Genomic DNA, 49,543 nt, shown 5'->3' on the forward strand with positions numbered 1-49,543 from the left:
CATACATGCGTGCAGGAGCCATGGCAACAACCGCCATCATCACCGCAACCCTCCCATGCCCAAAGCCTGCCATCATATTGCCGCAAAACAGTTGGCGATTTTAATATGGTAAGATTAGCAGCAACCGCTTCCATCACTTCCGGCGGCAATGTGCTTGCATAAAAGGCTTCAGAAAATAATGTTGATTTTGAATGCAAATCTGTATAATTCTTTTTCCAGTAATCAGCCACCTCATCAATATTTGCAAAACGGCTGCTGTACCAGGGCTTGTAATTGGATGAAAGGCTTTTCTTTCCATTCACTGCTCCTAAATCTTCAGGCGCTGCACAACATCCGCTTTCAGGACTGCAATCTTTTTTTTCATCCCATACAATTTCACCAATATGCATATTGGTTTCAGGAACATACCATGTCATCATTAACCTGATTGTTTTTGATGCGCCTGCAGCCAGCGTAAAAGGCACAAACAATGATGCACCGGGCGCATCTTTTTCTACAGGCGGCGTTGTTCTTGTCTTACCATCATTCACCGTATTCCATGCCATGGTCAATGGGTCCCACCAGCCGCCGCGAAACCAGCAATGATCAACAATTGTTTTATCATCATCCGTAAACACGGCAAAGCTGGCTTCTGCTTCGGGCTTATCTTTTGCAGCATCTTGTTTCAATATAAACCCATTATTAATGGCAGCAATTTTATTCACTACACCATCTGTATTTGCTAAAAAATTTTTTGTATTGAATGAAAAAACGGCTTCAAAGCTTTGCGTTGTTTTATTAGTGAAAATATATTCCAATGCACCAACAGGCAGGCTGCTGTTATCTTCATCTGTTGGAATAAAAGGGCTCCATCCTTTAACAGCGATTTGTAAAGGGATGTCTGCATCCTTTAACTGAATAGTGGCAAACGGAAAATGCGTTTTAAATTCCGCGTCCTGGAAGCGCGGCAAACCATAAGTAGCTCCTGCCGCACCGTTGCCTGTGCCCCTTGCGCCAAACATTTTCCAGTCCGGCACCTGTCCTTCCAAGACCTTTACACCATTCTTTAAACCTTTAATGGCAATGGCGGAAAATAAAGAAGGTTCATTAAAAATTTCCGGCCTGTTGCAAATACTTGTATGCGAAATGGCGCCGGCGCCTTCCAAACAAAACATGCCTGCACCCAAACCACCGATGGGAAAAGCAACGCGGTTAAGATATTCGCCGGTATAAGGCGTATTATATTTTCTGCCGGTTGAAGGAACATCTTTTTGCTCAATAGCATTGGGTATATCAACAGTTGTATCTTCTGCTTTTAATATGCCGGGGCTGAGTGCAATGCCGGTTCCGCCAAGCACAACAGATTTTAAAAATGAACGACGTTTTTGAAGTTTATCCATATTGAATTTTTTTATTAGTTTAATGCGGGTTTGAATAATAACCCAGGACTTTAGTCCTGGGGAGCGAAGCCTTTGAATGGTCTGGCTTTAGCCAAAGTGTTTTTTTATTACAGTTAAACTCAGGCTAAAGCCTTTTAGTTATTTCCATCTGTTACCCAGCGCTAAAGCATTGGGTTAATTTCTGATGACTTAAATCAGGTCAGCAGATTCCCGCTTTCGCGGGAAAGACGTTCGAAAAACGTTATTGAACTTACCTTTAAAATAATGTAAGAACAGAACACAACAACCTGGTCATGCCCAACTTCCTGTCCCGATTCTTTCGGGAGATTGGGCGCCTGCTCTTGAAAAAATCAAACTTCAATCAATTAAAAACAGTCTAAACATTTATTATTTCTTCTTTAACTGATGCAGCAATCTTCCTTTCAATATAACCACCTAATTCAAGGTATTTTTTATAACGATGCTGATAAATGTCAATCTTATTTTTATCGGGATGATATTCCACATCAAAACCCTGCCCCATTGCCTGCATGGCATCTTCCACCTTATTATAAATACCGGCAACTGTTGCAGCAAACATAGCAGCGCCCAAAGCGCAGGTTTGTTCCGATTTATTTATTCTGATAGGCATATTCATTACATCGGCCATCATCTGCATAATGAACGGAGATTTTTTTGCAACGCCGCCAATGCCGATTAATCCTTTAACAGGAATGTTTTGATTTGTAAAACATTCAACAATTGCTTTTGCACCAAAGCAGGTAGCTTCTGCCAATGAGCGGAATATCTTTACTGCATCACTGCTTAAATCCAAACCTGTAACTGTGCCTGTTAACAGCGCATTTGCATCCGGCGTTCGGCGGCCATTGAACCAGTCAAGGCTTAATTCATCTTTTTCATGCAAAGGCATCACAGACGCCTGTTTGCTCAATGCAGGTATGATTTTATCTGTAATTGTTTTTATTGTTTTTTCATCCAGCACATCTTCTGCCAAATGTTGTAAAGGCCATGATAGTAAATTTTTGAACCAGGCATACACGTCGCCAAATGCAGACTGGCCTGCTTCCATGCCAATCATGCCGGGAATAACAGAACCATTCACCAAACCGCAAATGCCCTGTACAAATTTGCCCTGCGTATCTTTAACAGGCGCCACCAGCATATCGCAGGTGGATGTGCCCATTACCTTGCTTAAATAGTAAGGTTCTATCTGCCCGCCCACAGCGCCTACATGCGCATCCATTGCGCCGATACCGACAATTACATTGGCAGATAAACCTAATGCAGAAGCCCATTCCTGCGATAAGTTGCCTGCCGGTTTATCTGCGGTGTAAGTTGTTGATGGCAGTTTGGAAACATAACCAGCCAATACGGGGTCTAATGAAGTAAAGAATGCTTCAGGTGGAAAGCCATTCCATTCTTCTGCCCATAAACCTTTATGCCCTGCTGTACAAACACCCCGTTTCATTTCACTGATATGTTTGCCGCCGGTTAATAAGAATGGCATCCAGTCAGCATGCTCCACCCAGCTATAACAGGCATCTTTTACTTTTTTATTCACACGTAAAATATGCAACAGTTTGCTCCAATACCATTCAGATGAATAAACACCGCCCACATATTTCAGGTAATTTATATCGAAGTTTTTTGCATGCTGATTAATCTCTTCCGCCTCCTGCGCCGATGAATGGTCTTTCCATAAAACAAACATAGCATCAGGATCATTTGCAAACTTTTTATGCAGTGCTAACGGTGTGCCCGTTTCATCAACAGCAACAGGGGAAGAACCTGTTGTATCAATTGAGATAGCTTTGATATTGTTACGCACATCATCTCCAGCTTTCTGCAAACATTCCTGTATGGTATGTAGCAGGCCTTCAATATAATCCAGCGGATGCTGGCGAAACTCATTGATCTCCGCATTGCAATACAATTGTTTTTTCCATCGCGGATATTCAAATGTTGATGCAGCAACTTCAGCACCGTTATATGTATCAACAATAATTGTGCGCACAGAATCTGTACCATAATCTATACCAATAGCATAAGCTTTATTCATTTGAAAATATTTTATAACGAATAAATTTTCATCAATAAGAAATTATTACGTCAACCGCATCATTCACATTCAGCGAAGCTTCATCAAACATTATGGAAAGGCTGTTGTTATTAAACACATAATTATTTTTTATTGCCTTGTTATTAATGAGCAGCTTTACATCAGCAGGTTTTTTATCACAAAACAATTGCATTTGCCGCAATGACAGTTTACCATACTTTATAACAATAGAATTTTTCTGTTGATTATTTTGCTGATCCTGTTTAAGATTTCCCCATGCTTCTGCCGCTGTAAAAAAACCTTCAAAATGTGACGACCGGATTTTAGGATTAAAACGGATGATGCCTTCCGGCCCGTTATAATAATAATCTTCCAGCGCCAGCATTACACCCCATGAAGCCATTGCCCTGGCATAATGATCGCCGCATTCAATTTCATTCCATGGATTATGTTTCTGCGGGCTGTACCTTTCATCCACAGCTTTTACAATTGAAAGGCCTTCATCAATCATATCATCATAGATCATATTGGTGGCAACCTGGTATTCAATGCCCGTCCATACTTCATCGCGGTAACGCACTCCTTTTTCTCCCATGTGTTCACTTTTAGGCCATGTGCAAACAAACAAACCCGGTTCACCAAAACTGGCGTATGTTCTTTCAGGCAGATGAATTTTATTTTGCGCTGCCACATCAGGCGCCCAATTGTATTTCCATATTGACTCCAATGTTTGTTTCACTTTTTCTTTCGGATAGATATAACCAAGATTGTTCAAATGGTTCCATGTTTGCCCGAAAAGCTGGTCGCTTAAACAACCATCCGCATATTGAAATTCGGGATGCTCTTTTAAATTAACATCCTGGATAAAGTATTCGCCGTTCCATAATTTTTTTACAGTGTTATCTTCCCCTGCCTTTGCGATCTTTAAACAGCGTTGTGCAAACGCAGTATCATTCATAACAGCAGCCATTGCAGACGCTGCTTTCAGTGCAGCAAGATATAGCGAACCTACATACGTATTAGCGCCATAAAAAGCAATGTCGTAAGTGTTAGCCTGCACTTTTTCTATCAATCCGTCTTCGTTGCTGTCTTCATTAATGATGAATTCTGTGGCGTGCTTTATCCTGTCCCAATTACGGTTTAAAAAAATATCATCTTTTGAATTCAGGTATTCACGGTAGGCTTTAAGAATTGCACCTGCATGGCCATCAATTAAAACACCGCCCCAGCCATTGCGCGCCAGTATGCTGCCATCTTTTTGAAATGAAGTTTCAAAATCTGTGCGCTCTCTTATATTTCTTTCAAGCTCTGGAAAGAAATGCGCCAGTGCCTGTTCATAATTCCACACGTGCGTGCAGGTGCCCACACAGGAACCTACGCCTTCCCATGCCCAAAACTTATCATTCGCCCACCACTGGCAGGTTTCTGTTGCAAGCGTTGACAGCGGCATTAACAAACGCTGATTTAACCAGTACGGTATGGTGGTATTGTTATAATAAGTATCATGAAAAAGATGCGTTGCTTTTGAAAGACGATCATAATTTTTCTGAAGATATAAAGCCACATCTTCAGCACTGTTGAACCAATTAGCATACATATTACCAATGATCGTTGCGCCATCTGTTGGCAATGCAGTATTCCAATCATTGCCGATAACATCTGTTACATCACTTCCATAATAATAAGATTGCCGATTAGGAAAATACCAGGTTAGCAGGAATGTAATTTCTTTTGTTTCGCCTGGTTTCAAACTGAATGATTCGCCAACACTGCCTGTTAATTTATTAATGGCTGATATTGATGCTGAATCTGTATCGTTATTATCATCAGCGCCTTTATAATCTGCATCTGCAAAAGCATTGTTTGATAAAACACTTAAAGCTGCATTACCAAAATAGGGATGGTTCAACGGGTAATATTTTTCTTTTGTAACCGGCATATCGCTAAAGCCAATATCATCGAGATTAATATGCCCCCATCCGCCTTTTTCTTCATCAACAATTTCAAAATGCGCCTGCCTGCCTTTCAGATCTTTAACATCCCAATATTTTTCTTCAAGTGTTTCTGCATTGGAACCTGTCATGGTTCGAACAATATTATTGTCAACTATAAGATTAAAGCAGGTTGTTGTGGCATGCCTGCCACCGCCTATTTTAAAAATGATATAATTATCCTTGATAACAAAATCATCTGAAATCATTTTGCCTGTTGTAGTATCACCATTCAAAAAAGAATTCACGACACCTTTTCCTGTAAAGCCTGTAAGCCTGCTTTGATCACCGCCAAAACTTCCTGTTGCCGGTGTGTTGCCAAATGCATCGCCGGTAACTTTCCATTTGTTATATCCATTTTCAAAATCATCAAAAACTTTAATTGCTGGTTGCTTTTCTGCAACGTTTCCTGTTTGCGGCGTAAGGCTCATCACAACAGAAGTAAGCCCGTTGTTTTTAATGATATTGTTTTGCCTGTTTGCTTTTATTTCATCAACGATATCCAAACAAACAAAATTTTGCAGCCAGCCTGCAAGGCTTACCTGCACTGGCTTTGAAGATGTATTCTTCACCGTGTATTTTAAAATTGTTCCCGGCGTTGCCGATTCCCTTGCATTCATTGGAATGAAGGGTGAATACACTTCTGATGAAACAGTAACCGGCAGTTTTTTTGTTTTTGAATTATAGCTGATGGCTGCTATTGGATATTCGCCAACAAATGATATATCATCAAAATCTTTTTTATTTAAATTAGCGCTTGTTGTTTTACCATCCTGTTTAATTTTTATATTGAAACCCTGGTCAATATAACTTTTGGGTTCGAACGTTTTATAACAAACCGTCCACGGGCCAAGCGCAGTATTAAAATGCGTAAGTGAATCAATACCATAACCGGTATTGTAAGCATTATTGTAAATCCACCAGTTGGCCAATGTTCCATCGCCTCTTACATATAACTGGCCTGCAGCAATACCACCGCAGGGCATGCCAATGGTAAGCAATTCATCACCCTTAAAAACTTTTTTCTGATTGCTGTATAAAGATGTTTTCCACGATACAGGCAGTTTTTTATTTTCGGGAACATGATGCGATGAATCAACAGGCTGCGAAAACGCAAGCATTGTGTTGATGAGGAAACCTGCAAGAAGAAAATATTTTTTCATTCGTGCATATTTGTTTTTCTGTTGTCTCATGCCCGCCTGACCGGCCAGTCGGGCAGGGAACCTCGCTATGCACATTCCCTCCCGAAGCTGGTTCGGGACAGGTTGTGTGAGAAAAATTATCATGCTCGGTTTCATACGTAAAAATTCATGGCTTAGCAATAGCCTTTTATATTATTGATAAAACTGTTTTTATTTTTATTGCAGATGCTCAATCAAGTTGAGCATGGCGTGCAAAAGCGTGAATTTTAAACTCGCTTCGAAAACATATAAGAGATAATCTCACTCTTGTACGTCTTTCCCCTCCACCGCGGCGGGGGAATCTGCTTTATATATTATTTACCCGTTTTTAATTTCATCTTTTATCAGCATCATTTTAATCCATAGAAATTTATTCGCCTTATCCGTTGTTTTAAACTGGATGGTAGCGGCGTTGTTCAATTCTGTTATATGAATGTTGCCTGCAAACAAGTCTTTTACTTTTTGTTTATCAGGAGCTGATGATGATTGCCAGCCTGATATTTGCGTTTGCCGCTGCCAGATGGAAAAATCGCAGCCGCCGGGTTGCTTTGCATAAGCAATAAAAAGTTTATAATCGCCGGCGGGTATATCGCCCAGGTTTACTTTCAGCATGCCATTATCAGGGGCTGTTATATCAAAACTTTGCCCTATATCGTTGTTATCCCACACTGTTTTAATATTCATACCTGAACCTATTTCAACACCGGAGAACTGTGGATAGACATTGATGGTATCAGGTATATAAACCTTTGTATTTTCATTTGTATTGGATGATGATAACTGCGGCGGCCTGTCGCAATAGAAATAACTTACGGAAGTATATAAACCAGGCACTGCATTATGTTCGCCACCATGTTCCATGCTTTGATAAATATTTTTTTCGAACGACATTTTATCTGTGAGATAAAACCTGTAGCCGCCTGTTCTTGCAAATGCCAGCGAATAATCCAAAGCGCCGTGCAAAGGCAAACTCATTTTTGAATCCCAACGGTTTAATAAAGCATACCAGCCGCCATTAAAATAATCTTCGGAACCTGTGCCGTGAAAACGCATTTCGTTATCAATAATGGTTGAATCATCACCCTCAAAAAAAAGCGTCATACCTGTATGCAGGCCCTGCGCCTGCAATACAGAACCTATATAATGCCCTTTGCCTTGTATATCTAAAAAAATATGCGGCTGTCCGTCTTTTGTTTTTTCACTGTTTCGATATGCATAGAATTTCCCTTCCTCATCTGCGTTGCGTGGCTGAAGCGTGTAGTAAATTTTTGCATGCAGGTCAACCTTTGATAATACACTGTCTTTTGCATTTAAATAACGGAATTCTATACGCGCATTTTTATCAAAAGGCATTGGAATAAAGCTGTAACAAATATTATTTTCTGAACCGGCCAGCAAGCTTTGCATGGAAGGCTTGCCAAAAGCAAAGCCAAAAAAATCTGCAACAGGGCAATCAATGGCCGGCAGTTTTTCATCATCCCAAAAAACACGCATGATGATGTTTTTATACAGCGATGCAAAACTGCCGGAAGGACTGATTTCAATACCTGTAATCCTGCCACCTGTATTTAATATGAATGCTTGTTTTGTATCGCCGGGTTTGATGGAAAAAGATGTATCAATAATTTTTGCACCGGCATTGTGGGCAGCAATCGTTTTTGCTTTATTTACTTCATTGCTGTTCCATAAACTGTTAATTGAATTCAATGCATTTTTTACATCATCGCTAATGTTGGTTGTAAAAGATTGAACAGTGGTTCCTTTTTTATATAGCCTGTAACCGATCTGGTGAAACATCATCTTCTTTCCCCTGTTTACAATTACGCAGCGCTGCTGAAAAAGTATGGGAAAGTAACAATAATAGCCGCCAACCTGGTTACCGCAAAGCGGCTGCACAAAAGGATAAACCTTGCCTGAAAAAAGATCCATATAATTAACAGACAACGTTGGCTGCTTTGCATCATCCATATAAAAATCAAGCGTATCTGTAGTGGGTGTAGGTGTCCAGATACGATTGACAACACCGGTTCCCTTTATATCAAAAATAACAAGGCTGCTGTCAGCATTTCTTCTGATGAATGAATACCGGCCGCCGAAACCATCGTTGTTGCCGCCGGTGGTATCATACGTTGAAACCTGCGCTGAATAAGTGTTTGAGCGATATGCCGGCATATCGCTGATGTTATACAATTGCTCTAACTCATCAACAACAGTAATTATTTTTTGTGCATGCAAACAAGTTGCCATGCATAATATCAGCATGCATAAAAAGATTGATCTCATTATGGTGAATATTATTTATGTTTTATGCTATTATAGTACGCAAGGGATAAATTAGTGAATAATATTTCTTTGTTAGACCTCACCCCCAACCCCTCCCGAATGGTCGGGACAAGTGCTCCAAAGGAGAGGGGAGCTAAAACCCAACAACACAAAATCACTTTTTTACACCTTGTATAGTATAACACCGGCAGGGGTTAATTATTAAATGATGGCACGTGGCACGTCATGTCGAGGTAACCCCGCCTGACCGGACGGGCAGGGAGACATCTCATGAATTTGAAGTTGCGATAATACGAGAGATTTCTCCTATCGTCGAAATGACGGCCCCGTGAATTTTTAGTTACCCTAATAATTTACAGGTCATAATTTCAAAGTTATATTCTGATTTAATCCTATTATGCCAACACCTTATGCCCTTTCAGTGCATAGTATAATATGAACAGAAATAATGGTATCGGTACAAGAAAACCTGTTGCCATGCCATATTTATCCGCTACTGCGCCCATAATTGGAGGAAACACAGCGCCACCTGCAACTGCCATCACCAGGTAAGATGAAGCTTCCTTCGTGTTATGCCCAAGCGATTTAATGGCAAGCGCAAAAATCGTAGGGAACATAATAGACATAAAGAAGAAAACGCTGAAAAGCGCTATCAGCGAAGGCCAGCCAAGTTCCAGAGACACTATGGGCAAAAGAATACAAACAATAAGTGAATAAAAAGCAAGCATCTTTGAAGGTTTAAAATTCTTCATCAAAGCGCTGCCTGAAAAACGGCCTATCATAAATAATGAAAACCCAAGTGATAAAAAATAGGGTGCATACTCCACATCAAACCGCGGGTGCATACCATGATCTGTAATAAAATTTATCAGGTAACTAAATACGCCGGTTTGTGCCGCCACATAACAAGCCTGCGCTGCAAAACCCATCGTAAAATGTTTGTTCTTCCACAAAGGTTTTGGCGATATATATTCAGGTTCATCAACACTGGCAACAACACCGGATTCTGAAATTTGCGTTATACCATGCGCCGCATTTTCATCTGCTTCTGTTATTTCAGGTAATTTTATGCGCATAAAAATGAAAGCAATTGCTAAAACAACCAGCCCGATGATGGCAAAAGGTAAAATAATAGACATCATTTTTTTGCCTTCTTCGTGGTTTTGGTTACCGTAAATATATAAGGCAATCAATGGCCCGATAACCCATGATAATCCATTGAAGGATTGCGCAAAATTGATGCGCCGTTCTGCTGTGTCAGGCGGGCCCAGTTTTGTGGTGTATGGATTAGCCGCTGTTTCCAATGTGGCTAAGCCTGCGCCGATAATGAGCAAACAAATCAGGAATAAAATAAATGATTGAAAAGTTGCAGTACCTGCGGCAATTAATGCGCCGGCTGCAAAAAGGGAAAGGCCGAAAATAATGCCTTTTTTATACCCATACTTTTTAATAAACATCCCGGCAGGTATAGCCATTCCGAAATAAGCGCCATATAAAGAAAACTGGATGAAACTGGATTCCCATTTTTGCAAATGCAGCATCATCTGAAAGTTTTTATCCAGCGTGTCAAGCATGCCATGCGCTATTCCCCATAAAAAAAATAAGGCGCTGATGGCAGCAAACGGGCCAAGATAATTAACGCCGTCTTTTACAAACAGTGATGGTTTTTTGTTATTCATTTGGCGGCCTCTCCTAAATCCTCCCGATTTATCGGGAGGACTTTTTAATCGTTAATAATTTAAAATTGTTTATAAAACTAAAGCCTCTTATAAGCCCTCCTTAGGAGGGATTTGGGGAGGCTACCGATACAACGCACCGTAATTTTCACAGGCACGGTAATCTGCGCCTTCGCCATCCGATCCGAATGCATTCCATGCAGAAGGCCTGAAAATTCTTTCTTCGTCAATATTATGCATACAAACCGGAATACGCAACATAGAAGCCAATGTTATTAATTTATCACCGATATGGCCATAGCTGATGGCGCCATGATTAGAGCCCCAATGCAGCATAACATTATATACATCAGTGAAAGCGCCTTTGCCTGTTATGCGCGGCACAAACCATGTTGTTGGCCAGGTAATATTGGTTCTTTTATCCAGCGTATCATGTACATGCCGGGGAAGGTCAATCGTTTCACCTTCCGCAATCTGTAATACGGGGCCGAGGCCTCTTACCAGGTTAATGCGGCACATGGTTACCGGCATACCGCCTCTTGTAACAAATTTAGAGGAGTAGCCGCCGCCCCTGAAATAACCTTTATCGCCCGCATACCATGTGGTTGCTTTTAAACATGCATCCTCATCTTCATCATTAATTTCCCAGAAAGGTTTCATGGCTGGCTTGCCATCTTTTTGCTGCTGCCCTGTTCCATCCAACGTGGCAGAGCCGGAATTAATAAGATGAATGAAGCCATTGGCTGCTGAAGCTTCCGGCCTCCACCCCGTTACGCGTTCAACAGCCTCCGGGCTCCAGTATGTTCTTACATCAGCAAATATCTGCGCGGTATTGGTAAGCAGGTATCCAAACAGCATGCTTACGCCATTAAAACAATCATTTTCTGTTGCAACAGTGTAGGGCGCACGAATGCCATTCCAGTCGAATGAAGAGTTTAATATCGCCTCGGAAAAATCACCGTTCGGTAAAAAATCTGTCCATTGGCGCTGTCCCTGGAAGCCCGATACGATTGCATTATGGCCGAATGCTTCTTCACCAAAACCCTTATCTTTTAAATGCGGGTTGCCCTGCATCAGGTCGCGTATAATCAGCGTCATCTTTACTACAAATTCCCAGTCTTTATCTTTTTGCTCCCTTGATGATTGTTTGCCTTCTTCATTTGCCAGATCATCGCCTTCTTTACAATTCTTTTTTGCCCATGTTAATGCTTTTTCAAACTCAGCTTCATCATAAATTTTCTTTTCGATGCGGCGCAATACCTCCGATGCATCCACATATTCATTGCGCATGCCAAGATATTCGCGGAAGAAATCAGGCACTACAATTGAACCTGCAATACCCATGGAAACAGAACCAATAGCGAGATAAGATTTGCCCCGCATGATAGCCACTGCTAAACCGGCCTGCGCGAAATTTAACAAGCGTTCTTTTACATCATCGGGAATGGCTTCATCACCCAAATCCTGCACATCCCTTCCATAAATACCAAACGACGGCAAACCAAACTGGTTATGCGCTGCCAGCGTTGCGGCAAGATAAACAGCGCCGGGCCTTTCCGTTCCATTAAAGCCCCAGATGGCTTTTGGCAAATAAGGATTCATGTCCATCGTTTCACTGCCATAACACCAGCAGGGCGTAACAGACAATGACACACCAACATTATTGGTTTCAAATTTTTTAGCGCATTGCGCCGCTTCATATACACCGCCAATGCAGGTATCTGCAATTATGCATTGCACCGGCGAACCATCAGGATAATGTAATTCACTTGAGTAAAATGCTGCAACGTTCTGCGCCATCTTCATGGTGGTTTCTTCCAGTGATTCACGAACACCGCCTAATCGCCCGTCAATAATCGGGCGAATGCCAATCTTTGGATAATCTGTTTTATTCATAATCTTGTTTGTGAGTAGTGAATCAATGTCGTTTAGTTAACGTTGTTTGACCTCACCCTAAATCCCTCTCCAAAGGAGAGGGATTTTACAAAAAGTCCTTAACTAAACGGCATTGAATATTAATAATTAAATTCTGACTAAACGATATTAACTGACAGTTGTTCACCCGCCATTCACTTATTTAAATGCTGTTTCTACTTCGTTTAAAGACACGCCTAATATTTTCCGGCTGATGGCATCCAATGCTTTTTCATCGCCTGTGAAATGATACACTGACTGTTTATGCACGATTGATTCATTTGGTTTTAAAAACGCAGCAGGCGATACGCTTTCAATTTCATAGAAAGGCCCCATTTGCGAACCATCGGCCAAAGGCCCATCATTATAGGCATTTACTGCATCGCCGGAAAATGGCGGCTTTATTGTATTCCATTCCTGGTTTAAATATTTTGCTGATGCATCCGGTTCAAATACCGCAATGGTTAATACTTTATTTTGTGCATCGTAGCTGCCGAGAGCAGGCTTTGCATATTTTGGTTTAATGCCCAGCTTGCCACGGCTTTTGCCATCGGCTTTAAAGAAAAGATTATCATCATCATGCTTCAACCTGTCGGCAGGAATTTCACCGAAATAATTTGTTGTGGCCACATCGTCAAACTTCACACCTTTTGCATTTTTATAAGGCACAACAATTACTGTTGACGGTGTATTCTTCATCATATCCAGGATCCATATACAAGGCATGCCTGTTGCTTCCGTCCAGGCATCTTTGCCTGTGTTGGTTAATGTGTTGGTTGTTTGATAAGCCACTGCTTTCACACCCGCATCTGATGTTAGCCCGGTATTGGCCTGGATTTCATCATTGCTTAAAATAGCAACGGCCCTTGTAACAGATAACTGCAATGATGTATTATGATAATTAGTGAGCTGCATATCTTTCTGCATGGTTACGGTATTGTTTGTTTGCCCGGTTACCTTCCATGCTTCCGTATCAAATGCAGCCGGTGTTTTCCAATGATCAAATACCATTGAATCGCCCGGTTTAAAGAATAAAGAAAAGCGGCCGCCTTCAGGGCCAAGCCATAAACGGTTCTCGCCGCCATAAGCATTCATGTGTGCATCTTCGGGGCCGCTAAATGCTTTATAATTTACCCAGCCAAAACTAAAGCCGTTATCACCGTTTGCTGTTGAGGTAAAAACTTTGCCCTGGTATTTTGGAGATACAATTATTTGCGCATCATCTGATTTGAGCACAATAACGCTATCATGCTGCTGCAGGAAATTTAGATCGTAACCAAAGGTTCCTTCAGCATAATTTAATGAATCGTTTACCTGTGAAGTTTGCGTTTTACCGGTTGGATTATTACATGAAGATGCGAACATAATAAACTGGCCGATGATTAAGGTTTTAAAAAATATTTTCATATAATGATTTGATGAAGATTCTGACAATCGTTTCCTGATATGCATATTTTAATCGTTTAAGCTGATTATAAAAAAAATTCTTATCTGCTGCCGCAACTTTCGCGAACAATCAGGCTGGCTTCCACAATAATATCAGCATTCTTTCTGCTTTTATTGTGCAGCCTGCTTAAAATGAGTTTTACCGCTTCTTTGCCAATATCAGCAAGCGACTGGCTTACATAAGTAACCGGCGAATAGAAAAAATCGAATGCATCGCTTTCATCAAAAGAAATAATAGCCAGTTCGTCAGGCACTTTAATGCCCAGCTTATTTATTTCTTTTAAACCCGCAACAGCCAGCGAGTTGGTGGCAAAAAACAAGGCATCAACCTGCAAAGGCTTAAGCAATGCTTTTAATTTTGCCGCCACATCTTTTTCAATATGCTGATAACTGGCCTCAACAAGCCATTCTTTCTTAAAGCGTATTTTATTTTCTTTTAAGGCTGCTTTATATCCCTGTTTTCTGTCCTGCATGTGCGATTGAATGGCGTCGTAAGCCACCATGCCAATTTTTCTTCGCCCGTTTTTTATTAATTGCTTTACTGCCTTGCCGGCAGCATTAAAGTTGTTGATATGAACGCAATCAACTTTTAAGCCGGGAAAAAACCGGTCCATCAAAACAACGGGAATGCCTCTTTTCACAATGGTTTCAATTTGTTCTTCCGTACCGGCTGCAGGCGCAATAATAAAAGCATCCACCAGCCTTGTTGAAAACACATCAATTAAATCCAATTGCTTTTCGGCGCTTTCATCGCTGCTGCCAAATATCACCACATACCCATGCTTCTTTGCCTCGTCTTCTACGATTCTTGCTATAGTTGAAAAAAAAGGGTTAGAAATATCAGCCACAATCAATCCTATTGTTTTTGTTTTGCCCATTTTAAGGCTTTTGGCAATAAGGTTTGGCTGGTAATTCAGTTCCACAGCAGCTTTTCGTATCCTCTTTGCCATGTCTGCACCCACTCTTGCTTCTTTTTCTTTACCATTCAGCACATAGGAGACAAGTGCGACTGATACGCCTATATGCTGTGCTACATCTTTCAGTGCTACTTTTTTTTCCACCGTATGAGTATTAGGTCTGATCTTATAATTTAAAAGCCAAAAACATTTTATAACCGGCTGGTTATATCTTCAGGTTTGCATGGCTGCGTATTTTTTTTCAGCCTGCCTGCTTTATCCCATGCTGCCACAAAAGGGAAACGCTGAATGTTATAATATTTCTGCACAACTAACGTATAGCTTTATGAGCCCACCATCTTTTCACTATGCCCGCATTTTCAGATGAGCGCTATTGTATTTTACAATATTACTGAAGCAATGTTATTATTTTTTATGATTATATTTAATTTACCTCTAAATGATCTTTATCAGGCAATGGCGGAAACGGGTTATGCGGCTCTGTTTGATACCAGAAAACCGTTGTGGCAATATCATCCTGCAACGGAAGATAGCGGCCGCCATCGCGCCAGCCCAGCGCCTGTATGGTTACTTTTAAATCTTTATCAAAACGGATGGGATCTTTTATATGCCAGCGGTATAAGCCAAACCGTTGCGCTATCTGGTAATGGCCATCGCCTTTTATTACCTGGTGCAGGCCGGTATATGGATTTGAAAATTCTGTATAGTTCACTTCTTCCACACCGGCAGCATTGGGTTTGCGTGTGTCAAAATCGTAAGCGCCGCAGAAATAATCTTCCGTGCCTGTGCCGTTAATGGTTGGGTAATCTGTATCGCCATCCATAAAGAATTTAATTTCGCCTTCACCCCACCAGCCATTGTTGTGCACGCCATAAGCCATATAAGTGCCCACATACTGGCCTTTGCCTTTTATGTTATCTACCAATACATAATCCTGTTTGTATGGTAAAGGATTGGTACGGCGGAACTGTGCATGAAAATAAGCAGCATCTTTTGGCACATCTGTTAAAGTATAATCAACCTGGTAATATAAAACCATATCTTCATCATTAATGTTTTCCATGGTTATCCTGCATTTCTTTCTGAAGGGCATGGGCCAGTAACAGTTAAAGCCGCTGCCGGGATTGGCGCAAACAGCCAGTGAACTAAGCTGCGCAAATTTGCCCCAGCCCTGGCAGAAGAAATCGCCCACAGGCACTTCAACAGATGGTGTTGTTTCGTCATCCCAATAGAAGCGCAATATGGAATAACGCCATACGCCGGTTGGCGTCATCCAGATATGCTGGATGGCGCCGGGGCCTGTAATATCGGCCACCGTAAATGTGGTATGCGCTTTAATAACAACACTGGGGCTTACTTTCCAGCCTTTCCCCAAATCTCTCGATGCATTTTGGCCGGTGCCTGTGGTTGCCATGCCGCCTTTGCCTTTTTCACCGTTGAAATTTTCCGGGCTGATGGAGCGTGTTTTGGCATCAGAGAGCATGAAGATATTACTCATGTCTGAATTAATGCCGTTGAACGACTGGGCGAATGCGCCAACAGATATACAACTTGCTAAAACAAATAATAATCTTTTTTTCATGTGTTTGATTTTTGGTTTGTTAGTACATGGAATTTGCCCACGATTATAAATTTAATTAACTATGAAATTGTTTTGTTTACATCTCAATGGTTTGGGCTAAAGCCCAAGTGAACCTGATAACAATGATCTTAATTATTATTTTAGGCGCCAGGTTCAACAATCAGTAATCGAATGCCTGAAATTTTTATGGCTTATTTCAGAACAGCAGCCTGCGGCACTATTTCCGAAGGCGCCTTTCTGCTTAATCCAAAATAAAACTTTTGCCCTGAGTAATATTTTTCTCTCATTTCAAAATTTTCAAATGCCACGCCACCGGGAATATGTATGTAATCATTTTTATTGGCGCTTCCACCGCTCCAGTATTTTACCCTTCCGTTTACCCGCACCTGCAGCGAAGCATCAGCCTGATTTTTTTGTTTTCTCCAATATTGAGTAAGCTTAAAAAAAGGGCGATACCGCCAGTTCCATCTTGCATAATAGGCTTCCTGATGCGGCCATGATGCAAGCGAAGCAAAACTTTCATCTGTTTCAGCGGGAACAATATAATCATCATTTTTATCTCTCAGCAATTCATTGGCAGGATACGCTTCTTTTTCTATAAAATCAATTCCGTCAAACCCCTTGTATAATTCTCCGGCCCTGATTATTTTATCTTTTAAATATAATAACCGCAGCCTTGAATAATTGCCCATCGTTGCCGTTAATGCACATCGCTGCATGGCTGCACTGTTTTCCTCATTGAATATTTCAAAACACAATTCTTCCGGGCGGTCACTGCGAATACTTATTTTAAGATATGGATGAGCGCCATTTAAAAACTGCTCCATAAAAACATACACGGCGAGCTCTTCCACATCGGGGTGTTGAAGATCAGGATGCGTGATTACGCCACGGCTTATGGCAGCAGGATAATACCTGCCGGGATTTTCTATGTCGCCTGCCCACATCATTTTTCCCCATTTTCCATCAACCCGTGACGGAGAGATTTCGCTAAACTCCATTTTCCCATTCACCACAGGTTCAACGGCAATAAAATTTATCTTATCAATATGCCCTTTATATTCATAACCTACACGTATCAACCCACGCGGGCCGCCTTCTTTTTTTTCTTCTGCAGATTCAATATCGAAAGGCCAGAGCCCGAAAACAATTCCGTTATGAATGCCCCACACAGCCGGGCTTTTTTCATTTACAGGCCTTATCCATTTTATATTTTCTGAAACGGCTTGGGCTTCAGATTTTTTAAACATGAATAAAGCCAAAGCGCAAAGAAGGAAATTTTTTTTATGTTTAAAACAGTAATGCATGTATGAATTTTCTATTACAACTTTACTTCATTATGTAACGTGTGTTTTGAATGTTCCAATTGAAATTCAGCTTGTCTTTATTTTTTAAATATTATAATGCGCAAGGGATAAGTTAGTGAATAATATTTCTTTGTCAGACCTCACCCCCAACCCCTCCCGAATGGTCGGGACAAGTTCTCCAAAGGAGAGGGGCCCTAAAACAGAACAACACAAAATCACTTTTTTACACCTTGCAGCGTATAATTTGAACCACATAGGCACATAGTATGATACATAGCATAATAGTTGTTTTGTTATAAAAAGCTATATGCCATTTATGTTGCTATATTACTATTATGGTTCAATAACATCTTCACCAATCTTTTTAAATTATGGGTTGATGCCTGCCTGTGCAGGCATTCATACCCATATTCTTAATAGACAAAAACATGATTGCATCAGTAGCCTACATTTTGTGTATATACCCCGTAAGAATAATTCATTTGCGGCTGTGGTATAGGCATAAATTCATCGCGGCCTGCGGTGAACTTGCCGTCTGCCATCCACGACCTGTTGCGGGGATATTCTTTTGCGAAGTAGGCATTTAATGTAGTTTCGGCAATGCCCCAGCGCACAAGGTCGTACCAGCGCACACCTTCCATGGCAAACTCCAGGCGGTCTTCCCACATTAAAGCTTTCCAGGCAAAATCATTTGTCCATGTGCAGTTAACGCCATCCTGGTATAAGCTTATTTTATAAGGCAATGTGGGTGTGCCATCTGCAAATACCAAACGTCCGGTGCTGTTGGCAGCGCGCTGGCGTATGTTGTTTATAACAGGCAGGGCTTCTGCTTCCCTTCCAAGCCTGATGAGTATTTCGGCTTTCTGCAATAAAACCCTGTCGTACCGAACCGTAATTTCATTCTTGGAATTCCACATCCAGAAAAGGTTTACAAGGCCCGGGCAATCTGATTCCACATTTTCTTTAAGAGAATTAAAGTAGCCATAGTTTGTAGGGTCTCTTGAGCCGCTGCTGTCAAATACCACATCCTGCTGGTATTTCCATGGCAGGCCCGGAATGGCCACGGTATGCCCGATGCGCGGATCCCAGCTGTTATTGGCAAAATAAGATTGCTTATTGGTGATCTCTTCGTTGTTGAAATCATCAAATACGGGTAAGCCATCCGCATCTACTTTAAATGCATTCACCATATTGTAAGATGCCTTATGAAAATCGCAGCAGCTAAAATAGGGTGGCCACCAGGGTGCATTTAACGGAGTGCCTCCATTCAGATTGCCGTTTGGCGTTTCATCATCATGCGTGTATTGCCATTCAAAAATTGATTCGGGAGAAAGGTTGTCATAATCATATAAAAAGTTCTCTGCAAAGTCAGTCGCCAAACTATACTTGCCGCTGTTGATGATATCATCAGCAAGGGTTAACGCCTGCGATAATATGGAAGTATTGACAGTGGTTAACTGGTTATTGGCATCCTGCGGATATGCCATCCACATTAAGCATTCCAGCATTTCTGCTTCGGCAGCATATTTTGTGGGGCGCCCCAGGTCAGTTTGTGTTACGGGCAAAACGCTGGCGGCGGCAGCGAAATCGTTATATATGTTTTGCCAGAGATATAAATCATTCTGTGCGGTATCCGGATGATTAGGGATTTTTGCGATGGAATCATTCATTACATTCTCATCAAAATAGGGAACCCACTTAAACCATTTTTTCAAATCTAAAAACAGGTATCCTCTTAAGAATTTCATTTCGGCAATTCTTTCATCTTTTAATGGATAAGTGGATGCATCAATGGCATTTAAAGCACGTAAAGCGGTATTGCATCTTGATACGCCTTCATACTGGCCATACCAGATGCCATCATTATTGCCGGTGCTTGCGTTATTTAATGTAAACACTTCCCATTGATACCAGGGTATCTGGTCGCCAATGCCGCCGCCGCCTTTATAAGAATCATCAGATTTAATATCGGCCAGCCAGGGCTCATATTTCTGGTTAAGGATGCCTTCGTGCGGAATCCATGCGTAAGCGGCAATTACCAGCCCGTCTATGTTCTCGGCAGTGCTAACATCGTCTTCCGTAACCACGCCCTGCGGTGTAACATCTAAAATTTTTTTGCAACTGCTTATTGAAAGAATGAGGATTAACAGCAGTATGTAATTTGATATTTTTTTCATCTGGATTTTTTTTTGAATGATTGATCAGATGTAATTTTTTAATTCAGTAATGATGTGAAATGGTAATTTAAAATGACACTTCTACGCCTGCTTTAAAATATTGCGGTATTACATAAGGATTTGCATACGAACTGCCATCAGGATTTTCCGGATCAGGCCCGGTAAATTTTTTGCTCTTGAGCATAATAAGGTTCTGCGCCATTACATACACATAAAATTTCTCCATGCTTAAGTTTGATGCAAACGATTTTGGAAGGCTATAGCCTAACTGAATATTCCTGAGCTTTAAATACCCGCCCGGTTCAACAAAGTAGGTTGAAGTTCTCAGCTCATCATTTACATTATTTAAAGACAGTGCAGGGATAGTTGATTTGGTGTTGGTTGGCGTCCAGGCGTCCAGCACGCGGGTAGGATGGTTAAAGCCGTTTTGTACCCATACATTCCAGAAATCACTGTAGCTTTTCCATCCGTCATATACTTTCATACCGGCTACGCCCTGCCAGAACATGGAAAGGTCAAAACTTTTATACGTAAGATTGATGGAGAAGCCATATTCAAATTTTGGTGTAACTGAACCATTGCTTATCCAGGTACGGTCATAATCATAATCAATCGAGCCATCCGGTTTGCCATCGGCGCCTGAAATATCTTTATAGCGTATTCTTCCAACCCCTTTGCCAGACTGGGTTGCAGCATTATCCACCTCGTCCTGGTTTTGGAAAATGCCATCGGCTATAAAGCCATAAACAGCGCCCCATGGATGGCCTGCAATACCATCGCCTTTTTGGGTGGTGCCGCCCCAGGTATATTTAACGCTTTCCGGAAGACCGTTTACCACATTCTCGTTATAGGCAATATTGCCGCTTAGCTGGTAACTGAAATCTTTGCCGGCATTGCCATTATAGGCAACAGAAAACTCAGCGCCCTTATTAGTCATATTGGCAGCGTTAATGTATTCATAAGCACCTTCACCAAATGTTCCCAGGTAAGGCGGTTGAATCAACATGCCCTTTGTATATTTCCTGTAAAAATCCAGTGAGCCCGAAATTTTCTGTTTAAGAAAACCGAAATCAAGGCCAATATTGGTTTGGGCAGTGCCTTCCCATTTCAGGTTATCATTGCCGGTATGCACCCTGTAATAACCGGAAGGCAGGCTGCCTGTTTCTGCACCGCTTATGCTGTATGAAGTATAATTATAATCGGAAGCAAAATATGTCTGAGCTGCCAGAGAGCTAATATTGGCAAGGCTTCCGTTTTTGCCCCAGCTTGCCCTGAGCTTTAAGTCGGAAATAAATGTATGATCAGCGAGAAAATCTTCCTGGCTCAAACGCCATCCGGCAGATACGGCGGGGAATAAGGCAAACCTGTTATTAACGCCAAACTTTGATGAGCCGTCATATCTTAAAGAGCCTGACAGCAAATATTTAGAATTGTACGAATAGTTAAACTTGCCGAAATAAGAAAGCAGGTTATACTGGTCTCCGCCACCACTCATAGACATATTGCCTGTTGCTGTGCTTACATAAGCATAGTTGTAATTTTCAAATGCGAGGGTTTGGCGGCTGGCATCTACAGATTCTGTAAAGTATTTATTGGCTTCCATGCCTGCCAATACGTCGAGGCTGTGTTTGCCTTTGTTAAGCTTGTAATTGAGTGTATTGGCAAGATCAAGCGTTGACTCTCTCCAGAACCACTGGTCAACGCTGCTGATGTTATTCAATTTACCACCGCCTTCTTCAAAAGTAAAGGTGATTGTTCTATGGTACCCTTCGGTATAAATAAGGCCTAACTGGGAATGAAAGGTGAAGTTTTTCAGGAACATAATATTTGCATGAACATCTCCATAAATCTTATTGTATTTGCTGGGATTATCTTTATTTAATGTAAGTTCCCTAACCGGGTTCCAGTAATCATCCATGCCTAAAGACACGGCTGATCCGCCCCAGCCGCCATCGGTTGTATGCACGGGAATAATAGGCGGCTCCACCAGCGCATCGTGGGTTACGTTTTGATTGTTATCAACAATGTGTGTGGCTTCGAGGTTTTCACCTATGGTAAAATGATCATTGATTACTTTATAATCTGTATTAACGCGAACGGTGAACTTTTTAAACCCTGTATAAAGCTGCGTTCCTTCGTTCTGCAAATAATTGATTGATAAGAATGATGTTGATTTGTCATTGCCGCCAGACATTGTAAGCTGGTGATTGTGCTGAATGCCTCTTTGTGAAATGGCATCTAACCAGTTAGTATTACCTGCTATCATAGTTGAGTCTGCATTCAGATATTGTATGGGGGTTACCTTATCCAGTACGGGTATATTGTTATCATCGTAATGCCAGTCATAATCATATATCTGTGTAACATCATTGGGGTCTTGCCCGCCGTTAACAGCGGCCTGCCACAAAGCCGTGCCGTATTGCATGGTGTTCAGCATGTCTGGCTTATTATTCCAGTCGGCAAAGCCTACAGAACCATTATAAGAAATTTTTGCCTTGCCAGCCTGTCCTTTTTTGGTTTGTATAAGAATAACGCCGGATCCGCCCTGCGTACCATAAATGCTGGCAGAATAAGCGTCTTTCAGTATTTGCATGGAGGCAATGTTATCCGGGTTAATGTCTCTTAAGTTAACATAGCTTGGCACACCGTCTATTACAATTAAGGGGGTGGTGCCGCTCAATGAAGTTAACCCTCTTACCTGTATGCCCACATTACCGGCCGGGTTGCCATCTGTAGTAACGTGCAGGCCCGGTACCACACCCTGCAGCGATTGCAGTACATTGGTCTGTCCGTGGCCTTTGCTTAGTTCTTTTGGAGAAACAACGGCAACGGCGCCCGTCAGGTCAGCTTTCTTTTGCGTCATGTATCCGGTTACAATAACTTCATCAAGGTCAGATGAACTTTGATCTTTGAGTGTGACGTTAATTACCGTGTTATCGCCTATCGTTAGCTTTTCATCAGCCTTGCCTATATAAGAAATTTCCAGTGTTTGGCCTTTCGATGCAGTGATGGAGAAGGAACCATCCTGGCTGGTGGTTACTCCGGTGTTACTGCCCGAGATTTTTACAGTAGCTCCAAACAATGGATTGGATTTTTCATCTGTAACTTTTCCGGTTATGGTTTGCTGGGCAAAGAGAACAGTGTGTGATAAAAGGAATATAGCAAAAAGCGTTAGCCCATATTTGAGGGCCTTTTTTTTAAATTGTAAGCCACGTAACAATACGCAGCGATGAACAGTTAGATTGAAATGCATACGTTTATTTTAGAATGAGATAACAAAAGATTACCTGGCTTGTTTAGGAGGATATAAACAAACTTGCTAACCAGCCCGGTTAATTAATCAGCCATAAAAGAGCAGCAATTTTATAAAGCAGTTTTCTTCAGCACCTTCATGCCGCTAAAGGGTATTTTAATTAACTGCAGGAATGAAAGCTCCTGTAAAACTTTTTTGATTTTGGTTAAGCAACGCATAGAAAGAGGGATTTAATCGTTTAAGCAAATTTTGTGTCTAATAAAAACCGATACAATTTTAAAGCAATAAGTATTAAATTAATCGTTTAAGCAACCGTATAAGCACGTTTCATAAAACAGCAAAGAAGAACGAAAGTAGAAGTATTTAATCGTTTAAGCAAATTTTTTCCGGATATTTTTTTTAACGGTTTGTACCCGGGCAAAACCAGCCTTTCTTTGCAGGCTTTTTAAAAACAGGCCCAGGCTTATATGCAGATTAATGCAGATCATCTTTTGGTATATATAAATGCAATGGCTTAAGTGCATGAAAGAAGAGGGCAGGTGGCGTTATTAACAGGCAAACAGCAGCAGCATTTATTTATCAGCCTGCTTACAGTTTTGACAGCCATCGTAAGGCCTGCCTGCTAAATTTGAAGCGAACAATACGGCAGCATTAATAAGCTGGCTGCTGCATATCATTTGCTCTGGATGAACGATTGATTATTTGTTGAATAATAGATTGATTATTTATTCCGCTTAAAATCCCCGCGTTTCCATGCCTTTATAAATTCTGCCCAGGCAACAGGGTTAAAAATGTTTTGCGGCGGCAACTGGCCTGAATAATAATAGCGTTGCGCCTGCTGGCGTATCTGTGTGTTCATGGCTTCTGCACCGTCAATCGGCAGGGTCATCATCAAAGCCTTTCGGGTTGCCTCATCGTTATTGCGGCGGGCAATTTCCAGCGCGTCGGCAGGCACATCGGTATTTACAAAATCCCTTTCAAACTGTGCACGTGTTGGCCTGGGCTTTAAAATAGTGGCAGGCAAATAAGCTGTATCGTTCACCATTAACTGTATCACATAGTATTGATTGCTTTTAAGCGTATCGGGAATGGTAACGGTTTTGTCTTTGAAGCCAATGCTTGAGAACCGGATTTTATTACCCTTTAATGCGGCTATGGAAAATACACCCTGGCTGTTGGTGATGGTGCCACGGCCTGTGCCTTCTACAATTATGCTGGTTGCATCCAGGCCGCGCAAACTGTCTGCGCTCATTACCACACCATAAAACTGAACAACAGAATCCTGCTGTGTTTGCGCCTGTGCCCGCAGGGATAGAAAAACAAATGTTGTAAAAAGAAGATATGGTACAAGTTTGTTCATGCAATAAAATTAAACAATCATTTTTATGCAAATAAAGTGATCGCTGAACAAATAAACCATACACAGGGTTAACTTTGCTGCCCTGCAATTGTTTTTAACAAAAAAATGAGAGGGGCAGTAAATTTTTTCCGGATAGCATTTATTGAAATTTATAGCTGCCGGTCATGATCGCAGTAATGAAACCGAGCATGATGATTTTTTCTCACACAACCTGTCCCGAACCAGCTTCGGGAGGGGAATGCCTGCCTGCCGGTGAGGCAGGTACATAGCGAGGTTCTCCCGAAGCAAGTTCGGGACAGGCATGAGGCCATTGAAAAAACAAACTTGTACGACTGAAAAAATTATTATATACACATGACGGAAAATGATGTTTTGCATGCATTAAGTAAAGTGAATGAACCAGATCTGGGGAAAGATATTGTTACCCTTGGAATGGTAAAGGATGTTTCTGTAAAAGATAATGTGGTTTCTTTTACTATTGTGCTCACTACACCTGCATGCCCCTTAAAGGAAGTGATGCGCACAGATTGCATTAATGCCATTCAGCAACTGGATGAAAGTTTTATTGTGAATGTAAATTTCACCTCGCATACAACGAGCAACCGCATTGATCCTAAAACTATTTTGCCTGGTGTAAAAAATATTATAGCGGTAGTGAGCGGAAAAGGCGGTGTGGGCAAAAGCACAGTGGCGGCAAACCTTGCGTTGGCATTAAGTCAGCACAATGCAAAGATTGGCCTGATGGATGCTGATATTTATGGCCCCAGCGTTCCCATTATGTTTGGCGTGCGGGGTGAGCGGCCTATGATGCGGAATGTGAACGGCAAAGGCATGATTGTTCCCATTGACCGTTACGGCATTAAGCTCATGAGCATTGGTTTATTGGTGGATGAAAAAAATGCTGTTGTCTGGCGCGGGCCTATGGCAAGCAGCGCCATTAAACAATTTGTAACCGATGTGGACTGGGGCGAACTGGATTATCTTGTAATTGATATGCCGCCCGGCACCGGCGATATTCATCTTACCCTGATGCAAACCGTGCCCGTAACAGGCGCCGTAATCGTTACCACGCCGCAAACCGTGGCGCTGGCTGATGCCAAGAAGGGCATCGCGATGTTTGCACAGGCGCAACTGGATGTGCCTGTAATTGGCCTGGTTGAAAACATGGCTTACTTCACGCCGGAAGAGCTGCCCGGTAATAAATATTACATTTTTGGAAAAGAGGGCGGCAAGAATCTGGCTGAAGAATATGACCTTCCTTTTCTCGGGCAAATACCATTAGTGCAAAGCATCCGGGAAGGCGGCGATCAGGGCGTGCCGGTTATGATGAGCGATGACGAAATTTCACGCAATGCCTTTGAAAATTTTGCAAACCTTGCTGTACGAAGCATATCTATGATCAACGCTGATCTTCCTGCAGAAAAAATAGCCGAGACAGTTGATTGATATATTTCCTTCCGGCAGGGCAGGTTTAATATTGACGGGCCGCTGATTTCAGGCCGGATGTTACCATTCGGTTATAAAAACCTGTTTGTACAGCGTTAGTTCCCTATTTCGTAAAGGTTTTTCCCGATTAATATTAAGCTTTGGCCATTTTCTGAACATTTTTGTTACAAACTGCATTCCGGAAGCGGCTGGAAAAATAAGCATGGCGTTAACGTTTAAAAAAATAACGGGCAAAATACATTTATGGCTTGGGCTTGCTTCCGGCATCATTATCGTATTTCTTGGCATAACCGGCTGCATACTGGTTTTTGAGCAGGAAATAAAATCCGTTACAGAGCCTTATCTGCATGTAAAAGAAAGCAACCGGCCTGTACTGCCGCCCAGCAGGCTGCACCAGATTGGTGTGGCAGCGCTTCCCGGAAAAATACCGCATAGCGTTTCTTATTCAGGTAAAGATAAATCGGCACAGGTTGCTTTTTATAATGCCGACCCTGAATACTACTATGTTGTTTACATCAACCCATATACCGGCAAAGTATTAAAAGTGAAAAATGAAAACGCCGATTTTTTCAGGGTAATCGTGATGGGGCATTTTTATTTGTGGCTGCCGCCGGCCATTGGTCAGCCTATTGTTGCAACAGCCACTTTGATCTTTCTCATCATGCTCATAAGCGGCCTTGTTTTATGGTGGCCGAAGAATAAAGCTGCACGAAAGCAACGTTTTTCCATAAAATGGAATACCAGTTTCAAGCGTAAAAATTACGACCTGCATAACGTGTTGGGTTTTTATATGAGCTGGGTTGCCATTTTCATAGCAGTTACCGGGCTGGTGTGGGGTTTTCAGTGGTTTGCAAAATCTTTCTATTGGGCCACATCCGGCGGTAAACAAATGACAGCGTTTTATGAGCCTGTTTCTGAAAAACCGGCGTCGCCGGGCATAAATACCGATGCCCCGGCAATGGATAAAATATGGCGGAAAATGAATGCAGCCTATAAAAATGCAAAAGTGATAGAAGTGCATGTGCCTGACAGCGACACTGCGGCCATTGAAGCGGTTGCTAATCCGGATGGCGGCACTTACTGGCAGGCCGATTACCATTATTTTGACCAGTATTCTTTAAAAGAGATTCCAGTAAAGCATCCGTATGGGTTATACGCCAATACAAGCGTGGCCGACAAGATCATGCGCATGAATTACGATGTGCATACCGGCGCTGTTTTAGGTATTGCCGGTAAAATAATGGCTTTTTTTGCAAGCCTTATTGCCGCCAGTTTGCCGGTAACCGGTTTTCTTATCTGGCGGGGAAGGCGTAAAAAGAAGAAAGCGGTAAAGCCGGCAACTGTAAAAAAAGAACTGGTTACTGTTGTATAGGTACATTCTGCTCCATTGGGTGTTGTTATGAACAAGGAGTATAATTCCTGTTCAAATAATAAAATTTATGCGCTCACTTTAATTGTAACTATCATGTGCGATTTTCAAAAGCTTGCCTTTTCTGAGCATGGCTATATTGTTCGTTGTGTTGACTGTGGCTACCTGCAGCTTGCTTTTGGTACCACCATGCTTACCTTAAACCATGATGATTTCCATGCTTTATATGATATGGTAAAATTCCGGCTGAGCGACACTTCTGTTAATGAGAAAAACTTTCTTTCCGATGATACAAAAGGTATTTTTATTCCTACGCCTTCTGCCAATTGCTGCATTGTTTTAACCGTGAAAGAGCTTCAGCATTTTTACAGGATTTTAGATAAGGCGGATAATGAAATGAAAGCATTATCATTGCTGCAGTTGTTTGGGAATAAATAAATTTATTTTTCCTTTTAAAATAATTCAATGCCGGTCTGCGGCCGCGCTGCTGTGAGCATTACTTTTGGGCGCAGCTTTAATAATGAATTTGTTTTAAAAATGCAAAACAACCTCAATGTTTAAAATCAATATTGTCCAGGCGAAAATATTTTAGCCGGACAACAATGCTTTAAAATCATACACTTTAAATACCTCTTATATGAGCAAGATGATCCTGGCATGTTTTCTTATGGCGATATGCGTTTTCTGCCATGCCCAAACACCTGCAGATGAAACGGCCATCCGCAATGCAATGGATAAACAAATAGAAGCATGGAACCATGGCGATGTGGATGCGTTTATGAAAACTTACTGGAAAAATGACAGCCTGCTGTTTGTAAGCAACCCTCCCACTTATGGCTGGCAGCCAACGCTCGACCGTTACAAGCAGGCCTATCCTGATACGGCGGCAATGGGCAGGCTTTCCTTCAATCTTTTGCAGTTGAAACCACTTTCGCCGGAATATTATTTTGTATTGGGGCAATGGCATTTGCAAAGAAGCATGGGTGATGCCGGCGGCTATTTCACGCTCTTATTCCGAAAAATAAAAGGAGAGTGGCTGATTATAGTTGACCATTCGAGCTGAGGCGCATCATCTTTTTATAGAACTAACGATTGTTATCTTCGCGGTTTCAAAACAGATCAAATATGAGTGAGAGAACGGTTTATATAGCCTCTGCGGTGAGAACGCCCATTGGCAGTTTTGGCGGCAGTTTAAAAGATATTTCAGCTACACAATTAGGTGCAATAGCTATAAAAGCAGCAGTTGAAAAAGCCGGCATTAATCCGGCGGATGTGCAGGAGGTTTTAATGGGTTGCGTAATGCAGGCAAACCTGGGGCAGGCGCCTGCGAGGCAGGCTTCCATGTTTGCAGGTTTGCCTGAAAACGTGGTGGCCACCACGGTAAATAAAGTTTGCGCCAGCGGCATGAAGGCTATTGCACAGGCGGCGCAAAGCATACGGCTGGGCGACGCAGATATAATTGTGGCCGGCGGCATGGAGAGCATGAGCAATGTGCCTTATTATTCTCCTGACATGCGTTGGGGAAATAAATACGGAAATGTAAGTCTGGTGGATGGCCTTTCAAAAGACGGCCTTACCGATGTTTATCATAATTATGCAATGGGCAATGCGGCAGAGCTTTGCGCAAAAGAATGTAATATAAGCAGGGGCGAACAGGATGCTTTTGCTATTGAAAGCTATAAACGCAGCCAGCAGGCCTGGAATGAAGGCAGGTTTGATAACGAGGTAATACCGGTTGAAATTCCGCAACAGAAAGGCGGCCCGGTAAAGTTTGCCAGGGATGAAGCGCCATTTAATGTTAAGTTTGATAAGATACCTGCGTTAAAGCCCGCTTTCCAGAAAGAAGGTACCGTAACGGCGGCCAATGCCAGCACAATGAATGATGGCGCCGCGGCGCTTGTGCTGATGAGTAAAGAAAAAGCTGCTTTGCTGAATATAAAGCCGGTAGCAATTATCAGGAGTTATGCCGATGCTGAGCAGGCGCCTGAATGGTTTACAACAACGCCTTCACTGGCTGTGCCAAAAGCGGTGGCAAAAGCCGGTTTGAAATTATCTGATATTGATTTTTTTGAACTGAATGAAGCATTTTCTGTTGTTGGCATTGCCAATATTCAGAAAATGGGTTTGGATGCAGCGAAGGTCAATGTACATGGCGGCGCTGTTTCTTTAGGCCATCCATTGGGATGCAGTGGCGCAAGAATAATTGTTACGCTAATTAATGTACTGAAACAAAACAATGCAAAGCTCGGCGCTGCAGGAATATGTAATGGCGGCGGCGGCGCCAGCGCTATGGTGGTTGAAATTACAGGATGATAAAATATTTCATGGCCTCATTGAAAGAGCCGGAAAAATACAGGCTGGCGCCAAACAGAAAAAGAGGTTGCATTGCAACCTCTTTTTCTGTTATTATAATCAGTGTAAACTTATTTATTCTTCTGTTCCTTTCTGCACATCCGCTTCACCTTCAACTGGTGCGGCAGGCGTTTCTTCCACCACTATCGCTTCTTCTATTGCAGCAGGTGTTTCAGCTTTTGCTTCGGCAGCTTCTGCTTTTGGAGCAGCAGCTTTTTTAGACCGGCCACGGCGTGTTCTCTTACCTGCTTCTGCAGCTGCAGTGGCTGTTTTACCGTAAACATCATTAAAGTCAACCAGTTCAATCAAAGCCAGCTCTGCATTATCACCAATGCGGGTTCCAAGCTTAATGATGCGTGTGTAACCGCCTGGGCGGCTGGCTACTTTGGGGCCAACAACTGTGAATAACTCTTTTACGGCATGCTTATCTTTCAGGTAGCTGAACACAACCCGGTGCTGGTGCATGACCTGCTCCTTGCTTTCACCTTTGCGTGTTTTGGTAATTAAGGGCTCAACATAAACCCGTAAAGATTTTGCTTTTGCCAATGTGGTAACGATGCGTTTATTAACGATTAACTGGCTGCCAAGGTTGGCGAGCAACGCATCTCTGTGTGCCTTTGTGCGGCTTAAATTTTTAATTTTATCTCCGTGACGCATGACGTTTGTTTTTAGACGGCCTCCTAAATCCTCCAAAGGAGGACTTTTAAAAACCGTTGTTTATAATAACTGCTTATACCGTGTCAAGGATTTATAAGCAGTGGCCTCTCTAAACCTCTCCAAAGAAGAAAGATTTTTAAAACCATGAATTAATAAAGAACTTTATCTTTTAGCGGCTTTCTTAAGCCTTCCCTTTGGGAAGGTTTGGATGGGCTGCTTTTAATTAATATCGTCCAAACCTAATTTAGACAAATCCATTCCAAAGTGCAAACCTCTTTCGCCCAAAACCTGTTCTATTTCGCTTAAAGATTTCTGGCCGAAGTTGCGGAACTTCATCAGGTCTTCCTGTTCGTACTGAACCAGCTCGCTCAGGCTGTTGATCTTTGCAGCTTTTAAGCAGTTGAAAGCACGTACAGAAAGGTCTAAATCTTCCAGCGGCGTTTTCAATACTTTGCGCAACTGCAGCATTTGTTCATCCACCACATCTTCTTTACGGTCTTCCTTATTATCGAAAGTGATGTTTTCATCGGTGATGATCATTAAATGCTGAATTAAAATACGCGAAGCCTGTTTTACAGCTTCTTCGGGATTGATGGTGCCATCAGTAGAAACATCAAGCAACAGTTTTTCATAGTCTGTTCTTTGTTCTACACGGTAGTTTTCAACTGCGTATTTTACATTCTTGATAGGCGTATGGATAGAATCAATCGGAATATAACCAAGCGGCAGATCCTTTACGCGGTTTTCTTCAGCCGGTACATAACCGCGGCCTTTGGACACCGTGAACTCAATATCAAGTTTAGCGCTCTGATCCATTGTGCAGATCACGAGCTCAGGATTCATTACCTGGAAGCTCTGCATGCCGTCGTTCAGCATGCCGGCAGTAAATTCCGCTTTGTTTTTTACGCTTAAAACAATTTTTTCTGTGGCTACATCGTGCTCAACTGTTTTCTTAAACCTAACCTGTTTCAGGTTAAGGATGATTTCAGTTACATCTTCCGTAACGCCTTTAATGGTAGCAAATTCATGCTCCACACCTTCAATCTTAATGCTGGTGATGGCGTATCCTTCAAGGCTGCTTAATAATACCCTGCGCAAAGCGTTTCCGATGGTTAAACCGTAACCCTGTTCAAGCGGGCGAAATTCGAATGAACCTTCAAAATCAGTTACCTTCTGTAATATGATTTTATCCGGTTTCTGGAAGTTTAAAATGGCCATTTTATATTCCTTTGTTTTTGTTTTAATTTTTTTATGTTACCGGCTTTTGTTCTTTGTGGCATCGCCGGTTGTGTCATCTATCCCGATTTTAATCGTGGACTCCCTTGTACGTTCCGAACCCTGAGCGGCAAGCTGATAGCCCATAGCTCAAGGCTGATAGCTTACTTACTGTACAATTCCACTATCAGTTGTTCCTTAATGTTTTCAGGAACACTTTCCCTTTCCGGCCAGGTAATGAAAACACCCTGTTTTTCAGTCTCATTCCAGTCGAGCCAGTTAAACTTAGGGTTCTTGCCGCGAACCTGGCTGGTGATGGAACTGTTGTCGTTGCTTTTTGGTTTCAAAGCAATTTTATCGCCCGGCTTCAACTGGTAAGAAGGAATGTTTACGATAATGCCGTTTACGGTAACGTGCTTGTGAGAAACCAGCTGGCGCGCAGCCGGCCTGGAAGGGGCAATGCCTAAACGGAAAACTGTATTGTCCAAACGCGCTTCCAGCAGCTTAATAAGGTTTTCACCTGTAACGCCCTTAATACGGGAAGCTTCGTCAAATGTTTTGCGGAACTGGCGCTCTAAAACACCATAAGTGTATTTTGCCTTTTGTTTTTCTTTAAGCTGAATAGCGTATTCGCCTAAAGTTTTGCGTTTGCGGCTGGCGCCATGCTGGCCGGGAGGGTTGCTGTTTTTATTGAGCCATTTGCCATTGCCTAAAATGGGCTCGCCGAAAATACGGCTGATCTTTGTTTTAGGTCCGTTGTAACGTGCCATAATATGTATTTGATTTTTTAGTGACGATACAGCATCATTAAAAATCTTAAAATAAATGCTGTACCCGGTTTATAATTACAATTTACGATTTCGGATTTACGATTTATAAACTCACGAATTGGAGAAAAATCGTAAATCGTAATTTAAAAAATCGTAAATCAATTTACACTCTTCTTTTCTTGGGAGGACGGCAACCGTTGTGCGGCAAAGGCGTAACGTCTCTTATCATAGAAACTTCAATACCGCTTGTTGCCAAAGCGCGGATGGCGCCTTCGCGGCCTGCGCCCGGCCCTTTCACAAATACATCCACTCTTCTCAAACCTGCATCAATAGCTACTTTTGCTGCATCCTGCGCCGCCATTTGCGCTGCATAAGGCGTATTCTTTTTAGAACCGCGGAAACCCATTTTACCGGCAGATGACCAGCTGATAACCTGGCCCTGCTTATTGGTTAAAGACACAATAAGATTATTAAAAGTAGCATTGATGTGCGCATCGCCGTAAGCATCTACTTTTACTATTCTCTTTTTGGCTGCGGCTTTTCCGCCTGCCTGTGATTTTGCTGCTTTTGCCATTTTTTGTTTTATCTGATAGGTAATCAAACCGGAAAACTTCCGGCCGTTTAATTAGTTATTTCTTGGGTGCTTTTTTCTTACCGGCAACTGTTTTACGCTTGCCTTTTCTTGTACGGCTGTTTGTACGGGTGCGCTGGCCGCGAACCGGCAAGCCCTTACGGTGCCGGAGGCCACGGTAGCAGGCAATATCCAAAAGGCGTTTAATGTTCATTTGAACTTCACTGCGCAAAGCGCCTTCCACTTTCACTTCATTGGTAATGATGGAGCGGATCTGGTTAAGATCGTCATCATTCCAGTCATTTACTTTTTTATCGTAATCAATATTTGCTTTATCCAAAATGTGGCGGGCAGTAGAACGGCCAATACCATAGATATAGGTTAAGCCTATTTCGCCTCTTTTATTTTTTGGTAAATCAACACCGGCAATACGAGCCATAATTTCTGTTTATTGTTTTTATTACTTTTTATTTGTATAGCTTCGGGCTGTGAGCATTTTAGCTCTCGGCTCATAGCCTCTTCTATCCCTGGCGCTGCTTATAGCGGGGATTCTTTTTGTTAATAATATACAGTTTGCCTTTTCTGCGAACAATTTTGCAATCTGCACTGCGTTTTTTTACTGAAGCTCTTACTTTCATTTTATTTGGCTTTGAGCTTTGTCCGCCGCGGCGGATTGAGCTTTATTTATATCTTAAAATAATTCTTCCTCTTGAAAGATCATAAGGGCTCATTTCCACTTTCACCTTGTCGCCAGGCAGAATCCTTATGTAATGCATGCGCATTTTCCCCGAAATTGTGGCCAGTATTTCGTGGCCATTTTCCAATTTAACTCTGAACATAGCGTTACTTAGTGCTTCTATAATAGCGCCGTCTTGTTGAATTAATGATTGCTTGGACATAAATTTGGGAGCGCAAAGATATAGGAATGCAATTAATTGAGAAAATTTTTGCAAATTCTCAAACCTAAAAGAGTAGTTAAATAATAAATTATTTCCAGATTTCTGTAAAATTTATTTCTGCTGAACAATTTTCGTCAAAAATAAACCGGTATTTAAAATCAGTTCCTTCTTTCATTAACTGGTAACCGGTTGGGCTATTCTCAAAAACTTCAGCCTTTTCATTATCAGGCGAAATAATAATATAATACCTGATTTGCTGCTGCTGGTAAATCTGGAATTTGGTATGCCGGTCTTTTAAAGCGGTGGCAGGAGAAAGTATTTCGGCAACAAGGGCAGGGGCAAAATCAAGATAAGGCTTGTTAATGGGCTTACAAACAACAAGCAGGTCAGGCTGCACAACTATATCATCGCCTATTTTATAGTCAACGGGCTGCATGGCTTTACAGTTTTTACACTTTTTAAGCGCTATTCCAAATTCGGTACCCAAAGCATTCGCAATAATCTGGTGCTTTGGCACAGGGGCCGGGCTCATGGCATAAGGTATTCCGTGAATAAGCTCCCACTTGCCTTCCCAGTTTTGCCATTCTTCAAAGTTGTAATGCGGTAAAATCTGTAATGCTGACATATTTCAAAACTACAAAAGAAATAAACAAGTAAATTAATACAGGCTAAGCGGTAATATAACCTCCCACTGATTTGGGCCTCTTCCCGCAAGGTCACTGTTTAAAAGCCTGCTGTAGCGTAAGCCAAAACTTATAAACTGCTGATTCCACCATTTAGTATCAAAAAATATTTCCGCGCCGGCGGAGGCAAAATTAAAACGGTTACCGGTTCTTAAACTTTTAGTTTGTGTAAAATCGTAAAACAGATTGCCGCGTATTCTTAGGCAATAGGCAATATTGCCAAACCCCCAATCAGGATATGCCAGCGGGAAATTATAATTAAAACCTGCTTTATACATTCTTGGATAATCCGGCGTGGCATAACCTCTTGAGAACGGGAAGTTATTATCATAATAATACTTGCCTGAAGTGTCCCGCTGCTGGTAAGCAAGATTAATAACGATGCTATGGTTTTTACTCAACCCCGGAAAGTATAAATAACCGCTTGCCAGCAACTGGTGTGCTGTGCCGCCGGTTCTGTATTGTAATATTATTGATTGGCCAAACCGCGGATTAATGTGTTGAACAGCCTGCTGTGCATACTGGCTGTAATACAAACGCAATTGCGCATAACTGAAACCTGCATTCTTAAAATAAGTTTTTGCCAGGCCGGCCCATTGTGTGCTTACATAATTGTAGCTCGCATACGTGGTTAAATTCCTGTACAGTTTGCCGCCGGCAAAATTAAGCGGCAGCTGCAGGCCGCCGGAAAAATTAGTCTCATTCCAATGAAAAACCGTATCGGCATTTAACCTGGCTGTTCTGTTCCAGGTTTGGTTTATATTAATAAAAGGCTGCAGGTACCAGCCGCCATAAATGCCGGTATATCCCACACGGCTGAACTGCTCATCACGGTTATAGGTGTAATACAACTGGCTTTGTACCGTATTTAAAACATTCTGTCCATATAAAATAAAGGAGTAATCCGGATCGCTGATATATGGATTATAACTGTGAAAATTAAAAAAGCCTGAAAGCCTGGAATAGCTTTTTACAGTAAAATCTCTTCCCGCAATATTATTTAATAACTGGTTGGATGGCTTTTGAAATGGATGGGAAACGTACAGGCTTTTTAAAGTATCAGTCTCATTTATTTGTTGCCATTGTGGCTTTATTGCTGCCAGCTTGTAGCCATCTGCGGTAAATGCGGCAGTAATAATTGTATTGTTCCGTATGCCTGCCTGGTATAAGCCTGTTGCAGCAGAAGCAATACGATAATTTTTATTTTCTGTATTAATGTATGCCCATATTTCATCCCCGCCGTTATTGGAACAGCTATATAATAAGGTATCGCCCTGTACAACCGGGAACCCAACAATCCTGTTGCTGTACGGCAGAATTACTTTCTGGGATTTACCTTCAACATCCTTTCTTAAAATACCCATTTCACCATCAGCTTTCCTGTTGCATACATATATGTATTTATCATCGGCAGAAAATTTAGGATAAGAAAAAACGCAGCCCTGTTCATTGGTAATGGTACGTATTGTATTCCCGTTTACATCAAGCAAAATGAGTTTGGAGCTTCCATCTGTTGCCTGTTCAATAGTAACAATCATATTGCCGTTATGTGAAATATCGGGTGAAAAGTACCTTGAACGTGAAGTGATCTTTTGTTCTTTTTTTGTATGGATATGTATCAGCCTTATTTCACTAAACTCGCGGTTGCCCCAGCGTGCATCCGGTTTAAATGAGGCGTACACAATTATTCCATTATTATAACTGTAATAATCGTTGGTGGTAATATCTTCAACAGCAATTTTTTCCGCAGCGCCATTGCTTCGCCTGATTATAAACTGCGGGATGCTCTTATAGGAATTTTGCAATGTAATAATTGAGCCGTTATCTGTTATATATGGGTACAGATGATTTGTTACAGTATGTTTTTCGGCTGAATCAATAAACATAAGATTTGAATAAGATTGCCCTTGCCCTTGCCATTGCCGCCGGTAATAATTAAATGCCTGCTGTGTGAAATCGGTAAAGGAAATACCTGCGTGTTTCTTTATCGCCTTTTGCAAGGGATAAAAAAGGCTGCTGAATGAAGCCGCATCGTGCGTAACATCTTTCCAGAAATCATCCCCATATTTTTCTCTTCCATAAGCAACGAGCATATAACCTAATGGATAATGGTTGGGCACAAAATTCCGGTAAGAACCATTGCGCAGCTTCATATAGCTGTAATACCTGTTTTCAAGGTACAGGCTTTTATAACCGTTCAAAAACAAAGGCAGCCTGCCGCGGCCCTGGGTGCTTAACAGCGTTTCGTTATATACGGCATCACCTTCAAAAAACCAGTCGGGCACAGAAGCGGCATTGGCCAAAGCCTGCCCATTCTGCCCGAATAAGATATGCATTGCATGCGAAAGGCCAACATTAAAATTGTTGTATTGCTCCACATGCCTGTATTCGTGTATGCTCAGCAGGTCGTTCCAGCTTACCGCGCTTAATTCAAAAGCATTTTGTTCAGGGGTTAGAAAAAATTCACTGCGCCTTGGACCTAATGCCACAAACCCGTTTGAAAAAACAGTTTGATTGTGCAGTACTATATTCACTTTTCTGTCAAGATTACCGATGGTACTGGCAAAATACAACTGCTCGCCGGACGTAATGGTCGCAACGCGCTTTGCAATGCTGTCCATCCCGGCAGGAAAAATAATTTTTACGGTATCGTTATTTACCTGTTTCCATTTTACAGAAGCCGGTTCACCTCCAAACTCCTGTGCGTAGGAAAACGAAAATATAAGCAACAGGAAAATTAATAGTGCATAGCGCATGATAAAACAAAAATAGCCTGCTATACACTATTAATGAAGCGTAATATATGTTTTAAACGTTTAGCTCAGGAGAAAGAGCTGTGCATAATGTTCACTGAGAAAAATATCCTGCTTGACAAGCTTTTTCTGATCATAGAATTTCTCTGTAACAGGTTTGCTTAACCTGTGATTGGGCGCTTTCGGATTCGAATACATGTGGCTTTTCAGATTTTCGTTAAATGGGCTTTTACTGGTGTTTTTGTTTAAACCTGGTTGCATAATAAACCGTTTTAAAGATTAATAAAGAGGTTTTATTTCGTCGTTTTTTTCTAAAAAACGAGAACAAGATGCAAATAATTCCGGAAATAATAAACGGGAAAAATCCCCCTCTTTATTCCGGGGAAAAAACAGTTTGCATTTGCTTTATGCTAATATTTATATTTTTACACCTATGAAGAAGGAGTTTTTTTGTGATTGACATAATTTATTTATTACCTGACAATATTGCTAATCAAATTGCTGCGGGAGAGGTAATTCAGCGCCCGGCAAGCGCCGTAAAAGAGCTGCTTGAAAATGCCGTGGACGCCGGCGCCGCTTCTATAGAAATGCATCTTGCAGATGCCGGCAAAACATTAATTCAGGTTATTGATAATGGCAAGGGCATGAGCGAAACTGATGCCCGTATGTGTTTTGAACGGCATGCTACTAGCAAAATAAAAAATATTGATGACCTTTTTCATATCCGTACCATGGGTTTCAGGGGAGAAGCCCTGGCTTCCATTGCCGCGGTGGCGCAGGTGGAACTGAAAACAAGAAGGGCAGAAGATGAGTTAGGCACTTTTATTGAAATTGATAACAGCATTGTAAGGAAGCAGGAAGCCTGCGCCTGTGCCATTGGTACCAATATCAGCATGAAAAATCTTTTTTTCAGCGTGCCGGCAAGGCGTAATTTTTTAAAAAGCAATGCTTCTGAAATGCGCCATATAGTGGATGAGTTTATTCATGTGGCGCTGGCATTCCCCAATATATTTTTCTCACTTACCAATAACGGACAGCAACTCTTTCACCTGGAACCGGGGAATTATAAACAACGTTTTTTGCAACTGCTCGGCCATCAATACAACACAAAACTGGTTGCTGTAAAAGAAACAACCGATTATTTAAACATCAATGGTTTTGTTGGCAAACCGGATGCTGCAAAGAAAACGCGTGGCGATCAGTATTTTTTTGTAAACAACCGGTTTATTAAAAGCGCTTATCTTAATCATGCCGTTACTACAGCCTTTGACGCCCTGCTGCCAAAAGACAGCTTCCCGGTATATGCTTTATATATAGACTTGGATCCTTCGCAGGTGGATATAAACGTGCATCCTACCAAGCAGGAGATAAAGTTTGAAGACGAAAAAATAGTGTATGCTTTTGTGCAGGCTGCCATAAAACATGCATTGGCGCAATTCAGCATTTCGCCTTCGCTTGATTTTAGCCTGAATGCAGACATCATGCAGGCGGAAGCTATTACCCAACCCTTTACGCAGGAAAAAAAAGAAACGGTTACCGCTTCTGAATTGTATAAAAAATTTTCACAGAAAAACCAGGCGCATTTAATTGAGCCGGGCGAAAAAAATGTTTTAAGGCATTGGCAGGATTTTTATACGGAAGGCAATCTTTCAGGGGATACGTTACCCATTGCAGCCAATACTTTAAATTTAAATAACCAGCAGTTGCCTGTTGTAAACAGCCAGCTGCTGAATACATATATTGCAGGTTCTTTGCAGAACGGGTTTATGCTGATACATCAGCAGCATGCCCATGAAAGAATTTTATTTGAACGTTATTCCGCCATTGTTCAAAGCCGGCAGCCTGTTACCCAGCAAACACTGTTTCCTGTTACGCTTGAACTTTCCCCGCAGGATGCAGCCTTATTAACCGAACTATTAAGCGATCTTGAATTGCTGGGCTATAAAATTGAGGCATTTGGCAGGAACAGTTTTATTATACAGGGTACGCCGGCAGACATTTTACAGGGTAATGAAAAACATTCTGTTGAGCTGCTGCTTGAACAGTTCAAACATTTCAGCAGTGAATTAAAATTCGGCAGGAGAGACAGATTGATTCACTGCATGGCAAGGCAACAGGCTATTAAAGCCGGGCGGCAGCTAACTATGAAAGAAATGGAAACCCTGGTGGAAGACCTGTTTAAATGCAATACACCTTCTGTAACGCCAAACGGCAATCCTGTTTTTGTTGAGTTTAACGATGAACAATTGCTGCGGATGTTTGGCAGGTAATTGTTTTTACAGGTCACTTTGCCATGCGGCGCTGTTCACCTTTGTCGTCTTACCGCGCCATTCGTTACTTCAGCTAATAATTGCCAGTATAGAGATGCATGCTTATTTAAGCGTTTAAGCAAGAGAATTTTTTAACCTTTATCAAATTATTTCTTAGTTTAGCAAACAACGAATTTTGATTTAATTCTCAGAACAAAAACAGTGAAACCATGAAAGCCAACACTTATTTCTTTTATTCTCAAACCGACATAAAATTTTTCAGGCCAAAATTACACAAAGCAGGCATGAAAAATTTCATTAAAGGTTCCTCCTGAAAAAAACTAATATAATTTACAGGAGAAATGCGTATTTACTTCTTTCCTTAAATTACGATATTAATAAGAGCGTATTAATATTAACAGCAATAGCCGGTTTATCCAGCCTGTAGATATTTTTTTGAAACCATTATCCATTCATTAAAATCACACACACATGAAACTGAACACGGTTCTTTCCGCGGCAGCTTTTAGCCTTTTACTTTTCTCCTGTAAAAAAGAGAGTAAAACAATCAATTCATCCGGCGATATTCCTGATGATGTTCTCAGCCAGATAGAGGCGCAGGGCTTTAGCTCAGATAATGTTATTAAAATCAATGGCGGTTACATTGTTGAAAATGACATTTTCCTTTCCAATGAACAGTTAAGCGCAGCACCCAATATTGGCGCCGATATTCGTGTTGGTGAAGAAGAACAATACCGCACCACCAATCTGGTCAAGAGCCTGCCGAGAACAATTACGGTGTCTATGAATTACCCAAACAATGTAGCGCTTTTTAAAAAAGCGACCGATTCTGCTATTGCGCGGTATAATGCCCTGGGCCTCCGCTTAAAATTCAAACGGGTCAGCGGCGTGGGCGATATAGATATCGTAGGCGATGATCTTGGCGGCGGCGGCATATTAGGCCAGTCATCCGGCTTTCCTACAGACGATGGCGACCCGGCTACGCCCATTACATTAAACTCACATAAAGGCACTTTTACAAGCAAGACGGATGTGCAATGGCTTGCTACCATTATAGCGCATGAAATGGGCCATACGATCGGCTTCAGGCATACCGACTACAAAAACCGCAGGTATAGCTGCGGCTTCACATTTCCCTGGAATGAAGGCCAGGCAGGCGTGGGCGCAATATACATTCCCGGTACAGAAAAATCCCCCCGCGACCCCGGAAGCTGGATGCTTGCCTGCACCGATGGCACAAACAGGCCGTTCAATCCAAACGATATAATTGCGCTGGATTATCTTTATAAATAAAATGCCTTCCTTAAAATTTTTAACCACTGCGGTTTGCACAGTGGTTTTTTTATTTAAAAGAACCGCGTAATAAAGTGATAATATTTTGCACATTTAATTTATTACAACCTTTACTTTAAATACGGGACTATTTTGTTCATCATAAATAACGGCGAGGTAAATGCCTTTAGCAAGATTTGGGACAGGCACACGCTGTTGCTGTTGCCATATCTTTTGCTGTAATAATTTTCTCCCGGCCACATCAAACAATACAATTGTGTTTGAAGAAATATTCTGGGATAAGATATAAAAACCCTGCCTTGCCGGGGCCGGGTTTGGATATATAATATACCGGGCATTGTTTAAAAAATTAACGGATGCCTCATTGCTGGCAATCGTACTGCCATCCTCAAGCGTTATAATGGCCCTGTAAAAATTTATCCCCTGCTGCATTGCCGAAACATAGTTTACAGTAAGTGCGCTGATGGGCGCAATTGTTTTTAAATCTGTCCAAACACCGGCAATCAATTGCTGAAAGATCGCGTTTTTAATATGGAATGTAGTGCCAAGGTATAAATTAAGGGAAGCCCTGTTTTCATCATCAGCATCGGCGAGAAAATTGCTTATATAACAGCCAACCCCCTGTGTTGAGTAATTAAACGTATAACTTTTAATGCCCGTATGGTTGTTTAAAACAGAAGCCACTGCCATAAACCGGGAAGGTGCATTTTTCACTATATAAAAAGTATCGGCTGTGGTTGCTACCTGCTGCAGGTATTTATCGCCAAGGCTGAATATGGCATATTCATTTACTCCTTTCTGCCTGTTCCAGGAAATTAATGCTGAATCGCCGCAGCTAAAACCAGCAGTGGGGTATATCTGCGCGCTTATATCAAATGTATCGCTGTAAAATATTTTATTGCGGATGGTAATGCGGGCCAGTGCAACTGCATTTGTATCCGGCGCAGCCCATTCATAATATTTTTTTGCAAGGTTAATATTGTTGCTGATAATATGCCATGAATTGCCTTTATCAAGGCTGTATTCCAGTTTGCCTTCTTCAGAAGTGAATGTAGAGCTCCACCTGAAAATATTTTTGCCCGCAGGTGTAAAATGGCTGTTGTTAACGGGCGATATAAAAGTAAAACTATCTGCTGCATACCAGGTATAAGCAACATAGAAAGATTGGCTGCCTGCTGAAACAGCATAACCTTTTACACGGATAATATAATCGCCTGCATCCGGAGTGGAAACCGTAATTTGTTCAACGTTATTGAGGCTGTCCCTGCCTCTTGCTGCATTGTTCAGCAAAGCGCCGGCATCCGTGTTTAAAACCCAGGGCTGGTATATGGGCTGGCCATCTGAATTTTCAAGCGAGAGGTCAAGATCATTCACCAAAGCTTTCAATGCATTGGCTGTATTGGCTGCATCATTCCAAACCAGTGTAATTTTCAGGTTATATATGCCGGAGGGAACATGTATCGTGAAGCTTTTGGTTTCATCCTGTTTTACTTCATCAGAAAAAAAATTATTGGTTAATGCATCTGCCACAGCATTCTTCACATTTATATTGCCAAAGCCGGAATAGAAATCCGGGCCGGGATTAAAAACATCATCGGCGCTGTTTATAATGATGGCTTTTGCAAGCGCGTTGGGCGGCAATGAATCGTGATGAACAGACTGGTAAGCCGATTGCACAGCAAGCACTGTTCCCGAGGTAATTGCCGCAGCGCCTGAGCTTCCATCGTTGCCATACGCCACAAGTTCGGGCTTGATGCGGCCATCAAAAGCCGGGCCTTTTGAGCTCAGGGCGGCAACATTGTAAAATGAATCAACTGAACCAACCGTAAGAATATTTTTCGCCTGTTTAAAGCTGCCGGTAAGATTGGAGAAACCGGCTAAGCCATCATAATCTCCGCCTGCAGCCGTATCATCGCCGGCATTGCCTGCTGAGAAAACATATAGCAACTGCGGGTTATCAATTGTGCTTTGGTCATAAGCTGCTGCGTCGGCGCCATAAAAATTTTCTATTCCAACGCCATAAGAATTGTTCTGAACAGAAATATTATATTGACTGAAATAAGCGTCATCATCGGGCAGGAGGTTGGTAAAATCAGAAGAAGAAAGAGCAGATCCCCACGCAATGCCTTTGCCTGATTGAAAACTGTTGCCGCCGCCGGCAATTAGTGTGGCCATAGTGGTGGCATGGCTTGAGGTGGTATCGGCTTCCAGCCCTGATTGAATAAACCTGTTTTTAAAATCTATATCGGCCGTATCAAACAGGTCTTCTTTTACAGAAGCAGCCAGGCCGTCTCCGTTGATTGACGGGTATTGGCTGAAGAAAAGATTGATACAGTTTTCGCTGTTGTCGTAATCGTTTATTACCGTTTCCGGCTTAGGTGGCTGCAGCCTTACAGCAACTGATACAACATAACCCCGGTTAATTAAAGTATCAGTAACAAATGAAATATTGGTGCTTATAATAAATACGTTTTTATAAGAAGATCGAATTGGCTTATTATATAAACGCATGTCTTGTTTAAACGCAATGCTGTCTGTTACTTCAACCATACATTTATATAATGCCGAATCATTCAATTTATTTGGTAAGCCGGCTGTTGAAGACAGCTTGAATGTATTATTGGCCCGCATTAGTTCCAGCAGATGGAACGGTTTAAGGATTGCCGCATCCATATTTTTTATAACGAACCATTGCGCATTGAGCTGGCGCAATATTTTTTGCCGGAACCTGCGTTTAAAACCAGCCACATCACTTTCTTTCAGCTTAATAAGAAAAGGCGGGCTTGCAACTGTAAGGTTAGGGTTATTTGACTGATAGGAATAAGCCGCCTTTATTGCTGCATCGTTGTTTTGCGAAAAAACCGGTTGCCGAAGCAGGTTAAACAAGAGTAGCATCAGAATACATTTTATAATGCCGTTTCTTTTTTTTTCAAACAATGCCATTACCTGTTTTTCAATATGAAAGAAGTGCAATTTATATCCGGAAAGCAGAATAGGCTTCACTGATTAAATGCGCAAAGCAAATTTCTGATAAAAGCAGATAGCCCCTGTTTTATAATGAACAAGCTGCAAACTATAAGCTTTAGAAAAATTGATCATCATGCCCTAACGCTTAAAGCGCGCTTGTTTAATAAGCCGTGTTTTTCTGCCGGCGCAAATTATGGAAAATAATTGCTTGCTTAAAGTAGGCAGGCAAGCCTGTTTATTTAATGAAACAGGAAGCATTGGCTTAACCCTGCTGCACCATGCCTGCGGAATAAATGGCAGTCGTTTCATTTTTAAATCACGCAATCGTTTGACCTGCCATCTGCATAACTGTTCTGATTAAGTTTACCCTATAAATTTTTATGAAAAAAAGTAACAATTGCTTTGTTTAAAAATGACTATACCAGGTATAACTGCATATAAGTATGAGTATGAATATGAGTATTAATATTAAAGACTTAAATGAGGGTAATGCTATTGCGTTTAAAGAATTATACCAGCAGTATGCACAGAAGCTTTTTAATTATATATTTCAGAAAACGGGCTCCGCATACTATGCTGATGAAGTTGTACAGGTAACTTTTACCAAATTATGGGAAAAGCATGCCTGCATAAAAAGTGAAATTCCCCTGCCGGCGCAAATATTTCAGATTGCAAAAAGCAGCCTGATTGATATTCTGCGCAAGGCCGAAAGGGAAAGGCTTAAGCTGCGTTTATTGGAAAAAAGCAATCTGCAGCAAAGGTATGTTCTGATGAATGAAGATACCTTTGTTCCGGAGGTATGGCATATAGCAGAAAAGAAAATGCCTCCTGTAAGAAGCAGGGTTTTTCTGCTAAGGGTAAGAGATGAACTAAGCTATAAAGAGATATCTGATAAAATGAATATTTCCGTAAAAACAGTAGGCAGGCATATTGAACTCGCTTTTCAGCAAATACGCCCTTTGCTTCCCAAATTGTAAGTTTGCAAAAAAAAGTACAATAATTTCGCTTGCTATAGTAATATATCCATTTTATCGCTATTATTCAAGATTGTGATTGAAAATATAATCAGAAAATATTTCAGCAGTAAGCATCCAAACAAGGATAAGGGAAAGTTGTATGATTATATTATAGATCATCAGGATGAATTTTTAGATCATTTTGATGAAGCGGAATGGAATGCATTATGTAATCAGGAGAGCCTGCCGCAGCAGGATGAAGAAGATGTGCATTCAATAAGATCAATTGCTTCGGCAAAGTTTTCAATAAAGAAAGTTGTGGCTGCCGCCGCCGTTATAGCGCTTATATTAACGGCAGGCTATTTTTTTATACGCCCCGGGCAACCACAAAAAACTATAATAGCGCAAACCGGTGTAAGGCCTTTTACAGAAGTTTTCAATAAAAACAATTCAGAAAAAACTATTGTGTTGCCTGATAGTTCTGTTATACTATTAAAACCTAACAGCGTAGTAAAATATTACAATGATTACAACCAGTCAGGCCGGCGGGATATTTACCTGGAAGGTGAAGCGCTGTTCAAAGTGCATAAAGATGTTACCCGCAGGTTTTCTGTTTTTTGCGACAGTACTGTTACTATTGCCTTAGGCACAGAATTCATAGTAAGCAACAGCAGCAGGAAAAAGGTTATTGTAAGGTTGTTATCAGGCAAAATTGTGGTTTCCAAAGCTATAATAAACAGGGATGATCAGAAATATTACTTAACAGCCGGTAATTCGATATTGTATGATATAGCCAGCCAACGCTTTACAGCAAACTATGACAATAATGAAAATGCTGCAGGTGTTTCAAAGAATGCTTATCATGCCCCTGTTGAAATGAAAGAACCTGCAACAGGCAATGAAGACGATGCGGCGGTCTCACCTGCTGCTGCCATAAATAAGGCGCCGGGCAAGCGGTTCAGCAACCAAAGCCTTGAATATGTGCTTGAATATTTATCACATAAATACCATACCAATATTCAATACCCTACAAAAGACATCTCAAATATTACATTCATTGGCACTATTCACCCTGATGAAAGCATACAATCCATTCTGAAAAATATTGCTTTAATGAATGACTTTAAAATTGATTTTGATTCATCAGGCAATACCTACACTATCCGTTAATGATGGTTCCGCTATCTTCTCATCAATAAAAGATATCCGGGCGTATTTCATACGTTTCCAATAAAAATTTTTTTTCAGGTATTGGGTAAATAGGTAGCTGAACGTCGTATATAGACTCAGGTTTGTTGGGTGCGGAGGTTTTTATTTGCATCGGGCCTTTGCGATAATAAAGAAATTATTTCTTAAAGAAACATGAGTTCGGGATAAGAAAAGATTTAAAATTTTCAAATTGACCTCACCTAAATCCTCTCCAAAGGAGAGGACTTTCATCTCCCTAAACTTAGGAAATACTTTAAAAATTCCAGAGCCTTCCTGCCCTTCTCCTTTGGAAATGCAAAGCATTCATTGAGGCAATTCAAAAATATATATGCACGAAATAAAAGGGCTGGGATGAGGTTAAAGAAACAAGAAAACTTATATCGAACTCACGTTAAAGAAGTACAGTTAAGTGCAGAACCTAAAAGCTGGCAACCTTATGATACAGCTTCCCAAACATACAAACCGATTGTTTACAACATACAAGGTTCTTTAAAAACCGGCCTTCCCGGTAAATATAAGATTGGGATATGGTTGCCTGATCCGGCAAACAAATATGATAATAGGTATGATATAAAACTGGCGCCGGGAAAGACGGTACAACATTGGTGGTCTCCGGAAGGAAGATACGCTGTAAATATTTTAGGCATCTCTAATTTTTAATAATGCGGCGCGTCTTTATCCTCATGCAACTTTAAAAAAATAAATTTTGAAAGTGATTGGGTAATCACCGCTGCCCGCTTCGTATAATAACCATTCAATTAATCATTCTTCTAATCACTAAAACTATTCACTTAATGCTTAGGAAAACCAAAAGTTACCTGCTTTCAGCAGTTATAATGGTATTCACGGTGCTTGCAAGAGGCCAGGAAACAAAACCTGCTGTTACAGGGCTTGTGCGATCATCTTCAGGCGAACCTGTTCAAGGTACGGAAGTATCGGCAGTTAACGCAACAAAAACCATTGCCACTACACTTACGGATAGCCTCGGCCGGTTTCGTTTCGAAAAACTGCCGGAAGGCAATATTAATTTTAAATTTTCCAATGTTGGTTATGTGCCCCAAACTGTGACAGGTTACTCAATCAAAGCGGGTCAAACTACTTCTATATTGGTAGATCTGGTGCCTGACCAAGGTAGCCTTGATGATGTTGTTGTGGTTGGTTATGGTTCTGTTAAGAAAAAAAATGTTACTGGTTCTATTGTTTCCGTAAAAGCATCTGAACTTAATGTAACTGCTTCCACCAATGTTGCCCAGGCGCTGGCAGGGAGGGCCGCAGGTGTATCTGTTATCCAGAGTTCAGGTCAGCCTGGTGCAGACGTTTCTGTTACAGTAAGGGCTAATCCGTCAGATGCTTCCCCCGGTGTATTGTATGTTGTGGATGGCGTTATTATAAACGATAATTCCGGTGAAGCCTCTGCTTCTACAAGATATGGCAGTTCCGGTATTAGCCGTTCTGCTTTAAATTTTATAAACCCAAACGATATTGAATCAATAGAATTCCTTAAAGACGCCAGTGCTACCGCTATATATGGCGCCCGGGCCGGTGGCGGTGTTATGCTGATAACTACAAAAAAAGGGAAAGCCGGTAAACCGTCTGTCGCCTACGATGGAAGCTATTCAATTCAAAAAGCATTTAACTTTTATGATATTCTGGGCACAAAAGATTACATGGAACAACGAAATCTTATTTTATATGAAAACTATTTATATACAAATGACCTGGCGCCTTATGGAACGGCAGACGCTTCAACAGTTTCATCGTTCTCGCCAAAATATTCAGATGAAGAAATTGCCGAACAGGAAGTAATGCCAAATGCCTTGGACGCCATTACAAGAACTGGCAGCACAGAGCAGCATAACATATCAGTTTCCGGCCTTTCTAATAAAACAAAATATTTTGCTTCATTTAATTACATGGATCAGGCTGGCGTTTTAATACATTCTACCTATAGAAGGTATAATGGCCGTTTAAACCTTGAACAAGGCATAAGTGAAAAAATTACAATTGGCGCCAATGTTATTGTTTCCGGAGCTAAAGCTAATAATGCTAATGTAGGTACTTCCGCAAATGAATATGCCGGTATGATAACATCCGCATTTTATTACCCGGCTACCATGGCTTTAATAGACTCCAATGGAGATTATCCTATAAACCCCGATTATCAGAATGCCCCCAACCCGCTTTCTTTCAGGGAAATAACTGATTATACGATTAATTCACGGATTTTGGCTTCAGGATTTGCAGAGTGGAAAATTATCCCCCATTTAACGGCAAAGGCCAGCTATAGCTGGGACCAGTCATTTTCTACACGTTATTCCTATCTGCCAACATCCTTTTTATACGGTGAAAGATCTAATGGGCAAGCTTCCATTAATGAGGATAAAGCCCGTTCCAAATTGTCGGAGTTTACTTTAAATTATGACAGGTCATTCAATGAATGGGGACATTTGTCATTTGTTGCTGGCCATTCCTATCAGGTAAGCGACTGGTACGGAACAAGTATGTATAATGAAGATTTTCCTACAGATAATTTTACTTTTAACAGTATGGGTTTAGGAGAGGCAGACCGGCCTGATGTTGACTCGTACCGTGAGCCTTCCCGGATTTGGAAATCTTATTTTGCACGGGCTATTTATGATTTTAGGAATAAATATGTTTTATCTGCCAGTATAAGAACTGATGGAGCTTCTCATTTTGCCGAAAACAAAAAATGGGGCACTTTTCCAGGTGTTTCTTTTGGCTGGATAATGTCTCGGGAAAACTTTATCAAAGATATTTCGCCGATAAACTTTCTTAAGTTAAGATTAGGTTACGGAACCACTGGTAACAGCGATATAGGAAGTAGTGCTTTTGCCTATTATGGATCTACAACCTCTAACTCTTATGTTTTTGGAAATGCGCAAACCAGTGGTGTTTCTTTAACCCAACTGGCAAATGACAATCTTACCTGGGAAACACAGGCAGATATTAATATGGGCGTTGATTTTCAGTTGCTCAAAAACAGGGTCTCAGGTTCCTTTGACTATTCTTTCAGAACTATCAGTAATTTGCTATCCAGCGTTTCTTTAGCTACCTCATTCCCCGTTTCTTCGGTTTATACAAATGCCGGTAAAACCCGCGCCAGGGGGTGGGATGCCTCTTTAACCACAAATAACTTTCAAAGCAAGAAACCTCAAGGTTTTAACTGGAGCACAACTTTCAATGCATCGCATTATTACAGTTATTGGATAAAGAGATCAGCCGAGGCTTTAAAGACCTTAGCTGCTTATGTTGATCCTAAAGGCCCATATTATGGATTGTATTATTACCAGTCTGATGGAATAATACAGGAAGGCGAGGATGTTGAAGCGATGCCAGGTGCTTTGCCTGGGGGTATTAAAATTAAGGATATAAATGGTTATGATTCCGATGGCAACCTAACCGGGTCTCCTGATGGAGAAATAAGTTCTGCAGATTTAAAACTAACTGCTAATAATGGAACAAGATATATTAATCGTTACCCAATTTAGTTCGTATAAATTCTCTACGCTGCATATCTGACGTGCTTTACATGGAAATACTTTTGCACCTGCTTTTTGTTGTTTTTTCTTTCATGCATAAAATTCTCA

Annotated in this window: 34 protein-coding genes; 11 read left to right on the forward strand and 23 right to left on the reverse strand. The window is 41.4% G+C overall.

Annotated elements, in window-relative coordinates; genetic code table 11:
- From QM629_RS06945 to QM629_RS07005, 13 genes are all read right to left on the reverse strand, one after another.
- Nucleotides 1-1,379: GH116 family glycosyl-hydrolase (locus tag QM629_RS06945; protein ID WP_415158569.1), on the reverse strand; the 1,379-nt coding region annotated here is incomplete at its 3' end.
- Nucleotides 1,380-1,755: 376 nt separating this feature from the next.
- The gene (locus QM629_RS06950; protein WP_415158571.1) at nucleotides 1,756-3,438 is read right to left on the reverse strand and encodes a ribulokinase; all 1,683 of its coding nucleotides are present in this window, start codon (nucleotides 3,436-3,438) and stop codon (nucleotides 1,756-1,758) included.
- 31 nt (nucleotides 3,439-3,469) lie between these two features.
- Nucleotides 3,470-6,592 (reverse strand): GH116 family glycosyl hydrolase, encoded by a 3,123-nt coding sequence (locus QM629_RS06955; RefSeq protein WP_415158573.1) that lies wholly within the window; start codon nucleotides 6,590-6,592, stop codon nucleotides 3,470-3,472.
- Between the two features lie 336 nt (nucleotides 6,593-6,928).
- Entirely contained in the window at nucleotides 6,929-8,893 is a 1,965-nt protein-coding gene (locus QM629_RS06960) for a glycoside hydrolase family 172 protein (RefSeq protein ID WP_415158575.1), read from the reverse strand.
- 395 nt (nucleotides 8,894-9,288) lie between these two features.
- Nucleotides 9,289-10,572: a sugar MFS transporter gene (locus QM629_RS06965; RefSeq protein ID WP_415158577.1), complete on the reverse strand. Its 1,284-nt coding sequence runs from the start codon at nucleotides 10,570-10,572 to the stop codon at nucleotides 9,289-9,291.
- A 120-nt stretch (nucleotides 10,573-10,692) separates the two neighbouring features.
- Nucleotides 10,693-12,465, reverse strand: coding sequence for an L-fucose isomerase (locus QM629_RS06970; RefSeq protein ID WP_415158579.1), 1,773 nt, complete (start codon nucleotides 12,463-12,465; stop codon nucleotides 10,693-10,695).
- A 177-nt stretch (nucleotides 12,466-12,642) separates the two neighbouring features.
- Nucleotides 12,643-13,890 (reverse strand): DUF6786 family protein, encoded by a 1,248-nt coding sequence (locus QM629_RS06975; protein ID WP_415158581.1) that lies wholly within the window; start codon nucleotides 13,888-13,890, stop codon nucleotides 12,643-12,645.
- Nucleotides 13,891-13,970: 80 nt separating this feature from the next.
- Nucleotides 13,971-14,990, reverse strand: coding sequence for a LacI family DNA-binding transcriptional regulator (locus QM629_RS06980; RefSeq protein WP_415158583.1), 1,020 nt, complete (start codon nucleotides 14,988-14,990; stop codon nucleotides 13,971-13,973).
- 280 nt (nucleotides 14,991-15,270) lie between these two features.
- Nucleotides 15,271-16,428: a glycoside hydrolase family 172 protein gene (locus QM629_RS06985; RefSeq protein WP_415158585.1), complete on the reverse strand. Its 1,158-nt coding sequence runs from the start codon at nucleotides 16,426-16,428 to the stop codon at nucleotides 15,271-15,273.
- Nucleotides 16,429-16,619: 191 nt separating this feature from the next.
- A complete protein-coding gene (locus QM629_RS06990; RefSeq protein ID WP_415158587.1) occupies nucleotides 16,620-17,678 on the reverse strand; it encodes a hypothetical protein in 1,059 nt (352 codons plus the stop codon).
- A 494-nt stretch (nucleotides 17,679-18,172) separates the two neighbouring features.
- Nucleotides 18,173-19,912 (reverse strand): RagB/SusD family nutrient uptake outer membrane protein, encoded by a 1,740-nt coding sequence (locus QM629_RS06995; protein ID WP_415158589.1) that lies wholly within the window; start codon nucleotides 19,910-19,912, stop codon nucleotides 18,173-18,175.
- A gap of 67 nt (nucleotides 19,913-19,979) precedes the next feature.
- Complete coding sequence (locus QM629_RS07000; RefSeq protein WP_415158591.1) at nucleotides 19,980-23,165, reverse strand: SusC/RagA family TonB-linked outer membrane protein; 3,186 nt, start codon at nucleotides 23,163-23,165, stop codon at nucleotides 19,980-19,982.
- A 721-nt stretch (nucleotides 23,166-23,886) separates the two neighbouring features.
- The gene (locus QM629_RS07005; protein ID WP_415158593.1) at nucleotides 23,887-24,525 is read right to left on the reverse strand and encodes a carboxypeptidase-like regulatory domain-containing protein; all 639 of its coding nucleotides are present in this window, start codon (nucleotides 24,523-24,525) and stop codon (nucleotides 23,887-23,889) included.
- Between the two features lie 354 nt (nucleotides 24,526-24,879).
- Between QM629_RS07005 and QM629_RS07010 the strand changes: the two genes are divergently transcribed.
- The 5 genes from QM629_RS07010 to QM629_RS07030 all read left to right on the forward strand — a co-directional run bounded on the left by QM629_RS07010 (nucleotide 24,880) and on the right by QM629_RS07030 (nucleotide 29,653).
- Nucleotides 24,880-25,971: an Mrp/NBP35 family ATP-binding protein gene (locus tag QM629_RS07010; protein WP_415158595.1), complete on the forward strand. Its 1,092-nt coding sequence runs from the start codon at nucleotides 24,880-24,882 to the stop codon at nucleotides 25,969-25,971.
- A 202-nt stretch (nucleotides 25,972-26,173) separates the two neighbouring features.
- Nucleotides 26,174-27,343, forward strand: coding sequence for a PepSY-associated TM helix domain-containing protein (locus tag QM629_RS07015; RefSeq protein WP_415158597.1), 1,170 nt, complete (start codon nucleotides 26,174-26,176; stop codon nucleotides 27,341-27,343).
- A 93-nt stretch (nucleotides 27,344-27,436) separates the two neighbouring features.
- A complete protein-coding gene (locus tag QM629_RS07020) occupies nucleotides 27,437-27,778 on the forward strand; it encodes a DUF6686 family protein (protein ID WP_415158599.1) in 342 nt (113 codons plus the stop codon).
- A gap of 199 nt (nucleotides 27,779-27,977) precedes the next feature.
- Nucleotides 27,978-28,403: a YybH family protein gene (locus QM629_RS07025; RefSeq protein ID WP_415158600.1), complete on the forward strand. Its 426-nt coding sequence runs from the start codon at nucleotides 27,978-27,980 to the stop codon at nucleotides 28,401-28,403.
- Between the two features lie 62 nt (nucleotides 28,404-28,465).
- Complete coding sequence (locus tag QM629_RS07030) at nucleotides 28,466-29,653, forward strand: acetyl-CoA C-acyltransferase (protein ID WP_415158601.1); 1,188 nt, start codon at nucleotides 28,466-28,468, stop codon at nucleotides 29,651-29,653.
- 114 nt (nucleotides 29,654-29,767) lie between these two features.
- Here QM629_RS07030 and rplQ read toward each other — a convergent pair whose 3' ends face one another.
- The 9 genes from rplQ to QM629_RS07075 all read right to left on the reverse strand — a co-directional run bounded on the left by rplQ (nucleotide 29,768) and on the right by QM629_RS07075 (nucleotide 37,216).
- Nucleotides 29,768-30,349 carry a 50S ribosomal protein L17 gene (gene rplQ / locus QM629_RS07035; RefSeq protein WP_415158602.1) on the reverse strand — a complete coding sequence of 194 codons (582 nt, stop codon included), beginning with the start codon at nucleotides 30,347-30,349 and terminating at the stop codon, nucleotides 29,768-29,770.
- A gap of 219 nt (nucleotides 30,350-30,568) precedes the next feature.
- Nucleotides 30,569-31,567, reverse strand: a complete 999-nt coding sequence (locus QM629_RS07040; protein WP_415158604.1) for a DNA-directed RNA polymerase subunit alpha — start codon at nucleotides 31,565-31,567, stop codon at nucleotides 30,569-30,571.
- A gap of 161 nt (nucleotides 31,568-31,728) precedes the next feature.
- A complete protein-coding gene (gene rpsD / locus QM629_RS07045; RefSeq protein ID WP_415158605.1) occupies nucleotides 31,729-32,334 on the reverse strand; it encodes a 30S ribosomal protein S4 in 606 nt (201 codons plus the stop codon).
- Nucleotides 32,335-32,497: 163 nt separating this feature from the next.
- Nucleotides 32,498-32,908, reverse strand: a complete 411-nt coding sequence (gene rpsK / locus QM629_RS07050; RefSeq protein ID WP_415158606.1) for a 30S ribosomal protein S11 — start codon at nucleotides 32,906-32,908, stop codon at nucleotides 32,498-32,500.
- A 55-nt stretch (nucleotides 32,909-32,963) separates the two neighbouring features.
- Complete coding sequence (gene rpsM, locus QM629_RS07055; RefSeq protein ID WP_415158607.1) at nucleotides 32,964-33,344, reverse strand: 30S ribosomal protein S13; 381 nt, start codon at nucleotides 33,342-33,344, stop codon at nucleotides 32,964-32,966.
- 82 nt (nucleotides 33,345-33,426) lie between these two features.
- Complete coding sequence (gene ykgO, locus QM629_RS07060; RefSeq protein ID WP_076380126.1) at nucleotides 33,427-33,543, reverse strand: type B 50S ribosomal protein L36; 117 nt, start codon at nucleotides 33,541-33,543, stop codon at nucleotides 33,427-33,429.
- Nucleotides 33,544-33,585: 42 nt separating this feature from the next.
- Nucleotides 33,586-33,804, reverse strand: a complete 219-nt coding sequence (infA, locus tag QM629_RS07065) for a translation initiation factor IF-1 (RefSeq protein WP_090653392.1) — start codon at nucleotides 33,802-33,804, stop codon at nucleotides 33,586-33,588.
- Nucleotides 33,805-33,892: 88 nt separating this feature from the next.
- Nucleotides 33,893-34,429, reverse strand: a complete 537-nt coding sequence (locus tag QM629_RS07070; RefSeq protein WP_415158610.1) for a Uma2 family endonuclease — start codon at nucleotides 34,427-34,429, stop codon at nucleotides 33,893-33,895.
- 33 nt (nucleotides 34,430-34,462) lie between these two features.
- Nucleotides 34,463-37,216 (reverse strand): TolB family protein, encoded by a 2,754-nt coding sequence (locus tag QM629_RS07075; RefSeq protein WP_415158612.1) that lies wholly within the window; start codon nucleotides 37,214-37,216, stop codon nucleotides 34,463-34,465.
- Nucleotides 37,217-37,692: 476 nt separating this feature from the next.
- Between QM629_RS07075 and mutL the strand changes: the two genes are divergently transcribed.
- Nucleotides 37,693-39,510, forward strand: a complete 1,818-nt coding sequence (gene mutL, locus QM629_RS07080) for a DNA mismatch repair endonuclease MutL (protein WP_415158614.1) — start codon at nucleotides 37,693-37,695, stop codon at nucleotides 39,508-39,510.
- 471 nt (nucleotides 39,511-39,981) lie between these two features.
- Nucleotides 39,982-40,803, forward strand: a complete 822-nt coding sequence (locus QM629_RS07085; protein ID WP_415158616.1) for a M57 family metalloprotease — start codon at nucleotides 39,982-39,984, stop codon at nucleotides 40,801-40,803.
- 93 nt (nucleotides 40,804-40,896) lie between these two features.
- Here QM629_RS07085 and QM629_RS07090 read toward each other — a convergent pair whose 3' ends face one another.
- Complete coding sequence (locus QM629_RS07090) at nucleotides 40,897-43,698, reverse strand: S8 family peptidase (RefSeq protein ID WP_415158618.1); 2,802 nt, start codon at nucleotides 43,696-43,698, stop codon at nucleotides 40,897-40,899.
- Nucleotides 43,699-44,225: 527 nt separating this feature from the next.
- On the opposite strand from QM629_RS07090, the gene QM629_RS07095 reads away from it, so the two are divergent.
- From QM629_RS07095 to QM629_RS07110, 4 genes are all read left to right on the forward strand, one after another.
- A complete protein-coding gene (locus QM629_RS07095) occupies nucleotides 44,226-44,747 on the forward strand; it encodes an RNA polymerase sigma factor (RefSeq protein WP_415158620.1) in 522 nt (173 codons plus the stop codon).
- A 72-nt stretch (nucleotides 44,748-44,819) separates the two neighbouring features.
- Nucleotides 44,820-45,896 carry a FecR family protein gene (locus QM629_RS07100; RefSeq protein ID WP_415158622.1) on the forward strand — a complete coding sequence of 359 codons (1,077 nt, stop codon included), beginning with the start codon at nucleotides 44,820-44,822 and terminating at the stop codon, nucleotides 45,894-45,896.
- 390 nt (nucleotides 45,897-46,286) lie between these two features.
- On the forward strand, nucleotides 46,287-46,595 hold the full coding sequence (locus QM629_RS07105) for a hypothetical protein (protein WP_415158624.1): 309 nt from the start codon (nucleotides 46,287-46,289) through the stop codon (nucleotides 46,593-46,595).
- 134 nt (nucleotides 46,596-46,729) lie between these two features.
- Nucleotides 46,730-49,444, forward strand: coding sequence for a SusC/RagA family TonB-linked outer membrane protein (locus tag QM629_RS07110; RefSeq protein WP_415158626.1), 2,715 nt, complete (start codon nucleotides 46,730-46,732; stop codon nucleotides 49,442-49,444).
- Nucleotides 49,445-49,543: the final 99 nt, after the last annotated feature.

The sequence above is a fragment of the Parafilimonas sp. genome (assembly GCF_047606085.1).
Taxonomy (GTDB): Bacteria; Bacteroidota; Bacteroidia; order Chitinophagales; family Chitinophagaceae; genus Parafilimonas.

Bases quoted from the DNA above. Each gene is read 5' to 3' on its own strand.
- rpsK (WP_415158606.1), bottom strand. From the start codon at position 32,908: ATGGCAAAAGCAGCAAAATCACAGGCAGGCGGAAAAGCCGCAGCCAAA.
- QM629_RS07090 (WP_415158618.1), bottom strand. From the start codon at position 43,698: ATGCTACTCTTGTTTAACCTGCTTCGGCAACCGGTTTTTTCGCAAAAC.
- QM629_RS07010 (WP_415158595.1), top strand. From the start codon at position 24,880: ATGACGGAAAATGATGTTTTGCATGCATTAAGTAAAGTGAATGAACCA.
- QM629_RS07070 (WP_415158610.1), bottom strand. From the start codon at position 34,429: ATGTCAGCATTACAGATTTTACCGCATTACAACTTTGAAGAATGGCAA.
- QM629_RS06950 (WP_415158571.1), bottom strand. From the start codon at position 3,438: ATGAATAAAGCTTATGCTATTGGTATAGATTATGGTACAGATTCTGTG.
- QM629_RS06965 (WP_415158577.1), bottom strand. From the start codon at position 10,572: ATGAATAACAAAAAACCATCACTGTTTGTAAAAGACGGCGTTAATTAT.
- QM629_RS06975 (WP_415158581.1), bottom strand. From the start codon at position 13,890: ATGAAAATATTTTTTAAAACCTTAATCATCGGCCAGTTTATTATGTTC.
- rpsD (WP_415158605.1), bottom strand. From the start codon at position 32,334: ATGGCACGTTACAACGGACCTAAAACAAAGATCAGCCGTATTTTCGGC.
- QM629_RS07095 (WP_415158620.1), top strand. From the start codon at position 44,226: ATGAGTATTAATATTAAAGACTTAAATGAGGGTAATGCTATTGCGTTT.
- QM629_RS07025 (WP_415158600.1), top strand. From the start codon at position 27,978: ATGAGCAAGATGATCCTGGCATGTTTTCTTATGGCGATATGCGTTTTC.
- QM629_RS06990 (WP_415158587.1), bottom strand. From the start codon at position 17,678: ATGTTTAAAAAATCTGAAGCCCAAGCCGTTTCAGAAAATATAAAATGG.
- QM629_RS06960 (WP_415158575.1), bottom strand. From the start codon at position 8,893: ATGAGATCAATCTTTTTATGCATGCTGATATTATGCATGGCAACTTGT.
- rpsM (WP_415158607.1), bottom strand. From the start codon at position 33,344: ATGGCTCGTATTGCCGGTGTTGATTTACCAAAAAATAAAAGAGGCGAA.
- QM629_RS07020 (WP_415158599.1), top strand. From the start codon at position 27,437: ATGTGCGATTTTCAAAAGCTTGCCTTTTCTGAGCATGGCTATATTGTT.
- QM629_RS07030 (WP_415158601.1), top strand. From the start codon at position 28,466: ATGAGTGAGAGAACGGTTTATATAGCCTCTGCGGTGAGAACGCCCATT.
- QM629_RS07000 (WP_415158591.1), bottom strand. From the start codon at position 23,165: ATGCATTTCAATCTAACTGTTCATCGCTGCGTATTGTTACGTGGCTTA.
- QM629_RS06970 (WP_415158579.1), bottom strand. From the start codon at position 12,465: ATGAATAAAACAGATTATCCAAAGATTGGCATTCGCCCGATTATTGAC.
- QM629_RS07005 (WP_415158593.1), bottom strand. From the start codon at position 24,525: ATGAACAAACTTGTACCATATCTTCTTTTTACAACATTTGTTTTTCTA.
- infA (WP_090653392.1), bottom strand. From the start codon at position 33,804: ATGTCCAAGCAATCATTAATTCAACAAGACGGCGCTATTATAGAAGCA.
- QM629_RS07015 (WP_415158597.1), top strand. From the start codon at position 26,174: ATGGCGTTAACGTTTAAAAAAATAACGGGCAAAATACATTTATGGCTT.
- QM629_RS07105 (WP_415158624.1), top strand. From the start codon at position 46,287: ATGAGGTTAAAGAAACAAGAAAACTTATATCGAACTCACGTTAAAGAA.
- QM629_RS06955 (WP_415158573.1), bottom strand. From the start codon at position 6,592: ATGAAAAAATATTTTCTTCTTGCAGGTTTCCTCATCAACACAATGCTT.
- QM629_RS07040 (WP_415158604.1), bottom strand. From the start codon at position 31,567: ATGGCCATTTTAAACTTCCAGAAACCGGATAAAATCATATTACAGAAG.
- QM629_RS06995 (WP_415158589.1), bottom strand. From the start codon at position 19,912: ATGAAAAAAATATCAAATTACATACTGCTGTTAATCCTCATTCTTTCA.
- QM629_RS07085 (WP_415158616.1), top strand. From the start codon at position 39,982: ATGAAACTGAACACGGTTCTTTCCGCGGCAGCTTTTAGCCTTTTACTT.
- rplQ (WP_415158602.1), bottom strand. From the start codon at position 30,349: ATGCGTCACGGAGATAAAATTAAAAATTTAAGCCGCACAAAGGCACAC.
- QM629_RS06985 (WP_415158585.1), bottom strand. From the start codon at position 16,428: ATGAAAAAAAGATTATTATTTGTTTTAGCAAGTTGTATATCTGTTGGC.
- QM629_RS07110 (WP_415158626.1), top strand. From the start codon at position 46,730: ATGCTTAGGAAAACCAAAAGTTACCTGCTTTCAGCAGTTATAATGGTA.
- ykgO (WP_076380126.1), bottom strand. From the start codon at position 33,543: ATGAAAGTAAGAGCTTCAGTAAAAAAACGCAGTGCAGATTGCAAAATT.